This is a genomic window from Bradyrhizobium sp. SZCCHNR1053 (assembly GCF_032381235.1).
GTDB lineage: Bacteria > Pseudomonadota > Alphaproteobacteria > Rhizobiales > Xanthobacteraceae > Bradyrhizobium.
In genome coordinates this window covers 57,672-115,342 of record NZ_JAUHJM010000008.1, presented here as the reverse complement: position 1 = coordinate 115,342, position 57,671 = coordinate 57,672, and the positions used below count along the sequence as shown (strand labels likewise).

Annotated in this window: 49 protein-coding genes and 1 pseudogene (2 of these 50 cut by a window edge); 35 read left to right on the top strand and 15 right to left on the bottom strand. The window is 66.0% G+C overall.

From position 1 onward, the window contains the following. Positions 1–636: the final stretch of a hypothetical protein gene (locus tag QX051_RS19575; protein WP_315777263.1), read on the top strand. It extends 984 nt beyond the left edge of the window; only the last 636 of its 1,620 coding nucleotides appear in the window; the start codon falls outside the window, past its left edge; it ends in the stop codon at positions 634–636. A gap of 19 nt (positions 637–655) precedes the next feature. On the opposite strand, the gene QX051_RS19570 is transcribed toward QX051_RS19575, so the two are convergent. Then, the gene (locus tag QX051_RS19570) at positions 656–1,396 is read right to left on the bottom strand and encodes a GntR family transcriptional regulator (protein ID WP_315777262.1); all 741 of its coding nucleotides are present in this window, start codon (positions 1,394–1,396) and stop codon (positions 656–658) included. A gap of 208 nt (positions 1,397–1,604) precedes the next feature. Here QX051_RS19570 and QX051_RS19565 point away from each other — a divergent pair, with 208 nt between their 5' ends. From QX051_RS19565 to QX051_RS19540, 6 genes and pseudogenes are all read left to right on the top strand, one after another. Further along, entirely contained in the window at positions 1,605–2,639 is a 1,035-nt protein-coding gene (locus tag QX051_RS19565; protein WP_315777261.1) for an extracellular solute-binding protein, read from the top strand. Continuing rightward, the gene (locus QX051_RS19560; RefSeq protein ID WP_315777260.1) at positions 2,636–3,712 is read left to right on the top strand and encodes an ABC transporter ATP-binding protein; all 1,077 of its coding nucleotides are present in this window, start codon (positions 2,636–2,638) and stop codon (positions 3,710–3,712) included. Before QX051_RS19565 ends, QX051_RS19560 begins: the two co-directional genes overlap by 4 nt. After that, positions 3,709–4,575 carry an ABC transporter permease gene (locus tag QX051_RS19555; protein ID WP_315777259.1) on the top strand — a complete coding sequence of 289 codons (867 nt, stop codon included), beginning with the start codon at positions 3,709–3,711 and terminating at the stop codon, positions 4,573–4,575. Before QX051_RS19560 ends, QX051_RS19555 begins: the two co-directional genes overlap by 4 nt. After that, positions 4,572–5,372 (top strand): ABC transporter permease, encoded by an 801-nt coding sequence (locus tag QX051_RS19550; RefSeq protein ID WP_315777258.1) that lies wholly within the window; start codon positions 4,572–4,574, stop codon positions 5,370–5,372. Before QX051_RS19555 ends, QX051_RS19550 begins: the two co-directional genes overlap by 4 nt. Before the next feature lie 4 nt (positions 5,373–5,376). Beyond that, complete coding sequence (locus QX051_RS19545) at positions 5,377–6,288, top strand: polysaccharide deacetylase family protein (RefSeq protein ID WP_315777257.1); 912 nt, start codon at positions 5,377–5,379, stop codon at positions 6,286–6,288. A gap of 52 nt (positions 6,289–6,340) precedes the next feature. Further along, positions 6,341–7,163 (top strand): annotated as a pseudogene (locus tag QX051_RS19540) (NAD-dependent protein deacetylase). A gap of 125 nt (positions 7,164–7,288) precedes the next feature. On the opposite strand, the gene QX051_RS19535 reads toward QX051_RS19540, so the two are convergent. Next, on the bottom strand, positions 7,289–7,462 hold the full coding sequence (locus QX051_RS19535) for a hypothetical protein (protein ID WP_315740815.1): 174 nt from the start codon (positions 7,460–7,462) through the stop codon (positions 7,289–7,291). Positions 7,463–7,648: 186 nt separating this feature from the next. On the opposite strand from QX051_RS19535, the gene QX051_RS19530 reads away from it, so the two are divergent. Further along, the gene (locus tag QX051_RS19530) at positions 7,649–7,897 is read left to right on the top strand and encodes a hypothetical protein (protein WP_315777256.1); all 249 of its coding nucleotides are present in this window, start codon (positions 7,649–7,651) and stop codon (positions 7,895–7,897) included. 59 nt (positions 7,898–7,956) lie between these two features. Here QX051_RS19530 and QX051_RS19525 read toward each other — a convergent pair whose 3' ends face one another. From QX051_RS19525 to QX051_RS19515, 3 genes are all read right to left on the bottom strand, one after another. Beyond that, on the bottom strand, positions 7,957–9,258 hold the full coding sequence (locus QX051_RS19525; RefSeq protein ID WP_315777255.1) for a sorbosone dehydrogenase family protein: 1,302 nt from the start codon (positions 9,256–9,258) through the stop codon (positions 7,957–7,959). A gap of 143 nt (positions 9,259–9,401) precedes the next feature. Then, complete coding sequence (locus tag QX051_RS19520; RefSeq protein ID WP_315777254.1) at positions 9,402–9,830, bottom strand: type II toxin-antitoxin system VapC family toxin; 429 nt, start codon at positions 9,828–9,830, stop codon at positions 9,402–9,404. Continuing rightward, on the bottom strand, positions 9,830–10,078 hold the full coding sequence (locus tag QX051_RS19515; protein ID WP_315770518.1) for a type II toxin-antitoxin system Phd/YefM family antitoxin: 249 nt from the start codon (positions 10,076–10,078) through the stop codon (positions 9,830–9,832). Before QX051_RS19515 ends, QX051_RS19520 begins: the two co-directional genes overlap by 1 nt. Positions 10,079–10,289: 211 nt before the next feature. Here QX051_RS19515 and QX051_RS19510 point away from each other — a divergent pair, with 211 nt between their 5' ends. The 12 genes from QX051_RS19510 to QX051_RS19455 all read left to right on the top strand — a co-directional run bounded on the left by QX051_RS19510 (position 10,290) and on the right by QX051_RS19455 (position 28,786). Beyond that, positions 10,290–11,885 carry a class I SAM-dependent DNA methyltransferase gene (locus QX051_RS19510; RefSeq protein WP_315777253.1) on the top strand — a complete coding sequence of 532 codons (1,596 nt, stop codon included), beginning with the start codon at positions 10,290–10,292 and terminating at the stop codon, positions 11,883–11,885. Next, entirely contained in the window at positions 11,878–13,308 is a 1,431-nt protein-coding gene (locus tag QX051_RS19505; protein WP_315777252.1) for a restriction endonuclease subunit S, read from the top strand. Before QX051_RS19510 ends, QX051_RS19505 begins: the two co-directional genes overlap by 8 nt. Before the next feature lie 454 nt (positions 13,309–13,762). Next, the gene (locus QX051_RS19500; protein WP_315777251.1) at positions 13,763–16,918 is read left to right on the top strand and encodes a type I restriction endonuclease subunit R; all 3,156 of its coding nucleotides are present in this window, start codon (positions 13,763–13,765) and stop codon (positions 16,916–16,918) included. A gap of 955 nt (positions 16,919–17,873) precedes the next feature. Then, complete coding sequence (locus tag QX051_RS19495; protein ID WP_315777250.1) at positions 17,874–19,199, top strand: DUF3422 domain-containing protein; 1,326 nt, start codon at positions 17,874–17,876, stop codon at positions 19,197–19,199. 69 nt (positions 19,200–19,268) lie between these two features. Next, entirely contained in the window at positions 19,269–19,961 is a 693-nt protein-coding gene (locus tag QX051_RS19490) for a DUF2848 domain-containing protein (RefSeq protein ID WP_315777249.1), read from the top strand. Between the two features lie 326 nt (positions 19,962–20,287). Beyond that, positions 20,288–21,442 carry a glycosyltransferase gene (locus tag QX051_RS19485; protein WP_315777248.1) on the top strand — a complete coding sequence of 385 codons (1,155 nt, stop codon included), beginning with the start codon at positions 20,288–20,290 and terminating at the stop codon, positions 21,440–21,442. A 27-nt stretch (positions 21,443–21,469) separates the two neighbouring features. Continuing rightward, positions 21,470–23,740 carry an exopolysaccharide transport family protein gene (locus tag QX051_RS19480; RefSeq protein WP_315777247.1) on the top strand — a complete coding sequence of 757 codons (2,271 nt, stop codon included), beginning with the start codon at positions 21,470–21,472 and terminating at the stop codon, positions 23,738–23,740. Then, positions 23,737–24,894 (top strand): glycosyltransferase, encoded by a 1,158-nt coding sequence (locus QX051_RS19475; RefSeq protein WP_315777246.1) that lies wholly within the window; start codon positions 23,737–23,739, stop codon positions 24,892–24,894. The genes QX051_RS19480 and QX051_RS19475 overlap by 4 nt, the downstream gene beginning before the upstream one ends. Further along, entirely contained in the window at positions 24,891–25,079 is a 189-nt protein-coding gene (locus QX051_RS19470; RefSeq protein ID WP_315777245.1) for a hypothetical protein, read from the top strand. The genes QX051_RS19475 and QX051_RS19470 overlap by 4 nt, the downstream gene beginning before the upstream one ends. Continuing rightward, positions 25,076–26,596 carry a lipid II flippase MurJ gene (locus tag QX051_RS19465; protein WP_315777244.1) on the top strand — a complete coding sequence of 507 codons (1,521 nt, stop codon included), beginning with the start codon at positions 25,076–25,078 and terminating at the stop codon, positions 26,594–26,596. Before QX051_RS19470 ends, QX051_RS19465 begins: the two co-directional genes overlap by 4 nt. Continuing rightward, complete coding sequence (locus QX051_RS19460; protein WP_315777243.1) at positions 26,593–27,615, top strand: polysaccharide deacetylase family protein; 1,023 nt, start codon at positions 26,593–26,595, stop codon at positions 27,613–27,615. The genes QX051_RS19465 and QX051_RS19460 overlap by 4 nt, the downstream gene beginning before the upstream one ends. Then, positions 27,608–28,786 carry a glycosyltransferase gene (locus QX051_RS19455; RefSeq protein WP_315777242.1) on the top strand — a complete coding sequence of 393 codons (1,179 nt, stop codon included), beginning with the start codon at positions 27,608–27,610 and terminating at the stop codon, positions 28,784–28,786. Before QX051_RS19460 ends, QX051_RS19455 begins: the two co-directional genes overlap by 8 nt. Here QX051_RS19455 and QX051_RS19450 read toward each other — a convergent pair whose 3' ends face one another. Then, complete coding sequence (locus QX051_RS19450) at positions 28,787–29,971, bottom strand: glycosyltransferase family 4 protein (protein WP_315777241.1); 1,185 nt, start codon at positions 29,969–29,971, stop codon at positions 28,787–28,789. A 147-nt stretch (positions 29,972–30,118) separates the two neighbouring features. Here QX051_RS19450 and QX051_RS19445 point away from each other — a divergent pair, with 147 nt between their 5' ends. The 4 genes from QX051_RS19445 to ipdC all read left to right on the top strand — a co-directional run bounded on the left by QX051_RS19445 (position 30,119) and on the right by ipdC (position 34,576). Beyond that, positions 30,119–31,339, top strand: coding sequence for a hypothetical protein (locus QX051_RS19445; RefSeq protein WP_409998117.1), 1,221 nt, complete (start codon positions 30,119–30,121; stop codon positions 31,337–31,339). Between the two features lie 198 nt (positions 31,340–31,537). Then, positions 31,538–32,449, top strand: coding sequence for an acyl-CoA acyltransferase (locus tag QX051_RS19440; protein WP_315777240.1), 912 nt, complete (start codon positions 31,538–31,540; stop codon positions 32,447–32,449). Positions 32,450–32,590: 141 nt separating this feature from the next. After that, positions 32,591–32,782 (top strand): hypothetical protein, encoded by a 192-nt coding sequence (locus QX051_RS19435; protein WP_315757203.1) that lies wholly within the window; start codon positions 32,591–32,593, stop codon positions 32,780–32,782. Positions 32,783–32,938: 156 nt separating this feature from the next. Further along, entirely contained in the window at positions 32,939–34,576 is a 1,638-nt protein-coding gene (gene ipdC / locus QX051_RS19430) for an indolepyruvate/phenylpyruvate decarboxylase (RefSeq protein ID WP_315777239.1), read from the top strand. Positions 34,577–34,609: 33 nt separating this feature from the next. Here ipdC and QX051_RS19425 read toward each other — a convergent pair whose 3' ends face one another. Next, positions 34,610–35,761 carry a hypothetical protein gene (locus tag QX051_RS19425; protein ID WP_315770513.1) on the bottom strand — a complete coding sequence of 384 codons (1,152 nt, stop codon included), beginning with the start codon at positions 35,759–35,761 and terminating at the stop codon, positions 34,610–34,612. A gap of 315 nt (positions 35,762–36,076) precedes the next feature. Between QX051_RS19425 and QX051_RS19420 the strand changes: the two genes are divergently transcribed. Then, positions 36,077–36,682, top strand: a complete 606-nt coding sequence (locus tag QX051_RS19420) for a LuxR C-terminal-related transcriptional regulator (RefSeq protein WP_315777238.1) — start codon at positions 36,077–36,079, stop codon at positions 36,680–36,682. 127 nt (positions 36,683–36,809) lie between these two features. Here the strand turns inward: QX051_RS19420 and QX051_RS19415 are convergent, their stop codons facing one another. The 5 genes from QX051_RS19415 to QX051_RS19395 all read right to left on the bottom strand — a co-directional run bounded on the left by QX051_RS19415 (position 36,810) and on the right by QX051_RS19395 (position 41,745). Beyond that, complete coding sequence (locus QX051_RS19415; RefSeq protein ID WP_315740795.1) at positions 36,810–37,055, bottom strand: hypothetical protein; 246 nt, start codon at positions 37,053–37,055, stop codon at positions 36,810–36,812. Between the two features lie 240 nt (positions 37,056–37,295). Continuing rightward, positions 37,296–39,845 (bottom strand): hybrid sensor histidine kinase/response regulator, encoded by a 2,550-nt coding sequence (locus tag QX051_RS19410; protein WP_315777237.1) that lies wholly within the window; start codon positions 39,843–39,845, stop codon positions 37,296–37,298. Positions 39,846–39,851: 6 nt separating this feature from the next. Further along, positions 39,852–40,166 carry a response regulator gene (locus tag QX051_RS19405; RefSeq protein WP_315777343.1) on the bottom strand — a complete coding sequence of 105 codons (315 nt, stop codon included), beginning with the start codon at positions 40,164–40,166 and terminating at the stop codon, positions 39,852–39,854. Between the two features lie 222 nt (positions 40,167–40,388). Continuing rightward, positions 40,389–40,778, bottom strand: a complete 390-nt coding sequence (locus QX051_RS19400; protein WP_008968243.1) for a response regulator — start codon at positions 40,776–40,778, stop codon at positions 40,389–40,391. Between the two features lie 244 nt (positions 40,779–41,022). Next, complete coding sequence (locus tag QX051_RS19395; RefSeq protein ID WP_315740838.1) at positions 41,023–41,745, bottom strand: Crp/Fnr family transcriptional regulator; 723 nt, start codon at positions 41,743–41,745, stop codon at positions 41,023–41,025. Positions 41,746–42,400: 655 nt separating this feature from the next. Between QX051_RS19395 and QX051_RS19390 the strand changes: the two genes are divergently transcribed. From QX051_RS19390 to QX051_RS19345, 10 genes are all read left to right on the top strand, one after another. Beyond that, positions 42,401–43,150: a histidine kinase dimerization/phospho-acceptor domain-containing protein gene (locus QX051_RS19390; RefSeq protein ID WP_315777236.1), complete on the top strand. Its 750-nt coding sequence runs from the start codon at positions 42,401–42,403 to the stop codon at positions 43,148–43,150. Positions 43,151–43,446: 296 nt separating this feature from the next. Next, positions 43,447–44,997 (top strand): flagellin, encoded by a 1,551-nt coding sequence (locus tag QX051_RS19385; protein WP_315777235.1) that lies wholly within the window; start codon positions 43,447–43,449, stop codon positions 44,995–44,997. Between the two features lie 226 nt (positions 44,998–45,223). Beyond that, positions 45,224–45,619 (top strand): flagellar biosynthesis repressor FlbT, encoded by a 396-nt coding sequence (flbT, locus tag QX051_RS19380; RefSeq protein ID WP_315740791.1) that lies wholly within the window; start codon positions 45,224–45,226, stop codon positions 45,617–45,619. A gap of 257 nt (positions 45,620–45,876) precedes the next feature. Further along, a complete protein-coding gene (locus QX051_RS19375) occupies positions 45,877–48,672 on the top strand; it encodes a hybrid sensor histidine kinase/response regulator (RefSeq protein WP_315775350.1) in 2,796 nt (931 codons plus the stop codon). Positions 48,673–48,698: 26 nt separating this feature from the next. After that, complete coding sequence (locus tag QX051_RS19370) at positions 48,699–49,172, top strand: chemotaxis protein CheW (RefSeq protein ID WP_315740790.1); 474 nt, start codon at positions 48,699–48,701, stop codon at positions 49,170–49,172. Between the two features lie 30 nt (positions 49,173–49,202). Continuing rightward, positions 49,203–49,592, top strand: a complete 390-nt coding sequence (locus QX051_RS19365; protein WP_315716971.1) for a response regulator — start codon at positions 49,203–49,205, stop codon at positions 49,590–49,592. A gap of 29 nt (positions 49,593–49,621) precedes the next feature. Then, positions 49,622–50,491: a protein-glutamate O-methyltransferase CheR gene (locus tag QX051_RS19360; RefSeq protein ID WP_315777234.1), complete on the top strand. Its 870-nt coding sequence runs from the start codon at positions 49,622–49,624 to the stop codon at positions 50,489–50,491. A 34-nt stretch (positions 50,492–50,525) separates the two neighbouring features. Next, a complete protein-coding gene (locus tag QX051_RS19355) occupies positions 50,526–50,849 on the top strand; it encodes a PilZ domain-containing protein (protein WP_315740788.1) in 324 nt (107 codons plus the stop codon). 197 nt (positions 50,850–51,046) lie between these two features. Beyond that, positions 51,047–51,556 carry a response regulator gene (locus QX051_RS19350; protein WP_315777233.1) on the top strand — a complete coding sequence of 170 codons (510 nt, stop codon included), beginning with the start codon at positions 51,047–51,049 and terminating at the stop codon, positions 51,554–51,556. A gap of 458 nt (positions 51,557–52,014) precedes the next feature. After that, positions 52,015–52,650, top strand: coding sequence for a response regulator transcription factor (locus QX051_RS19345; protein ID WP_315717165.1), 636 nt, complete (start codon positions 52,015–52,017; stop codon positions 52,648–52,650). A 99-nt stretch (positions 52,651–52,749) separates the two neighbouring features. On the opposite strand, the gene QX051_RS19340 is transcribed toward QX051_RS19345, so the two are convergent. From QX051_RS19340 to QX051_RS19330, 3 genes are all read right to left on the bottom strand, one after another. Next, positions 52,750–56,361 (bottom strand): PAS domain S-box protein, encoded by a 3,612-nt coding sequence (locus QX051_RS19340; RefSeq protein WP_315777232.1) that lies wholly within the window; start codon positions 56,359–56,361, stop codon positions 52,750–52,752. Further along, a complete protein-coding gene (locus QX051_RS19335) occupies positions 56,342–56,776 on the bottom strand; it encodes a response regulator (protein ID WP_315777231.1) in 435 nt (144 codons plus the stop codon). Before QX051_RS19335 ends, QX051_RS19340 begins: the two co-directional genes overlap by 20 nt. 401 nt (positions 56,777–57,177) lie before the next feature. Further along, positions 57,178–57,671: the 3' portion of a GntR family transcriptional regulator gene (locus QX051_RS19330; protein ID WP_315777230.1), read on the bottom strand. Its footprint extends 217 nt past the window's final position; the window shows 494 of its 711 coding nt (coding positions 218–711); its start codon lies beyond the right edge, outside the window — the gene reads right to left on this strand; the stop codon is at positions 57,178–57,180.

Sequence of the window (57,671 nt, the reverse complement as noted above, 5' to 3'; positions counted from 1 at the left end):
GCGCTACTGGCGATGGTCGCCGGCGCCGCGATCGGCCTGCTCGCGCTGGATCTGAGCTACGACGTCAACGATGTCGTCGTCGTGCTCAATCCGCTGGAGAAGATGATCACCTTTGTCGACGCGCCAGATGCCGCCGGTAGCCTGAGCGGTGCGATCGGGCTGTTGTTGTCCGGGCTGTTCGGGGTCATCAGGCGCTACACCTTCGTGCTGCAAACATCGGCGCGGCCCACGGTGTTCATGACCTGGCTGATCATCCCCGGCATCGTCATGGCCTGGCGCCGCGGTGAGCGGCAGGCGGCCATCCAAGCCGTCCTCCTGATGCTGGCGGCCATCGGCATCGACACGCTCGGCGTCCGCCGCGGGCTGAAGGTCGAGTACTTCGTCTTCACCGATCCCCTGATCATCATTGCCGGCATGGTCCTGCTCGATCATCTGGCGGACCTGCGCTTCTCCCGCTTCGCCTATCCGATCGGCGCGGCGCTGCTCGCGCTCCATGTCGGCATCAGCCAGGCCGAGCCGGTCAAGATGGCGCTCAAGCGCAGGGGGCCTGAGGAGGTCTGCGCGTGGAGCGGCCACTACATGCCACGGATGGCGCTGCCCTGGTGCGCGCCGCCGAACAGCCCGCCGAGGACGTGACGGCCGACGCTCAGGAGCGTCAAGACAATCCTGATCGCACCCTGCGGCGTGGCTTGACCGGCGCAAAGATCGCCGCGAGATCCGCGCCGTCGGGCGCCGGGCACTCGTCGAGCCGCAGCCGGCCCTCGACATGCAGGAAGTGCTCGCGCGACACCGCGATCGCGCGCATCAGGTCGCGGTCGCGTAGCGCCGCGACGATCGCGCCGTGCTCGTCGACCGCGCAGATCGACTGCGCCGCCGGCTCGTACACCGACACCATCACCGAGGAGCGGCTGAGCAGGTCGCCGAGCATGCGCGACAATTCCGGATTGCCGAGCGCGTCGACCAGGTGGACATGAAAGGCGCCGGACAGCCGCACCGAGGTCGCGCGATCGCCGCGCCGCGCCGCCGCGCGCTCCTCCTCCAGATGCGCGTCGAGCCGGGCGAGCAAACCATCGTCGACCCGCAGCACCAGCTGGCTGAGCACGCCGGCCTCGAGCACGCGATGCGCCTCATAGACCCGTCTGATATCATCAAGCGTCGGCCGCGGCACCCGCGCGCCGCGGTTCGGAATCATCTCCAGCCGCCGCTCGGCGCCGAGCCGGTGCAGCACCTTGCGGATGCGCTCGCGCGACACGCCGAAGACCGCGGCCAGCGGCGTCTCGGCGAGCTTGGTGCCGGCCTTGAGCTTGCCTTCCAGCAGCGCGCGCAGAATGGCCTGATACACCGCCTCGTCCTCGGCGGGATTGGCCTTCCCGATTCGCTGCGCTCGCATCGCCATGCTCCGTAGCTAGGCCCAAAGCCGCGGCAGGTCACCTCCAAAAAATGTGCACATTATGCTCGCGGCCGGGGAGGAGGCCGGTCGAGAAGCGGATCGAGGAAGAGCTCAGAGCAATGATCTCGTTGATGAATCCAAAAATGTGCACATTTGGCACGGCGCTTGCTGATCCTGGTGACACGTCACGCGACAGCTCACACGGGATCCTCTCATGCACCCCTTCTCCCGCCGCAGCCTCCTGAAAACCGGTGCGGCCTTCGCCGCCACCCTTGCCGCGCCCGCGCTGGTGCGCGCCGCCCCCAAAGAGATCGTGATCGGCGGCCCCGCCGGTGCCGCCAAATATTTCAACGCCGATCTGTTTCCGGTGCTGGAGAAGAAGCTCGACTGCAAGGTGCTCTACGAGGGGACGAACTCGCTGACCAATCTGCAGAAGATGCAGGCCGACAAGGCCAGCCCGAAGATCTCCGTCGTGATCATGGACGACCCGGTGATGCTGCCGGCCGCGGCCGAAGGGCTGATCACCAGGATGTCGTCGGCGGCGATTCCCAATCTCGGCAAGCTCGTCGACGACGCGGTGCACCAGGACGGCATGTGGGCCAACTACCAGAAGCCGTGGGTCGGCATCGCCTATTCCACCAGGCGCATGAAGACGGCACCTGGCAGCTGGGCCGAGCTGTGGGATGCGAAATACGACTCCAAGATCGTCGTGCCGTCGTTGTCCAACACCGAAGGATTCTGGACGCTGCTCGCCGCCGCGCATCTCGAGACCGGCAAGCCCTACAAGGAAGCGCAATACGAGATCGATGCCGGATTCAAGAAGATCAAGAGCCTGAAGGCCAATCTTCTGAACGTCTATACCAATGCGCCGCAGGCCATCAATCTGCTGGAGCAGGGCGAGGCCTGGATGATCGGCGGCCAGTTCTCGGCCTACACCTTGATCCGCAAGGCCGACGGCTCGCCGGTCGATCTCGCGATCCCCAGGGATGGCGGCTTCTCGATGCCGTCGGGCATCGCCAAGGTGAGCGGCGCGCCGGCCGGCGATCTCGCCGACGCCGTGATCGACTTCTATCTCAGCCCGGAGGCGCAGAGCATTCTCGCCAAGACGGCCTTCATCGCGCCGACCAATCAGGCCACGCCGTTGCCGGCCGGCTATCCCGATCCCGCGACATTGTTCGCGCCCGACTGGGCCTTCATCGCCAAGAACCGCGCCGGCTGGGTCGACCGCTGGAGCAAGGAGATGACATGACCGCCGCGCCGCATCTCGTCATCAGCGGGGTCTCGAAGCGGTTTGGCGCGGCGACCGTGCTCGATCGCGTCGATCTCACGATCCGACGCGGCGAGCTGGTCACCCTGCTCGGCCCGTCCGGCTGCGGCAAGACCACCTTGCTGCGTGCCATCGCCGGCCTGGCGCCACCGGACAGCGGCACGATTTCGCTCGCCGGGCGCGACGTCACCCATGTGCCGCCGCATCGACGCAATGTCGGCGTCGTGTTCCAGAGCTACGCGTTGTTCCCGCATCTCACCGTCGCCGGCAACGTTGCTTTCGGCCTGAAGGTGCGCGGCACGCCGAAGGCCGAGATCGATCGCGCGGTGGAGCGCGCGCTTTCGCTGGTCAAGCTTGGCCATCTCGGCGGCCGCCGCATCTCGGCGCTGTCGGGCGGCCAGCAGCAGCGCGTGGCGCTGGCGCGCGCGATCGCGGTCGAGCCGGACGTGCTGCTGTTCGACGAGGCGCTGTCGGCGCTCGATCGCAAGCTGCGCGAGGAGATGCAGGTCGAGCTGCGCCGTCTGCTGCAGGAGGTCAAGGCGACCGCGATCTTCGTCACCCACGACCAGGACGAGGCGCTGACCATGTCGGACCGCGTCGCGGTCGTGAACAGAGGCCGCATCGAGCAGTTCGCCGAGCCGCGCGAGCTCTATGCCCGGCCTGCGAGTTTGTTCGCGCTCAACTTCGTCGGACTGTCGACGCGCATCGCGGGCCAGGTGGTCGGCGCGCATGACGGCACGGTGGACGTCGTGACGCCGGTCGGCCGTCTGTCGGCGCGCGGCGCGTTTCAGCCCGGCGCCTCGGTGATCGTGGCGACGCGGCCGGAGCAATTGCGTCTCGGCGCCGGAGACGGTGCCAACTCCGCGGCCGGACGGGTGCGCTCCGTCGTGTTTCAGGGCTCGCGGACTCTCGTGGATGTCGATGCCGGCGCCGGCGCGAGCCTGCTCGCCGAGCTGTCGGGGCGCGAGGCCGAGCTGCCGCGCGTGCACGACGAGGTCCGCTTCGCATGGCCGGTGACCGAAACCTTCGCCTTCGCCGCCGAGGCCTCGCCATGACCGACGCCGCGTTGCCCGCACCGATGATCAAGCCAGCGCCGGATCGCGAGCGGCTTGCCGCGGTCGGCTTCGTCGCGCCCGCGGCGCTGATCATCGCGCTGGTGTTCGTGCTGCCGCTGGCGCTGCTGCTCGGCGTCAGCGTGCTCGACGCCAAGGGCGGCGTCACATCGGCGCACTACGTCCGGCTGCTCGGCACGCCTTATTATCTTGGCGTCATCTGGAATTCGCTGCGGCTCGGCCTGCTGACGACGCTGATCGCCTTCCTCGTCTCCTACCCGGCCGCGTTTGCACTGGCCCGCGCCCGCGGCGCGCTGCGCTCGATCCTGCTCGCCACGCTGTTCCTGCCGCTGGCGGCTTGCGTCATCGTCAAGGCCTTTGCCTGGACCATCCTGCTACGCAGCGACGGCCTCATCAACGAAACGCTGATCGCGCTCCACATCATCGAGGATCCGATTCGCATGATCTTCACCCAGACGGCGCTGATCGTGGGCGCGGTCAACATCTTCCCGCCATTCATGGTGCTGCCGATCTACGCCGTGGTGGCGCAGCTCGATGGCCGCTGTGCCGAGGCAGCGGCGACGCTCGGCGCTTCTCCGCTCGTGGTGTTCTTTCGCGTCATCCTGCCGCTGACCTTGCCCGGCATCGTCGCTGGGGTCGCGCTGGTGTTCTCGCTGTCGGTGTCGGCCTATGTGGTGCCGACGCTGTTGATCGGCGAGAAATACCCGACGCTCGCGACCACGATCGCCAAGGCGTATTTGCTGGCGCGCGAGCCCGGTTTCGGCGCCGCCGCCGGCGTCGTGCTGCTCGCGATTGCCGTCATCGTCGTCGCGCTCAGCGCACGGCTGTCGCGGGAGCCGAAATGATGACGCGCATCGCCATCATCATCTGCTGGCTGCTCGCGATCGGCCTGGCGCTGTTCCTGCTGCTGCCGCTCGTCGTCATCGCCGCCGCGTCGTTCTCGCCGACCCCGGTGTTCGATCTGCCGCTGACGGGCGCATCGCTGCGCTGGTATGGCCGCATCGGCCGGCTCGACGGCTTCTGGCCGTCGTTGTTGCTGTCGCTGCAGATCGCGCTGCTGTCGACGGCGCTGTCGCTGGTCGCTGGCACGCTCGCCGCGATCGCCATCGCCCGTGGCAAATTGCCAGGTGCCACCGCCGTCGGGACGCTGCTGGTGTCGCCGCTGATGATGCCCGGCCTGGTGCTTGGCATCGCGCTGCTGCAATATTTCCGCGTGATCGGCTTCACCCCGACCTGGAGCGCGCTGCTGGTGGCGCATCTCGTGGTGACCTTGCCTTACGTCGCGCGCACCATGATCGCCGGCCTGTCGCGCTTCGACTTCACCCTGATCGAGGCCGCGCGCACGCTCGGCTGTACCTATGCCGGCAGCATCCTGCGCGTGATGGTGCCGGCGCTGGCGCCGTCGTTCCTGATCGCCGGCCTGTTCAGCCTGTTGGCCTCGTTCGACAACTATCCCGTCTCGATCTTTCTCACCGACGTGCGCTCGAAAACGCTGCCGATCCGCATGCTGCAATATATCGAGGAGGCGCCCGATCCGACGCTCGCGGCGCTGTCCACCCTCATTCTCGCCGGCACCCTGGTGCTGCTGCTGATCAGCGACCGCCTGGTCGGCCTGCACCGCATGGCTGGAACCGCGGATTGACACGATGACCCCACAGCCTGTTTTCCGCCGCGATCTCACCGGTTATGCCGGCAGGCCGCCGCATCCGCGCTGGCCCGACGACGCACGCGTCGCGGTGTCGCTGGTGGTGAATTTCGAGGAGGGCTCGGAATTCTCGGTGTCCGACGGCGATCCGAGCAACGAGGCGATCTACGAGGTCGTGCATCGGCTGGACGGCCCCGACCCCTGTATCGACAGCCATTTCGAATACGGCACGCGCGCGGCATGGTGGCGCATCATGGACTTGTTCGACGCCCACGGCGTCAAGGTCACCGTCAGCGCCTGCGGCCGCGCGGTCGAGCGCTCGCCGGAGCTGGCGCGCGACGCGGTGGCGCGCGGTCACGAGGTGTCGGCGCATGGCTGGCGCTGGCAGAGCCATGCCGGGATGGGCGAGACCGAGGAGCGCCGCGTGATCGCGCGCACGGTTGAGACGATCCAGCGCGTCACCGGCCAGCATCCGCTCGGCTGGCATACGCGCTCGGCGGCGTCCGCGAACACGCGGCGGCTGCTGGTCGAGCAGGGCGGCTTCCTCTACGACAGCGACGCCTACAATGACGACCTGCCGTACTATGTCGCCGTCGCCGGCCGGGCGCATCTGGTGCTGCCCTACGCCTTCGACAGCAACGACATGCAGTTCTTCAACGGCTCGCGCTTCCGCGGCGCCGACTTCGCCGACTACGTCATCGACGCCTTCGACTGGCTCGCCCGCGAGGGCGAGACGGCGCCGAAGATGCTCTCGATCGGGCTTCATTTGCGCATGATCGGCCGCCCCGGCCGGATCGGCGCGCTCGACCGCATCCTGTCCCACGTCACCGGCAGCGGCGTGGCCTGGATCGCGCCGCGCGCCGACATCGCCCGGCACTGGCTGGCGACCGTGCCGCCACCCGGCACGACCTGACGGACCTTGGCCTGGTGACGGACTGGCGCGGCCCGGCCTGGCCGCCTACATCATGCGCCATGATCGATCCTCTCGCGCTAAAATCCTTCATCGACAGCCACCACCGGATCGTCGTGCTCACCGGCGCCGGCTGCAGCACAAATTCCGGCATTCCCGATTATCGCGACAATGACGGGCAGTGGAAGCGCACGCCGCCGGTGACCTATCAGGCCTTCATGGGCAGTGAGGAGACGCGCCGGCGCTACTGGGCGCGCAGCATGGTCGGCTGGCGGCGCTTCGGCCGCGCCCAGCCGAACGGCGCGCACCATGCGCTGGCGCGGCTGGAGGCGCAGGGCCGCTGCTCGCTGCTGGTGACGCAGAACGTCGACCGGCTGCACCAAGCCGCGGGCACCAGCAATGTTATCGACCTGCACGGCCGGCTCGATCGCGTCCGCTGCATGGGCTGCGGCGCGACGCTGTCGCGGGCCGCATTTCAGGACGAGCTGGCGAACGCCAATCCGCGCTGGCTGGCGCATGATGCCGCCGATGCGCCCGATGGCGACGCCGATCTCGACGGTGTCGATTTCGCTGAGTTCACCGTTCCGGCCTGTCACGCCTGCGGCGGCGTCCTCAAGTCCGACGTCGTATTCTTCGGCGAGACCGTGCCGCGCGAGGTCGTCGCCACGGCGCGCGACCATGTCGATCAGGCCGACGCGATGCTCGTGGTCGGCACGTCGCTGATGGTCTATTCCGGCTTCCGCTTCGTCCGCGCCGCCGCCGACCGCGCCATCCCGATCGCCGCCGTCAATCTCGGCCGCACCCGCGCGGATGAGCTGTTGTCGCTGAAGGTCGAGGCGCCGTGTGATGCGGCGCTGGCGTTCCTGCTCGAGGGATAGGGTAGGCGGTCCCCTCTCCGCCGTCATGGCCGGGCTTGACCCGGCCATCCAGCTTTTTAGTCTCTGTAGAGATGGATGCCCGGGTCAAGCCCGGGCATGACGAGAAATCAAGTCCAGGGGCTGCCTCACCGCGACTGCGGCTTCTCGCGGTTCTCGATGCGGTCCTTGTTGTTGACCTGCTCGTTCTCCGGCTTGCCGACCTCGACGGTCTTGCCGGCCTGGTTGCCTGGATTGTAGTGGAACTTGCCTTCGCGATGCTCGCCCGGCTGCTTCCGATCGGGATTGACATTGTCGGCCATGGAACTCTCCTGTCGCTGTGCCGGACAACGTCGCGGGCGTGATGCTTGTTCCGCGGCTGAGCGCCGCGGCCCCGTCCATGCGGCATCATCTCTCTCTGTGCGGACCGTCACGGAAGCAGCGCGCCCTGACCGTCATGATCCTCGCATGGGCTGCAGGGGCAGCCTCAAGCAACGAGGGACAAGGTCATGACGTCCAGCATTCGTCTTTTCGCCGCCGCCGCCATCGTCGCGGGCGCGAGCCTGCTCGCGTCAGCATCGACATCGCCGGCGTCTGCCGGCTGGGAATGGCTCGGCAACAAGAACTACGTCAACTGCCTGCAGCTGTTTGCGAGCGGCAACTTCCTGATCCCGGCAAACGCCACCCCGGCCCAGCGTGCGGCGAAGCACGAAGCCGGCCGCCGCTACTGCAATCGCCAGTACTACGGCCACGATTGAGGATGACAGCTGCAGGCACGATCGAGGCCGCGCCGCCTCGATCGTCGCGGCCTGCTGCCTCACGCCCCCGTCACGCGCCAGATGCAGTTGCCGACGTCGTCGGCCACCAGCAGCGAGCCGTCCGGGCCGATGACGACGCCGACCGGGCGGCCATAGGAGAAGCTCTCGTCCGGCGCCAGGAAGCCGGAGAGAATGTCGCGCGCCGGACCCGACGGCTTGCCGTTCTCGAACGGAATGAACACGACCTTGTAGCCGGACAGCTTGCTGCGATTCCACGAGCCGTGCTGGCCGATCACCATGCCCTCGGGGAAGCCGGGCAAGGTGCCCGCCGGAAGCCAGCACAGGCCGAGCGAGGCGGTGTGGCCGCCGAGCGCGTAGTCCGGCGTCAGCGCGGTCGCGACCAAAGCGGGGTCCTGCGGCACGCGGTCGTCGACCGTCTTGCCCCAGTAGCAATAGGGCCAGCCATAGAAGCCGCCCTCGCGCACCGAGGTCAGATAGTCCGGCGGCGTCTCGTCGCCGAGCCCGTCGCGCTCGTTGACGACGGTCCACAGCACCTTCGTCGACGGCTCGAACGCCAGCCCGACCGTATTGCGCAGGCCACCTGCGAAGATGCGGCTCGCGCCGCTCGCGATGTCCAGCTCATAGATGCAGGCGCGGCCCTGTTCGACCTCGAAGCCCAGTTCGGCGATGTTGGTGAGCGAGCCGACACCGGCATAGAGCTTGGTGCCGTCGGGGCTGACCAAAAGACTGCGCGTCCAATGGCCGCCGGGCTTGAACGTGGTGAGGCGCTTGCCCTGCGCCGTGATGCGCTCCGCGCCCGCGGCATAGGGGAAGGCGACGATGCCGTCGGTGTTGCCGATATAGAAGGTGTTGCCGACCAGCGCCATGCCGAACGGCTGGCTGAGATTTTCCATGAAGGCATTGCTGATCTCGGCGGTGCCGTCGCCATCGGCATCGACCAGCCGGGTGATGCGGTTGGCGCTGACGCCGAGCGCTGCGGCGCGGCGCATCGTCGCCTGCATCGCATAGCCGAACATGTTGCGCACCGGGCTCGGAATCTGGGTGGCCTCGGCGATCAGCACCGATCTGTCCGGCATCACATAGATCCACCGCGGATGATCGAGCCCGGTGGCAAACGCATTCACCTTCAGCCCCGCCGCCGCCACCGGCTTCTCGCCGTCGCGCCAGCCCCGCGCCGTCGGCATCTTCAAGGTCGGCAGCAGGCCCTGCGGCTTCGCCAGGGGAATCTGCGGCTGCGCGCCCCAGGCCGGCTGCGGCGTCTCCCCCTGCAGCTTGCGCCACTGCAGCGCCGCATTGCCAACCAGCGCGACACCGCGCGCAACGATGGAGGAGAGGGTCATGAAACGTCCTGTGGGATGAGACAGAGGCAGGGTGTGATGGTCGAGATCCATAATACATCTCGCCGACGCGGCGGATGTGACGATTCTGCGGAGCGGGCGCGGTTGGCCTGCGTGCCCTGCATGCGCGGCGCTCCCCGCATGGCTCAGGGCGCGCCGTCTGCATCGCTCCAGGGGTTGAGGAGCGCGACGCCGGTGGCGACGAAATCGGCAGTGTTGCGGGTGACGACGGTCAGCCCGTGGACCAGCGCCGTCGCGGCGATCAGCGCGTCGCGCTCGGGCCGCGGGTCGGGCACATGCAGGCGCGCGCAGTGCTGCGCCACCGCGGTGTCGATGGCGAGAATACGGCCGTCGAAATGCGTCAGGATATGCTGGTCTATCCAGGCCCGCAGTGCAGCTCCCTGGGTCGGGTCTCTGCGCGCAACGCGCTGCGCGCCCAACTCGATCTCGAGGATCGAGATCGCCGAGAGGAAAACGCTCGCGGCGGGCCGCGCTGCGGCCCAGGCGACGACGTTGCGGTTCGCCTTGTCGCGGCGCCTGAGCTCGGAGACGACGTTGGTGTCGAGCAGGAACATCAGTCGAGGTCGGCGGGCCGGCCGATCGGCCCGGCGATGCGCGGCGGCTCGAAATCGAAATCGGTCCCCGGCTGCGCCAGCGCGTCGGCGAGGCTCATGCCGCCGCCGGCCAGGCGGAGATAGTCTTCGATGGTCAGCAGCACATGCGCCGGCCGCCCGCGGTCGGTGATGAACACCGGCCCGTTGGCCGCTTCTTTCTTAGCGCGGCCAGTGTCCTGGTTGAACTCGCGGCTGGTCAGCGTGGTCATGGCCGGCCTCTGCGGATTGGTCGTGGTTGCACGGAACCAAGATATATGTAGAGATGTTGCTACATGCAAGTGGGGTGAGCGTGAATGGTGAAAGCCCTGTTGCTCCCGCTGTCCACCGCCCGTCGCATCGGGACTTGCACGTTCCCCTCAAATCATCGACCACCGAATCCTCCGGGCTGCTGAGCCCTCCTCCAGCAAATCAACGGACGACATGGCGCGAACTCCCTCCAAGAAAAAGAGCTCGGCGGAGCAGGCCCATCAGGCCAGCGACGGCGTGGCCTTCGAGGCCAAGCTGTGGGCCGCAGCGGATGCGCTGCGCAACAACATGGATGCGGCCGAGTACAAGCACGTCGTGCTCGGGCTGATCTTCCTCAAATACATCTCCGACGCGTTCGAGGCCAAGCATGCCGAGCTGGAGGCCCAGCGCACGGATGGCGCCGACCCGGAGGACCCCGACGAGTACCGCGCCGAGAACATCTTCTGGGTGCCGCCGGAGGCGCGCTGGAGCTACCTGAAGGGCATGGCGCCGCAGCCGACCATCGGCCAACTGGTCGACGATGCCATGACCGCGACCGAACGTGACAATCCCATACTCAGGGGCGTGCTGCCGAAGGACTTTGCTCGCCCCGGCCTCGACAAGCAGCGGCTCGGCCAGATCATCAATCTCGTCTCCGACATCGCGCTCGGTGCTCCCGCGGATCGCGCCAAGGATACGCTCGGCCGCGTCTACGAATATTTCCTGTCACGCTTCGCCAGCGCCGAGGGCAAGAGCGGCGGCCAGTTCTACACGCCGTCCCATGTCGTCCGCGTGCTGGTCGAGATGCTCGCCCCCTACAAGGGCCGGGTCTACGATCCCTGCTGCGGCTCCGGCGGCATGTTCGTACAGAGCGAGAACTTCATCCACGCCCATGCCAGCGGCAACGGCAATGGCGGCAAGGCGCGGCACGACATCTCGATCTGGGGCCAGGAGTCGAACTACACGACCTGGCGGCTCGCCAAGATGAACCTCGCCATCCGCGGCATCGAGGCTCATATCGCCCATGGCGACACCTTCCACAATGACGGCCACCCGGACCTCAAAGCCGACTATGTGTTGGCCAACCCGCCGTTCAACGATTCCGACTGGCGCGGCGACCTGCTGAAGGACGACAAGCGCTGGGTCTATGGCGTGCCGCCGGCGGGCAACGCCAATTTCGCCTGGGTCGAGCACTTCATCCATCACCTCGCGCCGACGGGCCTCGCCGGCTTCGTGCTTGCCAACGGCTCGATGTCGTCGAACCAGTCCGGCGAGGGCGAGATCAGGAAGGCCATCGTCGAGGCCGACCTCGTCGACTGCATGGTGGCGCTGCCGGGGCAGTTGTTCTACTCGACGCAGATTCCGGTGTGCCTCTGGTTCCTGGCGCGCAGCAAGAGCAATGGTCGCTTCCGCGACCGCCGCGGGGAGACGCTGTTCATCGACGCGCGCAAGATGGGCACGATGGTGGATCGTGTCAGGCGCGAATTGACGGATGCAGATATCGCCAGGATCGCGGGCACCTATCACGCTTGGCGTGGCGACAAGGATGCCGGGACGTATGAGGACGCTCCGGGATTCTGTAAGTCGGCCAAGCTGGAGGACATCGCAAAGCACGGCCATGTACTGACGCCGGGGCGTTATGTCGGTGCTGCCGAAGCTGAGGAGGACGATGAGCCGTTCGAGCAGAAGATTGCGAGGCTGGCGACGACGTTGCGAGATCAGCAGGCGGAGGCACTGAAGCTGGATGCGGCGATCACGGCCAACCTGAGGGAGCTTGGCTTCGGTGGCTGACGACAGAGAGACGCAAACAGGCGGTCGCCCAGCAAGTACAGGCGTAATCCCGGGCAGCTTTGCACTGTCTGTTGGTAAGCCGGACAAGCGCGCTCCGCGAGGATGGCACTGGACGGCTCTTTGCGACGTTGCTCGCCTGGAGTCAGGACATACGCCGAGTAGGCGTCACCCGGAGTATTGGGGTGGAGACGTGCCGTGGATCGGAATTAAGGACGCGACCGCAAATCACGGAAGGATGATCGCTGACACCTATCAGCACACTAATGAGCTTGGAATCGCTAATTCTTCGGCGCGAATACTGCCTGCGAATACGGTTTGTCTCTCTCGAACGGCGTCTGTCGGGTACGTTGTTGTTATGGGGAAGCCCATGGCGACCAGTCAGGATTTTGTCAATTGGGTTTGTTCGGATGCTATCGACTTCAATTTTCTGAAGTATGTGCTGCTCGCTGAGCATAAGACTTTTCTGCGCTTTGCAAGTGGTACAACGCATCAGACCATCTACTTCCCCGAGGTTAAGGCCTTTCACGTCTGCCTGCCTCCCAAGGATGAGCAGCGGGCCATTACACACATCCTCGGCGCACTCGACGACAAGATCGAGCTGAACCGGCGCATGAACGAGACGCTGGAGGAGATGGCGCGGGCGCTGTTCAAGTCGTGGTTCGTGGATTTCGATCCGGTGCGGGCGAAGGCGGAGGGAGGCAACCCTCAAGTTCCTGCCGAAGTAGCTACACTGTTTCCGAGCACTTTTCAGGATAGCCAGGGCGAAAGCATTCCTAATAGGTGGAGGTATAGTTCTCTGGGAGAGGAGGTTAGTCGCTTCGGAGGTTCGATCCAAACCGGGCCTTTCGGTAGTCAGCTTCATGCGTCGGATTACGTAGATTCTGGAGTCCCGGTCATCATGCCGCAGGATTTGGCTCGCAGGCGCGTAACCACAGAGAAGATTGCGCGGACGAGCGAGGCGAACGTCGAGCGTCTTTCGCGCCATCGCGTACAGCCGAGCGATATTATCTACAGTCGTCGGGGAAACGTCGAGCTGCACGCGTTGATTGGTAAACGGGAGGCGGGTTGGCTCTGTGGCACCGGCTGCCTCTTAGTTCGACTTGGCACGAAATTCCCGTCGCCCTTGTTTGCCTCGTTTGCTTTGGATCGCCCTGAGTGTCGTGCCTGGATTGTGCAGCACGCCGTTGGAGCCACGATGCCCAACTTGAATACGGGCATCTTGAACCGCGTCCCGCTTCTGATGCCCGATGACGCAATTCTTGTAGCTTTCGAGGGCTTCCTGCGGCCTCTTGCGCAACGGATCGTAGCGAATGAAGATCAGATTGCTGTGCTGTCTTCCCTCCGCGACGCTCTCCTCCCGAAGTTGATCTCCGGCGAGTGGCGGGTAAAGGCCGCTGAGAAAATGGCGGAGGCCGTGGCATAAGGTCAGTCCCCCGTGCCAATCGTCGGACGGCAGTTGTCAAGGAATCCTTGACAACTCAATCTAGGCGTCGCGGCGCTGAAGTGCGAACTTGTAAGCATCGCTTACAAGTTCGATGCCGATGATGAGACGCCGGCGTCTCCACGGGCGTCATGGCCGGGCTTGTCCCGGCCATCCACGTCGTGCGACATCCTGGGAGGGGCGTGGATGCCCGGGACAAGCCCGGGCATGACGAGCCGGGGTTTGGCTGATGCCATCGTTCCCATCTGCCGGGGCTTCCGCCATGGCGGGGCAACCAGGCGCCGCGGCCGTTAGCGTGCGACAAGCTCAGGCTGCAATTCTCGTCGCGACTGAGCGGCAAGTGTGAAACACTGCGAGTCGACGATGGGCCGAGCGGCGCCACCCCCCGCTCCGCTGTGGCCGGCCCGCATCATGAGGTTGGAGACACCCCGCCGGAATGTCCAGCGCCTTCACCGAGTCGATCGTCGAGGAGGCCGCGCTCGATTGGCTCGGGGGGCTCGGCTATGCCGTCCTGCACGGGCCGGAGATCGCGGCCGGCCAGCCCGACGCCGAACGCAGCGATCCCAACTATCGCGACGTGGTGCTCGATGGCCGGCTGCGGGCGGCGCTTGCGCGGCTCAATCCGGAGCTGCCACACGAGGCGCTGGAAGACGCGCACCGTAAGCTGACCCGGCTCGATGCGCCGTCGCTGGTCGAGCGCAATCGCGCGGTGCATCGCTTGCTGGTCGATGGCGTCACGGTCGAATTCCGCCGCACGGACGGCTCGATCGCCGGCGCGCAGGCGCGGCTGATCGATTTCGACGACACCAGCCGGAACGACTGGCTCGCCGTCAACCAGTTCACGGTGGCCGAGGGGCAGCATCTGCGCCGGCCTGATATCGTGCTGTTCGTCAACGGCCTGCCGCTAGGGGTCATCGAGCTGAAGAACGCGGCCGACGAGGACGCCGACATCTGGGCCGCGTTCAACCAGCTTCGCACCTATCAGGCGCAGATCCCGTCGCTGTTCGCGACCAATGTCGCGCTGGTGGCCTCCGACGGCGCGCATGCGCGGATCGGCGCGCTCGGGGCCGATCGCGAATGGTTCAAGCCCTGGCGCACCATCAATGGGCGGGACGAGCCAAAGGGCCTCGCCGAGCTGCAGGTGGTTCTGGAGGGCGTCTTCGAGCAGCGGCGCTTTCTCGACCTGATCCGCTATTTCATCGTGTTCGAGGCGCCCGAGCGCGGCGGCCTGATCAAGAAGATGGCCGGCTATCACCAGTTCCACGCCGTCAACGTGGCCCTGGAAGAAACCTTGCGGGCGGCGATCCCGAAGCAGGGCTGGTCGCCCGCGCTGGGCACATTGGAGCCGGGAGGCCGGTTCGAGTCTGGGCCAATGGCCGGCGGCGAGGAGGGCGACCGGCGCGTCGGCGTGGTCTGGCACACCCAGGGCTCCGGCAAGAGCCTGACCATGGCGTTCTACGCCGGCCGTGTCATCCTGGCGCCTGAGATGGAGAACCCGACCATCGTCGTGCTGACCGACCGCAACGATCTCGACGATCAGCTGTTCGGCACTTTCGCCCGCTGTCGCGAGCTGCTGCGGCAGCCGCCGGTGCAGGCGGCCGATCGCGCCGAGCTGCGCAGCCTCTTGTCAGTGGCAGGCGGCGGCGTCGTGTTCACGACCATCCAGAAGTTCTTTCCGGAGGAACGTGGCGACCGCCATCCCATCCTATCCGAGCGGCGCAACGTCGTCGTCATCGCCGACGAGGCGCATCGCAGCCAGTATGATTTCATCGACGGTTTTGCGCGCCACATGCGCGATGCGCTGCCGCACGCCTCCTTCATCGGCTTCACCGGCACGCCGATCGAGCAGGCCGACGCCAATACGCGCGCCGTGTTCGGCGACTACATCAGCGTCTATGATATCCAGCGCGCCGTGATCGACGGCGCCACGGTGCCGATCTACTACGAGAGCCGGTTGGCCAAGCTGGCGCTGAAGGAGGCCGAGCGCCCGCATATCGATCCCGACTTCGACGAGGCGACCGAAGGTGAGGAGACCGAGCGCAAGGAGCGGCTCAAGAGCAAATGGGCGCAGCTCGAAGCGGTGGTCGGCGCCGAGGCGCGGATCGCGCTGGTGGCCCGTGATCTGGTCGAGCACTACGAGACGCGGCTGTCGGCGATGGACGGCAAGGCGATGGTCGTGGTGATGAGCCGGCGCATTGCCGTGGCGCTCTATGACGAGATCGTCAAGCTGCGGCCGAACTGGCACCATCCCGACGACGACAAGGGCGCGCTCAAGATCGTGATGACCGGCTCGGCCTCCGATCCGCTAGCGATGCAGCCGCACCTGCGCAGCAAGAAGAAGCGCGAGGACCTGGCCGACCGCTTCCGCGACGCCAAGGACCCGTTCAAGATCGTGATCGTCCGCGACATGTGGCTGACCGGCTTCGACGCGCCGTGCCTGTCGACCATGTATCTGGACAAGCCGATGCGCGGCCATGGTCTGATGCAGGCGATCGCGCGGGTGAACCGCGTGTTCAAGGACAAGCCGGGCGGCCTCGTGGTCGATTATCTCGGCCTCGCCGACGAATTGCGCCGGGCCCTCGTCACCTACACCGAAGCGGGCGGCACCGGACGCACCGCGCTGGATCAGGCCGAGGCCGTCGCCGTGATGCTCGAGAAATACGAGATCTGCGGCGGCTTGTTCCACGGCTTCGACTGGTCGCACTGGCTGACCGGCACGCCGACGCAGCGTCTCACCGTGCTGCCGGCAGCTCAGGAGCACATCCTGGCGCAGGAGAACGGCAAGGCGCGCCTGATGCAGGCCGTGATCGAGTTGTCCAAGGCTTTTGCGCTTGCCGTGCCGCATGCTGAGGCTTTGCGCATCCGCGACGATGTCGGCTTCTTCCAGGCCGTGCGTGCGGTGCTCGCCAAGAACGAGCCCGGCGGCCGCAAGAGCAGCGAGGACATCGATCACGCCATCCGCCAGATCGTCTCCAAGGCCGTTGCGTCCGACGAGGTGATCGACATCTTTGCGGCTGCGGGTCTGAAGAAGCCGGACATTTCGATTCTCTCGGATGAATTCCTGGCCGAGGTGCGCGGCATGCCGCAGCGGAATCTGGCGGTCGAGCTGTTGCAGAAACTGCTGAAGGGCGAGATCAAGACGCGCTCCCGCCGCAACGTCGTGCAGGCGCGCGCCTTCTCCGAGATGCTGGAGCAATCGCTGCGGCGCTATCAGAACCGCGCCATCGAGACCGCCAAGATCATCGAGGAGCTCATCCAGCTCGCCAAGGACATGCGGCACGCGGCGCAGCGCGGCGAGGCTTTGGGACTGAGCGACGACGAGGTGGCCTTCTATGATGCGCTGGGGACCAACGACAGCGCCGTGAAGGTGCTCGGCGACGACGCGCTACGCATCATCGCGCGCGAGCTGGTCAAGGCGGTGCGCGCGAATGTAACCATCGACTGGACCATGCGCGACAATGTCCGTGCCCATCTGCGCGTGCTGGTCAAGCGCATCCTGCGCAAATACGGCTATCCGCCCGACCTGCAGGAGAAGGCGACGCAGACGGTGCTTGAACAGGCCGAGGAGCTGTCGCGGGAATGGGCGGCGTGAGCGCTGCGCCGGATACGGAGCTCGCCCCTCTCCATGAACACGCCTCTCGGCGTGTTCATGGTCCCGTGTCCAGCGCCACCCTCGGCGCCTGATCCTCATGGTGAGGAGCGTCGCCCTTGCGACGCGTCTCGAACCATGAGGCCACAGTACGGGCCTCGCCCTTCGAGACGCCCGCCTCCGGCGGGCTCCTCAGGGTGAGGGTGTGGAGGTCGTGCAGGGCGACAGGGATGAGATCGAAGAAAACTCTCACTGCGGCTCGGCAAATTTCTCTTGCTATTTTTCCGAATTCATGATCTTATCTCCGTATCCCGTCCTCATGCAGAGGGGCGTACGCGTCGTCACGATACGTTGAGGCGGGGAGCGGTGGCCGTGGGCTTGTCAGGTGCTGTTGCGCTGGACGATTGGCAGCTTGCGGACGTTCAAGCCGTGTGGTCCTGGCGCCCCGATGCTGGCGCCAAGTCTGGATGACATGACGTGTCATCAGGCGACGGGGGCAAACAAGCCGGTCCCCGGGGAGAGCTCGGAGCAGACGTTAAACCCATCGCGCAGGGAGGGCCGGGTCTGTCCGGCTGAACCTGTGGTTCCTGCCCCGTGCAATTTTTCCGCACGGGGGCCACGGGCCTCAGTCGAGGTCCGGCCTTCCCTGCGCCCTCGGCATTTTCGGAGGGATCGTTGAGATCAATCTCGGGCGCGATCGCGCCGCGGGAGGTGTTGGTGTGTCTGCGTGCATCATGATCGACTTGCCGTGGTGCTGAGAGAGCCGCCAGCGCGCACAACATCGCCGCAGCCGTGGCGCCGTCATCGAATTGCGCTACAGTGGTGTCACATGCTGCCGGCGCGTCGGTGGCAGGGCAACAATGGAAGTCAGGGGGATGCACGGCATGATGGGGGTGATCAATTCAGGCGCAGCGCAATCGTCTGCGTCAGGTGTCGCTCTCACGCGTGGGCTCTGCCGATGACGTCGCTCGACAAGTCCGCCTTCACGCCGCACGCGCTGCGCGAGAGCGTGCTGAACGAGGTGCATGCGCGGCCGTTCACGCCGCTGACGCAGCCGGTGCTGGTAATCCGCTTCGCCTTCATGGCCAAAGGCGACAGCGCGGCGGCCGACCGCGGCAGCCTTGCCGCGTTCTGCGAGCAGCATGGCGCGCCGCCGCCGGAGCCGGGCGTCAAGCATCACCAGGTCGATCTCGGCGCCGTCAGGCTGCGCTTCGAGCAACATTCGGAATTTGCCACGCTGACCTGGATCTGGAGCCCGCCGGCCGGCGCCGGAGCGCGTCGCTTCGGTGCCATCGCGCCCGAGCTGCAGGCGCTGATCGCGGCGCTGCCGCAGGCCGGCGAGCTGCTGGTCGCGGTCAAGCTCGAGGTCGAGAACGCCGCCGACCCGGTGGCGCGCGCCGAGGAGATCTTCGACAAGAGCAGCCTCGCGATCGTCACGATCAAGGGCAGCGCCGGCACGGTCGCCTCCGACTTCCGCCTCGACGACGACGGCTTCACCCGCATCCTGGTCTGCGCCGACGGCCCGACCCCGGAGCGGCTCGGGGCGCTGGTGCAGCGCGTGCTGGAGCTCGAGACCTACCGCACTTTGGCGCTGCTCGGCCTGCCGGCGGCGCTGGCGCTGGCGCCGGACGTCGACCGCATCGAGCGGCGGCTGGTCGAGGTGCTCGCGGAGATGCAGGGCGCGCAGTCGTTCAAGCTCAACAACCATTTGCTGCGCGAGCTCACCGAGCTCGAAGCGCTGCTGGAGCGCGGCGCCACCGGCAGCCTGTTCCGGTTCGGCGCGAGCCGCGCCTATTACGACCTGGTGCAGGCGCGCCTGTCGGTGATCGAGGGCGAGCCGGTCGCGCCCTATTCGAGCTGGTCGTCGTTCCTGGCGCGGCGCACTGCGCCGGCGATGCGCACCTGCAACGCGCTGGAGGGCCGGCAGTCGAACCTGTCGCTCAAGCTGGCGCGCGCCGCCGATCTGCTGCGCACCCGCGTCAATGTCGAACTGGAGCAGCAGAACCGCGACCTCCTGCGCTCGATGAACGAGCGCACCAAGCTGCAGCTGCGCCTGCAGAGCACGGTCGAGGGCCTGTCGGTGGCCGCGATCGGCTATTACGTCGTCAGCCTGTTCGGCTATCTCGCCAAGGGCGCGCATGACAGCGGCCTGCCGGTCGAGCCGACGCTCGCCACCGCCGCCTTCGTCCCGGTCGCGATCGCGCTGATCTGGTTCACGACCCACCAGATCCGCAAGCGGCATCTGAAGGAGGACCACGAGGCGGAAAAGGCCGAGCACGAGTGACGCGCGGCGCTTGCCAGCGCGCGGCGAGGCGGCTAAGCGGCGGTCTGACGGGACAGAGGCGATGAGACGATGAGCGGCACGACAATCGAATTCCTGGTTCACGCGGATGGTGCGGCGACGCGGCAGCAGGTGACGCTGAGCCGCCTCGTCATCGCCGGCTGGACCGGGCGCGATCCGGTCGCCCGCGACAAGCACATCGCCGAATTGGAAGAGCTCGGCATTCCCCGTCCGGCGACGACGCCGATCTATTACGAGGCTGCGGCCACCCGGCTGACCACATCCGACAGCATCGAGGTCAGCGGCGGCGACTCCTCCGGCGAGGTCGAGTTCGTGCTGGTGAAATCGCGCGGCCGGCTGTTCGTCGGCGTCGGCTCCGATCATACCGACCGCAAGGTCGAGACCTACAACATCACCGTCTCCAAGCAGATGTGCGACAAGCCGGTGGCGCCCGAGCTGTGGCTGGTCGACGACGTCGCCGCGCATTGGGACCGGCTGACGCTGCGCGCGTTCGCGACCATCGGCGGCGAGCGCGTGCTGTATCAGGAGGGCGCGCTGAGCGGCATGCTGGCGCCTCTCGATCTGATCGCGCGCCGCTATGGTGACGCCGGCCTGCCCGAGGGCACCGCGATGTTCGGCGGCACGTTTGCCGCCAAGGGCGGCATCCGCCCCGCCGACCGCTTCGAGTTCGAGCTCGCCGATCCCGTGCTGAACCGCGTCATCCGCCATGGCTACGCGATCGAGCAGCTCGCCATCGCCGGCTGATCGGGACGCGCGCGATCACGATCGTGTGCGGGGAGGCTGGACCGAGTGAGCGTCGCCGCGGCAAGGGCCTGTTAAGCAAGACGGCCTAGGGTGTCGAAGTGTGCCGAAGCGGGACCGCCGCGCATCAGGCGTTCGCGTCCGGCACGATCCTGTCGCGACATGAGACGCGGAGCGGCTGGCAAATCCTTAACCGATCCCTACCTGATCATGGCTTATTCGACGGGTCGGAGGACAAGGGCGATTAACTAGAAGTTTAGGAATTGGTTGTGCGCGTGGATACCTCCCTTAAGGGTTTTATTAAATACCCCGGGAATTGGGAGAGTGCGGTGCGCGTCGCGATCGTCCACGATTGGCTTTACGTTCTCGGCGGCGCCGAGAAGGTCCTGCAGGAGATCTTGCGCTGCTATCCCGGCGCCGACGTCTTCACGCTGTTCGACCTGCTGCGTCCCGAGGACCGCGCCAAGCTGGGATTCGAAAAGTCGCACACGACGTTCCTGCAGAAGATGCCGTTGTTGCGGAAGTATCACCGCTCCTACCTGCCGCTGATGCCGCTCGCGATCGAGCAGCTCGACCTGTCGAGCTACGATCTCGTGATTTCCTCGAGCTGCGCGGTGGCGAAGGGCGTGCTGACCGGGCCGGAGCAGGTTCACGTCGCCTATGTGCATTCGCCGATGCGCTACGCCTGGGACCTGCAGCACCAGTATCTTCAGGAGAGCGGCTACGCCACCGGCATCAAGGGCCTCATCGCCCGCGCGTTGCTGCACAAGATGCGGATCTGGGACGCCCGCACCGCGCACGGCCCCGACGCCATCTTCACCAATTCGCAGTTCGTCGCCCGCCGCATCAAGAAGATCTACGGCCGCGACGCCAAGGTGATCTATCCGCCGGTGACCATCGCGCAGCGCGATGCGATCCTGCCGGTCGGCAACCACTTCCTCGCCGCCAGCCGGCTGGTGCCCTACAAGCGCATCGAGCCGATCGTGCGCGCCTTCAACACCATGCCGGACCTCGAGCTGGTCGTGGCCGGCGACGGCCCGGAGGCGGCGCGTCTGAAGTCGATCGCAGGACCCAACGTTAAATTCGCCGGCTTCGTGCCGGACAAGCAATTGCGCGATCTGATGACCACCGCCCGCGCCTTCGTGTTCGCCGCGGAAGAGGATTTCGGCATCATCCCGGTCGAGGCGCAGTCGGAAGGCGCGCCGGTGCTGGCCTTGGGCCGCGGCGGTGCGCGCGAGTCGATCCTCACCACCGGGCCGCGCCCGACGGGCATGTTCTTTGAGTCGCCCGAGCCAGAGGCGATCGCGTCTTGCGTGCGTGCGTTCGTGGCCAAGGAGAAGTCGATCTCGCGGCTCGATTGCCGCCAGCGCGCCGGCTTCTTCTCGGCGGAGCGCTTCCGCAGCCAGTTCGTCGCGGCGGTCAACGAGGAGATCGAGCATTTCCGTGCGGGACATCAGGGCCGCGCGACACGGCTGATTGCGTAACGTTCATATGTGGTGTGGGTGCAGATCATGAGGCAGGCGGGTCTTACGGAAGCCTTGTCCGGTCTCGACGCGTTGGGGCGGATCTGGCGCCGTCGCGGCGTGTTCGCCATTGTGGCCGGTGCCGTCCTCGCGCTTGCCGTGGCCGCGGTTGTGCTGCTGCCGGTACGCTATCTCGCCACGGCCTCCGTGATCATCGCCGAGCAGGAGCCTGGTGCCAACACCTCGGCGGCGTGGGCGCAGAAGGTCGGCGACCCCGCCGACATGGAAAGCCAGCTGCTGGTGATCCGCTCGCCGCGCCTTCTGCGGCAGATCATTTCGTCGCCGGGTGTTGCCGACGCTGTCGTCAGCGAATGCGAGCGCGGCCGCCTGCTCGGCTCGACGGATGCGTGCCAGCGTCTCAAGACGGATGTCGGCGCGTTTATCGACCACGTCGAGAGCCGTTTCAGCGTCGCCTCCGCCGGCCGCTCGCGCGTCATCAACATCTCCTATCAGTCTGGTCTCCCCGACGTCGCGCAGACGCTCGCCAACGCGCTGACGCAGACGTTCCTCGAGGATCAGCGGACCGAAGGCGCCAACAGCCGCGAGGTCGCGAGCTCCTGGCTGTGGCAGGAGCTGAAGCAGCTCGATCAGCAGCTGCGCGAGGCCGATGACAAGATCCAGAAGTTCCGCCGCACCAAGGGGCTGATGCGCGGCGCGAACGCGCCGATCTCCTCGGAGCGGCTGACGAGCATCGGCCAGCAATTGTCGCAGGCGGAGGCCGCGCGGGCCGAGGCTGCGGCGCGGCTGCAGGAGATCAAGTCGGAGCAGGAGCGCGGCCCGACCGATGCGCCTTCGGTGCTGCAGAGCCGGACCATCGCCGACCTCAAGCAGCAGCTCACGACAGTGAGCGCGCAGCTCGCGAGCGCCGCCGGCGTGCTCGGTCCGAAACACCCGTCGATCCTGGCGCTGACCCGCGAGCAGGCGAGCATCCAGCAGCGTCTCGTCGAGGAGATGCAGTCGATCGCGGCCAGCGCGCAGAAGGCGTTCGATGCCAACACCGCGCTGGTCAATTCGCTCAAGAAGCAGATGGAGACCGCCAAGGCGGAGGCCGGCTCGGCCACGCTGGACGAGGCCTCCATCGAGAGCATGGTGCGCGACACCGAGATCAAGCGCCAGCAATATGCCGAGCTCTACAAGAAGGCGAGCGAGCTCGAAACCGAGCGGCGCGTCCTGCGCGGCAGCACGCGGCTCGTCAGTCTCGCTGAGCTGCCGAGCAAGCCGTTTTTCCCGAAGAAGATTCCGTTCCTCGCCGCCGGCATGACGCTCGCGTTGATCTTCGGTGTCGGCGCTGCGCTGCTCGCCGATCAGCTCGGCGCGCGCCTGATCAGCCCGCCCGTGCCCGTCACTCCGGAAGCGCCGGCCCAGCAGGTCGAGGCGCCCGCTGTCGCCGAAGCTCCGGCCATCGTCCCTGAATTGGCCGAGGGTGTGACCGCACCGGAGACGGCGACGCCACCGGCAGCGCCCGAACGAAGCTCTCATCTCCCGAGCGTCGCCGACGTTTCGATCCTGGCCTGCTTGCCGCGCCTGAAGAGCCTGCGCGAGATGTCGGCGCTCGGCGCGATCCTGCAAGGCCATCAACCGCTGGCGATCCCGCGCGTCTTGCGCCTCGCCTCCGAGGACACTGATTTTCAGCACACGCTGCATGATCTCGTCCACGAACTCGGTTTGAAGCGGTCCGCGCGATCGCAGCGCATCGTCGTGACCTCTCCCGATGCAGGAGATGGCAAGACGACCACGGCCTGTGCGCTGGCAGAGCACCTCGCGGCCGCAGGCCGGCGCGTGCTGGTCGTCGAGTGCGACGTCTCGCAACCCGCCTTTGCCGAGATCATGGCCCTGCCGGCAAGCCCCGGATGGCTCGGCGCGCTGGAGCGCGGGACGCCGCTCCGGGACATGATTCTGCCGACCGCGCATCCCTCGCTCGACGTGCTGCCGATTGGTGCGACGACCGGTCCGGTCGGCGACATTCTCGACGCGATCAGCCTCGACGGTCTCCTCGCTGGTCTCGATGGCTATGATGCCGTGATCGTCGACACACCATTGCCGTCGCAACGGAACGACTTCCTTGCCGGTACGGACTGGGCGATCGTCTGCGTGCGCAGTGACCGGTCGTTGATCGAGCCGGCGGTCGTGACGGTGAACAGGAGCAGGGCACTCGGAGCCCGTGATGTCGGCATCGTCGTCACCATGACCGACGTCGAGCACCGCAGCACGCCTGTGGTCCAGACCGCGCCCGTGGCAGCCTACGCCGGAGCCGGGTGATGTCGACCGAGCGTGTCCTGTTCGTCGATCACACCGGGCAGATCGGCGGCGCCGAGTTGATCCTGCTCGATGTCGTCCAGGGCCGCAAGGATTCCGCGGTGTTCCTGTTCGAGCCGGGCCCGCTCGGCAAGGTGCTGGCTGAGCGCGGCATGTCGGTCATCACGTCGCGCTGGGGCCGCGGCCTGGGGCATTTCAGACGCGACAGTTCGTGGCTCAAGGCGCTGCCGCTGTTCGGTCGACTCGCGGCAATCACCGCGGAGCTCGCGCATGTCGCACGCAAGCATGACGTCCTCTATGCCAATTCGCAGAAGGCCTTTGTCCTGTCGGCCATCGCCAACATCGCGGCACGGCGGCCGTTGATCTGGCATCTGCACGACATCATCAGCCCGGCTCACTTCGGCGCGCTGCAGCGTCGCATGCAGATCTTTCTCGCCAACCGCTTCGCGGCGAAGGTCGTCGTCCCCTCCGAAGCCGCCGCAGCCGCCTTCATCGAGGCCGGAGGTCGACGCTCTCTCGTCGAGATCGTGCCCAATGGTCTCGCCGTCGAACCCGTGCCCGCGTCGCGCCAGGAGCTGAGGCAGCGGCTCGGCCTGCCGTCGGGACCGCTGGTCGGCGTGTTCAGCCGGCTCGCGCGGTGGAAGGGGCAGCATGTTCTGATCGAGGCGCTGGCCGAATTGCCGGACGTGCACAGTATCATCGTTGGCGACGCGTTGTTCGGCGAGCAGGACTACGCGGCTGAGCTGAGGCGGCTGATCGCGGAGCTGGGCCTCGGCGATCGCGTTCACTTCCTTGGGCATCGCAGCGACGTGCCGCTGCTGATGCAGGCGGTGGACGCGATGGTGCATCCGTCGATCGATCCCGAGCCGTTCGGCCGCACCCTCGTCGAAGCCATGCTCGCCGGCGTGCCGGTGATCGCCACCGATGCCGGCGCTGCTCCGGACATCCTCGACCATGGCCGGGCCGGCCTGCTCGTGCCGCCTGGTGATGCGCGTGCGCTGTCCGAGGCTTTGGACGCGGTGCTGGCTCAACCCGAGATCCTCGCGCGACAGCTCGACTACGCGTCGCGCCGCGCGCGCACCCATTACAGTCTTGCACGCATGCTGGACTCGATCGGGCTTCTGATCCGCAATGTCGGTGCGGGAGCGGCGGTGTGAGCACGATCGTCACACCTGCCCCGTCCTCCGAGCGGCGCATGGTTGATCTCGTCGCGGATTGCGATCCGCTCGGCCCGCTGTTCGCCATTCTCGCGCCGATGCTGTCGTGGCCGAAACTGCTCGAGGACGGACAAGTCTCTGCGCGATGGAAAGGGCCGCCGGCCGTGTCGGAGGAAGCCGCATGAGCGCCTCCGGTCCTTCGCTCAAGCGCTTCAGTGCGCTGCTGATCAGCGGTGCGCTGGCGAGCAAGATGCTCGGCTTCGGCCGCGAGGTGCTGATGGCGCATGTGTTGGGTGCCTCGCTCATCGCCGACGGCTTTCGCGCCGCGATGGCGGCCGTGCTCATCCCGCTCGCATTCCTGCAGAACGAGAGCGTGCCGGCGATCATGATCCCGATGCATCGCGAGGCGCTGCAGCGGCCGGATGCCGCGCGCAGCCTCGGTGCGCTGACGATCGTCATTGCCATCGTGTCGAGCGCAGTGACCGCGATCATCCTGCTGCTGGGCGAGCTCTGGGTGAACGCCGTCGTCGGCGGCTTCTCGGCGGAGGGGCGTGAGCTCACTTTGCATTTCGTGCGCATGATGGCGTTCGGCATGCCGGCGTCCGCGATCCTCAACGTGCTGGCGGCCGGCGAGATCGCGCTCGGGCGCACGCGGCTGACCAATGTCCGCGCCAGCCTGCTCAACGTCGCAGTGATCGGCGGAATCGGCCTGCTTGTGCTGACTGGCGACGCCTACATGCTCGCCTGCGCCTTCACCGTTGCTTTCAATGGCCTCGCCGCCTGGGGTCTGTTCACGCTGTGGCGCGAGGGCGCGCTGAGCGTCTCCGGCCTGACCGCCGGCATGGTGGTCGACAGGGGTATCGAATTCTTCCGCCGGCTGCGCGTCCTGCTTGCGCTGCCGCTGGCCGAGCAGGGCAATGTCTGGATCGAGCGCTTCACGGCGTCGCGGCTGACGACGGGCGCCGTCGCCTCGCTGGACTACGCGCGCTCGCTGACCGAGAGCGCGCTGCTGCTGATCAGCCAGCCGCTCGGTATGGCCGTGCTGTCGCAGCACGCCCCGCTCGATCCGCGCGCGCAGACCGAGGCGCTGCTGCGGCCGCTGCTAGCACTGATCTTGCCGGCCTCGGCGTTCCTGCTGGTCTTCTCGACCGACATCGTCCGGCTGATCTATTTCCGCGGCGCGTTCGGCGACGAGGCCCTGCTGCTGACCTCGCATGCGCTCAAGGGCATCGCCTGCGGCGTCTGGGCCGCGACCCTCGGCTGGATACTGATCCGCCTGCTCAATGGCGCCGGGCGCAACGGCGTCGCCGCGCTGATCATCGTCTCTGCCTATCTCGCCAACATGGGTTTCAACCTGCTGATGCCGCTGTTCGATCCGTCGCCGGCGGCCGGCATGCAGTTGCTCGGAGTTGGCGAAGCGATCCGCAGCCTCGTGCTGCTGTCGGGCGTGGTGTTCGTGCTCGGCGATGCGCGAAAGCTCCTGCTCGTGATCGGCTTGGCCCTGCTGCCGACCGCACTGATGGCCGTGCTCGGCCTGATGATTCAGACCTCCGTGCCGGGCCTGCTGCCGCGCCTGTTCGCCGGCGGATTGGCCTATATGCTCTGCCTGGCCTTCGCGATCGGCATCCTGCTGCCGGCCGTGGTGGGCACGGCGCTCCGCCATGTTCGTCGTACGTTCAAGATGAAGGGAGAGCTGAGTTGACCCTGTTGGCCCTCGCTGCCGCCAAGGCCATGATGGCATCCGGTGCCTTCGTCCTTCCGCTCGCCAAGGCCGCCGATCGTGTGCTCGGCCCGCGCGGCTGCTGCCTGACCTTCCACCGCACCGCGCCCGCGGAGCAATGGGAGCGTCTGCCCAATCGCGACTTCTACGTCGATGCCGACTTTCTCGATCGTTTCGTCGGCTATGTCCTCGACCAGGGTTGGGATGTCGTGACGATCAGCGAGGCGCTGCGCCGGACGGCAAGCGCCGAGCCGCCCGGCCGCTACGTCAACTTCTCGATCGATGATTGCTACCGCGATACGTGCGAGCTGCTGGTGCCGGTGTTCCGCAGGCACAAGGTGCCGGTGACGCTGTTCGTGACGACCGGCATTCCCGACGGCACTTTGCCGCTGTGGGCCGCTGGCTTGGAGGATGCGCTGCTGCACAGGGACCACGTCACGGTCGACGATGAGCGGATCGCGCTGTCGAGCGCCGAGCAGCGCCGCGCGGTGTTTGCGCAGGTCGCCTCGCGCTGGGACGGCCCGCAGGCCGCGGATCGTTACGCCGCGTTCTGTGCCGCCAACGCCATCGACATCGATGCAATGCATTGGAAACATGCGATCTCCTGGGACATGCTGGAAGCGCTGGCGGGGGATCCCCTCATCGAGATCGGAGCCCACACCGTCTCGCATGCGCGCATCTCGTCGCTGCCTCCGGAAGCCGCCCTGCGCGAGCTGGCCGGCGCGCGGCTGCGATTGAACGAGCGGCTCGGCATCGACGTCCGGCACTTCGCGTTTCCTTACGGGCGCGCCGCCGATTGCGGGCCGCGGGACTTTGCGCTGGCGCGGCAGGCCGGATTCGCCAGTGCTGCGACCACGCGCAAGGGCCTTGTCAAAGCCGGGCAGGATGCGTTTTCGATTCCGCGCAACACCATGAACGGCGCGCATCGCACGCTGGCGGCGATGGAGCTGCATCTCACCGGCTTCAGCGGGACTGCAGCGAAGGTGATGGGCCGTGTCTAGCAGGGGCCGCTTGCGGATCGTCTCGATTGCGCATCCGGCCACCAGCAGCGAGGCCGGCCGGCTGCGCTACCGCCATCTCGCCTCCCGGCCCGACGTCGATCTGCATCTTGTGATGCCCGAAGTGTGGAAGGAATTCGGCCGCACCATTACCGCGCCTCACTCCAACGAAGGGTTTCCCGTCCATCGGCTTCCGATCCGGCTGCCGAACGCCGGGCCGATGAAATGGTACCTGCACTTCTATCCAGCACTGCGTCGCCTGCTGCGCGAGCTCGATCCGGACGTGATTCATCTTTGGGAGGAGCCCTGGAGCATCGTCGCGCTGCAGGCGCAGATGCTGCGTGGTCGTGCGGCGCTCGTGCTCGAGGTCGACCAGAACATCCTGAAACGGCTGCCGCCGCCGTTTGAGGCGATCCGCAAATTCGTCCTCGGCCATACCGCTCACATCCTGTCGCGCAGTCCCGACGCGACTGAGGTCGTGAGGGCGCGTGGCTACACGGGTCCGGTGACCCCGATCGGCTATGGTGTCGATCTCGCGACCTTCATGCCGGCGGATGATCCGTCGAATGCGACGACCGGCTCGCCGCTGCGGCTCGGCTATGTCGGCCGGCTGGTGGTCGAGAAGGGTCTCGACGATGCGCTCGATGCGCTCGCACGGAGCAAGTCGGCGGCCACGCTGAGCATCATGGGTGAAGGTCCGCACGAGCCGCATCTGCGCCGGCGCGTGGCCGAACTCGGCTTGAGCGGGCGCGTCACGATCCAGGGCTGGGCTTCACCAGCCGCGGTCGCGGCCTTCCTGCGCGGCCTGGACGCATTGCTGCTGCTGACGCGAACCACGGACGCGGTGCGCGAGCAGTTCGGCCGGGTGATCATCGAGGCCCAGGCCTGCGCCATTCCGGTGATCGGATCAACCTGCGGAGCGATTCCGGATGTCGTCGGCGACGGCGGCTGGATCGTGCCGGAGCAGGATCCCGGCAGCCTGTGTCGGCTCATCGATGAGCTCAGCGGCCAGTGGGCGGAGCTCGCCGTTCGCAGTGAGGCGGCCCGCGCAAACGTGCTCCGGCGCTTCACCTATGATGCGGTCGCGGCGGCGATTGAAACGGCATGCCGTGCGGCCCATCAGTCGAGAACCGCATCCCGCCTCGCCCGCCCACAGCGGCTGCAGACGAATTAGCTAGGCCTTCAGCGGCAGTGCAATCACTGCGCGGCCAGGCTGTCGCTTGGCGGCATCGATCTGCTTGAGCAGCTCGATGTATTGCAGCCCGATCTGGTCCCAGCCATAGGTCTGCGCGGTCGCGTGGGCGCCGTCCTGCAGCCGGCGCATCAGTGCGGGATCGGCGAAGACCGCCGCGAGCTTGGCCGCGATGTCGTCGGCGTCGGCCGCGATGCGGAAGCCGTTGACGCCGTCGTGCAGATAATCCTCGATTCCGCCGACCGGCGTTGCGAACACCGGCACCGCGCAGGCCATGGCCTCCATGCAGACGAGCGAGAACGTCTCATAGCTCGTAGGTAGCACGAAGGCATCGGCCGCGGAGTACAGCGCCGGCATGTCCGAGCGTGGACCGGCGAAGATCACGCGTTGCTGGGCGTTGCGCGTCAGTCTGCGGTAGGGCGCAGGATTGTCCGAGCCGACGACCAGGAGCCAGACGTCGTCGCCGAGCCGGTCGAGCGCACCGATCGCATGCGCCAGTCCCTTGCGGTTGAATTCGTGGCCGACGAACAGCAGCAGGCGCGCGTTGTCCGGGATGCCGAACTCGCGCCGGATCGCCTGGCCGCTGGTGGTATCGCGGTTGAAACGCGCGAGATCGATGCCGTTGGAGATGACGTGGATGCGGGCGGCCGGCACGCGGAAGAAGCGCTGCAGCTCCGCGGTGACGCGGGAGGACACCGCCACGAACGCCCGATACCGCAGGCCTCCGATCATGAACCGGTCGCGCAGCGCGACCCACAGATGCATCGGGTTGAGCATCCAGCGCCAACTGCCGGCGGTGCGCTTCTCGGCCAGGCTCTGCGCATTGACCGCATGCACGATCAGCACGTCGCCCTTGAGACTATCGCCGTGGCTGACGACGACGGCATCGGGGTGCCGCGCCAGCGCCCGTGTCGCGGCCAGCGTGAACAGCGGCACGACCACGGCGCGGCCGATGTGCCGGAACAGTCCGCGAGTCGGAATCCGCGCCAGCCATGGCGCGACGCGCTCGACCCTTATCGTGTGTTCGAGATTGTCCGCGACGGTGCTCGCGAGCACGACGTTCGATAAACCATTCCGGCCGAAAACGCGCGCCAGCTCGATAGCAACGGTTTCCACGCCGCCCGCATTGCTTATCTCTTGAACGATCTGGACAATCTCAAACGTCATAACGGAAATCTAAGGGATCAGACATTGCGACTTCGTTCCAATCTGCTGGTCATTGGCACAGCCCTGTTAACGTTTGTCACGTCGCCATGGCCGAGCGCCGTTCGCGCCGGCGAAACGAACGCCTCGGCGTTGCGGATCGACGAGCGCATCGGCGGCGGCAATCTGGTCACGCATCTGGCCGGCAAGAGCACGCAGATCTATCAGGCGCTGCACGGTGTCGGTGCCAGGATGGGCCGAATGGATTCCTACGGCTGGCGGACGTTAGCGCGGGTGCCCACGCCGCACGACTTCGATGCCGCCATGCTGGAGGCGCACAAGAACGGTATCATGCCGCTGATCCTGCTGGAGTACGAAGGCAGCTATCAGAGGTTGGATCCGCCGCAGCCGATCGGATCCTATCAGGACTGGTTCGCCGCCGGGCAGGCGATGGCGAGACGTTTCCGTCCCGGTGGCGATTGGGGCCGCGAGAACGGCATTCCCGATTGGGGCGCAACCGTCTTCACCGCGATCAACGAGCCCGACGTGCAGGCCACGATCCCGCGCCAGGACTATCACGACGCGCTGGCTGGGCTTGCGGACGGTGTTCACAGCGTCGACCCCAAGCTGCGGGTCGTTCCCGGCGGCTTTGCCACCTGCAACTCGCATGGCGATGCGACGTTGCGCGGCTACGGTCCGGCGATCGCCGATCTGCTCGAGGACGGCCGTCTCGACGGCATCGACCTGCATACCTACTACAATGACAAATGGTATCCGATGACCCGCGGCCGCGAGTTCTCGGTGCAGACCTGCTTCGACCGCATCAAGCAGGCGATGGGGCTGAGCCGCGACATCAACTTCTACGCAACCGAGTTCAACGTCGCGCGCGCCGGCGCGTGGGACAGCGATCCGGACGCGGCGAGACTGTTTCTCAATGCGATCTGGGACCAGCTTGCGGTGGTTGGCAAGGATGGCACCTCGCCGGTGTCCATGCTGGCGTTTCCTTGGAATCTCGGCGACACGCCCGATGTTGACGGTCTGGCCTATGCGATGGCGGCGGGCAAGGATCCCTGGACCCCGGAAGCACGCGGCTTCGTGGTGAAGACGGTGCTGCAGCTCGCCGGTCACATGAGGATCGTGTCCATCGACCGCCGGCTGGCGCTCTACACGCTGCGCGGACCGGATGCCGACTTGATCGTGTGGCAGAACATCGCCGGCTGGACCGACCGGCCAGGCCGCGCGGTCGAGCTCGAGCTGCCCGCATGGACGCGCAGCCTCGAGGTCTGGGGCTGGGATGGGCTGCAGCGCCGGATCGAGGCAGAGCCCGGCCGCTTCTTCGTCGACGGCTTCAATGCCAACGAGACCTACATGTTTCGCGTGCCGCGGCCGTGAGTGACGACGCCAGTCGCGAGGGTCACCGTGAGGGGGGCGAGTGACAACATCTCGATGTGGTTCGCGAATCCCATTAACTGAAAAGTAAGGCCAGCGCGACGTGGTTCACTGCCACCTGACCTTTTTACGATAATTGCAGCCACGACAATCCCGCCGCGCGACGGGTGACGCGCTGGACCTCTCTCGGGTGATGCTGGAATGCAGCCGATCAAAAAGGCCGAGATTGCGAACGACAGGCCGGTGCCGGCGCAGGCCGTGACCGGGGTTCGCATCCGAGAGATCCGCACGGCGGATCTGCCGGCGGTCGCCGCGCTGCTGACGCGCGGATTCGCCTTTCGCAGCGAGGCCTATTGGTTGCGCGGACTCGAACGTCACGCGGCGCGCCCGCGGCCGGCCGGCTTTCCGGCATTCGGCTATTGTCTCGACCATGGCGGCGTTCCCGTGGGCGTGATCCTGCTGCTGTTCTCCGAGCTCCACAGCGGCGGTAAGCCGATCGTCAGGGCCAATGTCTCGAGCTGGTATGTCGAGCCGGCGTTCCGTGCCTTCAGCTCGATGCTGGTGCGCGCGGCGACGCGCGACAAGACGGTGACCTATTTCAACATCACGCCGGCCCCGCACACTTGGCCACAGGTCGAGGCTCAGGGCTTTTCGGTCTACTGCAAGGGACAGGTCTACGCCGCGCTGGCCCTGTCGCGATCGCGCTCGGATGTCCGTATCGAAGAATTCTCCGAGGACGATGTGCATGGGCTCTCTCCCGACGCGGCCGATCTGTTGCGGCAGCATGCGCAATGGGGGTGTCTCAGTCTCGTCGCGCGCGAGGCCGATGCGGCGTATCCGTTCGTGTTTCAGAAGCACCGGGTGATGAACGCGCTGCCGGTGTATCGCCTGCTGTATTGCCGGGATGTCGCCGACCTCGTGCGGCTGGCCGGCAACATCGGCCGGTTCCTGCTGCGGCGGGGCGGCCTGCTGGTGCGGCTCGATGCGAACGAGCCCGTTGCCGGGCTGGCCGGCTGGTACTCGGACAGGCGCGGACGCAAATATGCCAAGGGTCCGCATCCGCCGCGTCTCGGCGATCTCGCCTTTACCGAGGCCGCGCTGTTCGACGGCTGAGAGGTGGCAATCGATTGGGTTGCATGGTCCCGCTGCGGCGGCCGGGATACTGGCTCGCGTGGTCTATGGGACCGATGTGACGGCACGCACAGTCTGGGCTTCCGGCCTGCGCCATCCTCCTGGCAAGGGAGGTGGTCATCCATGTCTTACGTTTTCGAACTCGCGCTGGCGGCGATGCTGCTGTTCTTCCTGTTCCTGCCGATCACCGATCGCAGGACGGTCGTGATGAAGCTCTGCATGATCGTGGCAGTCGCTATCCTGTTCACGGTTGCGCTTGCCGTCCCGCATGGCGCTACACCCTCCGTCCAGGCTCTGCGGCTGACGGCGAACTGACGTGGCGCGGGTGGGCTCGGGCCTTGCCGCTCCAGCATGAAGTTTGGACGGGGCGATCCGGACGGCACGGCTCGCGGACCGAACGGCCGGCGGTTGGCAGTCCGCCCCTCATCGTGTAGCACCGGCTGAACGTCACGCCACGCTCAGGGGATCCGGATGCCTGCTCTTGCCCATGCGCTGCTCGCCGCCCTGAAGGACCATGGCGCCCGCGAGATCTTTGGCATTCCCGGCGACTTCGTGCTGCCGCTGTTCAAGGTCATCGAGGAGAGCAACATCCTGCCGAGCTTCACGCTGAGCCATGAGCCGGCGGTCGGCTTCGCTGCGGACGCGGCCGCGCGCTATCATGGCGGCCTCGGCGTCGCCGTCGTCACCTACGGCGCCGGCGCCTTCAACGTCGTGAACGCGGTCGCCGGCGCCTATGCCGAACGCTCGCCGGTCGTGGTGATCGCGGGCGCGCCCGGCGCGCGTGAGCGCGTCTCCGGTTTTCTGCTGCACCACCAGGCCCGCACCGTCGACACGCAGCTCGCGGTGTTCAAGGAGATCACCTGCGATCAGGCGGTGCTGAGCGATCCGGCCACGGCGCCGGCCCAGATTGCGCGCGTGCTGCGCAGCGCGAAGGAGATGTCGTTGCCGGTCTATCTCGAATTTCCGCGCGACATGGTCGATGCCGAGGTCGAGCCGGTGGTGCCGCTGCCGCCGCGGCGGGCCAGCCGCGAGGCGCTCGACGAATGCGTCGAGGAGATCCTCGCCCGCATCGCGCAGGCGGAGCGTCCCGTGATCGTCGTCGACGTCGAAATCCGCCGCTACGGCGTCGAGGACAGGATCGCGGCGCTCGCGCGCAAGCTCGGCCTGCCGCTGGTGACGACCTTCATGGGCCGCGGCCTGCTCGACAGGGCCGACGATGTCGTCGCCGGCACCTATCTTGGCGCCGCGGGCAACCCGGCGATCACGGAACTGGTCGAGAATGCTGATCTCGTGCTGATGCTGGGCGTCATCCTGTCGGACACCAATTTCGCGCTGTCCAACCGGGCGCCGGACCCGCGCCGCATGATCCTGGCCGCCAGCCGTGAGGTCCAGATCGGCCATCACGCCTATCGCGACATGCCGCTTGGCGATCTGATCGATGCGCTCGACGAGCGTGCGACGCCGCGGGCCGCGGCGTCCAGCCTGCCGCGGCAGCGCTCGGTCTATCCGCGCGGCCTCGCGGCCGATGGTGCGCCGATCGCGCCTTCGGACATCGCGACCGCGGTCAACGACATGTTCGATCGCCATGGCCGGATGCCGATGACCTCCGATATCGGCGATTGCCTGTTCACCGCGATGGAGATCGACAATACGGCGCTGGCCGCGCCGGGCTACTACGCCGGGATGGGCTTCGGCGTGCCGGCCGGCATCGGCGTGGCCGCGACCGGCCTTCGTCCGCTGATCCTGGTCGGCGACGGCGCATTCCAGATGACCGGATGGGAGCTCGGCAACTGTCGCCGCTACGGCCTCGATCCGATCGTCGTGCTGTTCAACAATTGCAGCTGGGAGATGCTGCGCGTGTTCCAGCCGGAATCGCGGTTCAACGATCTCGACGACTGGCACTATGCCGACATCGCCAATTCCATCGGCGGCACCGGCGAGCGCGTCGCCACCCGGAGCGAGCTCGTCGCTGCGCTGGAGCGCGCGGTGCATCGGCGCGGACGCTTCTCGCTGATCGAAGTGATGCTGCCGCGCGGCAAGACCTCGGACACGCTGGCGCGCTTCGTGGCAGGCTTCAAGTCGGCGCGCGAGCGCATGGCTCAGGGCTAGGATGGCCGGAAGGGCGCTCTGAACGCGCGGCCGTCAACCGGTTGCCGACCGCAGCACCGTCTTGATCGCGTCACGGCCCTTCCAGGCGAAATAGGTGAGGCGGCCGCCGAGCGAGCGATGGCTGCGCAGCCTGTTGGAGCCGAGCACGTGCCCAACTTCTGCGGGGAAGCGCTTGACCTCGGCCTGCACCATTCTGTCGGTATTGGCCATGATGGCGTTCAGGCGCGTGCCCCACTCGGACTCGTCGATGCGATCGATGCGGACCTGGATCGCATACTCGATGTCATAGATGCTGGTGAGGATTTCCTTGGCGGTCACGACGCGGTTGTTCTTCAACGCGACACGAAGCGCGAGCCGCTTGTCCTCGAGCTGATCGAGCACCATCGGCACGGTCATGGCGTAGGGCGCAGCGATGACGTCCGCGACGTTCTTCGAGCGCGCCGCCTTGGTCGCCAGCCGCAACACCTGCCAGGGCTCCTTCAGACGCTTGGCGACCAGCGTCAACGCAAAGGGCACGGCTTCCGGCTGCCTCTTGCGCAGCGCATCGAGCAGCAGCACCATCTTCTTCACCTGCGGATCGTCGAACTCAACGATCCGGTCCGGCAGCGAATCGGCGAACTTAGCGAGTTCCTCGCGGGCGCGCAGCGCCTTCAACAGCTTGACGACGTCGTCGAACACCGACGGCGAGGCCGTATAGGCCTTCAGCTTGCTGCGGACCTGCTCGATGCCCTCGGCGCGCGCCAACGTGCCTTCCAGCGACTTCGTCACCTTGGTCTGGAACGCGCTCGCGACCTGGCGGATCTCGCGCTGCTTGTCCCCGGCGATCAGGTCCTTCATCTGCGCGTTGTAGTCTCGCGCCATGGTCGGCAGCAAATCGCGCGAGATCCATTCCCAGATCGGCGTGAGGGAGCCGCGGGCAATGCGGCCCTCATTGGCGTGCTCCGGCGAACCGTCGATGAGAAGCTGCTCGACGGGCATGAAGAAGTAGCGCGACGGATTGATGGTGCGGTGGCCGCCGGCGCCATTGTTGTTGCGGATCTCGGCGCGCAGCCGGGCCTGGAGGTCGGCGGATCCCGGCATGTCGACGCCGCTCAGCTCCAGCCGTTCGAGCTCGCTGAGCAGACAGCTTCGTGTCAGCGGTGACAACCGCTGCAGGAATTCCCAGATCCGGTCGACCGGTCCCATTGGCGTCAGGCTGTCAGCTATATGTCAAGGTCGCTCGTCTCCACGGACGAGCACGGAGCTCATCGAAGCACGAAACAGTTGGTGCGAAATTAATGTCAGTAAACAATCGTAGCATTGCACGACATCGTGGACAGGCGTCGCGGCACGCGCCGGGGACGGGTCTCCCGAAGCACGGCATCACGCCCGGCTTAACCATTTCAGATTGTAACTTTTGGGAAAATTAGCGGCGGTTGCACGAGTTGTCGGGAAAAATCCCGTATTGCTACGGACGACATAATTAACCATGTTAAAGTTGCCGCCGCGTCAGAATGAGGCATGGCACAGCTGAACAACAGCCTTTCCGACGCTCACGCCGCACCTGCTCCGGGCGGCCAAGGAGTTAACGACCCGGACCTCCTGGCGACCCGTTCCGGCACATCTGCGCCGCTCGCGATGGGACGTCACGACGACCAGGGCACGCTCGCTTTGGCGCGTCAGCTGAACGGTTCGCTCACCGCCCTGATGCTCTACATGGAGGAAATCAAGCAGCGCAGCGACGAGATCGCCAGGACGCCCGGCGAGCGCCGGCATGTCCAGGTGGTCGTCGACAACGCGTTGCTGCAGACCGAGCGGATCTGCGCCCTGGTCAACCAGATGTCCGGCGCGCACGGGCAGTTAAGACCGCTGTCGCGGACGGTGCCGGCTCACGAGCAGGGCACGGCGCCCGCGCGACCACCCGGCCGGGCCAGCAAGTCGCTGACCCCGCGCGAACACGAGGTCCTCAAGCTGATCAGTGAGGGGCATTCGAACAAGGAGGGCGCCTTGCGCATGGGCATCAGCCCCCGCACCTTCGAGAGCCATCGCGCCGAGGCCATGCGCAAGGTTGGCGCGCGCAACACAGCCGAACTCGTTCGCGCAGCACTTCTCAACCAGATCGGATGACGGCGGACGAGCGCGAATGCCGCGCTCGCGCTTTCGACCCCCGCAGTGCCCCGCGCTGCAGGCAATGAAGATCGGCGTCCGACCGGCTCGGTCGAACGCGCTGAGCGGGACGCGGACGTCCGTGCTGTCAGAAATAATCCTCGGCGAAGGGGCGAACCCGGGAGGTCGGGCGCAGCGGCGCCTGCGCCTTGGGCGGTGCCGGCACGATCGTAATGGTCCAGCGCGGCGGTACGCTCGCTTCGTTCTCCATGACTGAACGGACGTGGCCGGTGATCGTCGATCCGCCGGATTTCACGGTCGCGGTCCGGCCGTTGAACTGCGCAATTCGGAAACGCCTGACTTCCTTCTGGTCGGCGGTTTCAAAAGTAAACATGGGACACATCTCCTATGTGACCCCGAGTCTCGCAGCTCATGATTAGTTGATTGTGAAAATCGTGAGCCGTAGAAGTACGGCGTCAACTTATTGTAAGGGAATATGAAGATCAGGTTCAGCGAATCCGCGTCGTGAAGGTCCCGTTTGCCATCTCGGTCGTCCGAGCCCGTCGCGGCGGTGCGGCGTGCGAGACGCCGCGCAGATCGGATTGCGCCATGGAGGCCTGCGGCCTCCCCCGCTTCAATATTGCAGCTCCTGGGCGCGGGCGGCGGCGTAGGCGGCCTCGATGTTGTCGAGCAGCTCGGCATACTCCTTGGCGGACAGGCGTGGCGCGCTCTTCTCCAGCGCTAGCGCGTAGGCCGCAAGCCGGCGGTACCCGAAGGTTCCGGCTGCGCTCTTCAGCGAATGCGCCTCGCGGCCGATCTTGATGCGCTCGCCGTCGAGCGTCAGCTGGCGGAGCTGCTTCAGCCGCGCATCCGTCTCGCTGAAGAACACGTCGCGGATCTCCTCCGCGGCCTCGTCTCCGATCTCGCCGACCAGCTCGACATAGGCTTCGCGGTCGAGCGCGGCTTCGGGAGCAATTTCGGTGTCGGCGGCAATGTCGGCGGCCCTGGCATCCGGCTGGGCCGGCACCAGCGGGGCGTCTGACGCCACGGTGTCCAGCACCGGCACGGGCAGGGGCAGCACGCGCAGGATGGCTTCCACGAGCGCTTTCTTGCGGGCCGGCTTGACGACGAAGTCGTTCATCCCGGCTTCCCGGCAGGCCCGAATATCCTCCATGAAGGCGTTCGCCGTGAAGGCGATGATCGGCACGTTGGAACGGCGCTCGCCTCGCGCGCGAATGGTCCGGGTTGCCTGGAAGCCGTCCATCTCCGGCATGCGGACGTCCATCAGGATCAGGTCGTAGTTGAAGCGGCTGGCGGCGGTGACGGCCTCGGCGCCGTCGCAGGCCGTGTCGGTCTGGATGTCGAAATCCTTGAGCATCTTGGTCGCGACCAGGCGATTGGTCGGATTGTCGTCGACCACGAGGACGCGCAGCGGCCGGCCGAACGCCGCGATCCGGTTCTGCAGCGAGGTATAGATGCCGTCGTCGTTCTGCTCTGGCATCGCGATGGTCTCGGCAATCGGCAGCGTCAGGCGGAACGAGAAGGTGGATCCGCTGCCCAGCGTCGAGGTGACCTTGATGTCACCCCCCATCTGCTCGATCAGGCGCTTGCAGATCGCAAGCCCGAGTCCGGAGCCGCCGAACCGGCGGCTGATCGAATTGTCGGCCTGGACGAAGTTCGCGAACAGCGAGCCGATCTTGTCGGCGGCAATGCCGATGCCGGTGTCGGTCACCGTCCATTCCACCGTCGCCTTCTCGTCATCCTTCTCGATGCCGCGCGTCGTGACGACCACTTCGCCGGACGAGGTGAACTTGACCGCGTTGGAGACCAGGTTGAGCAGGATCTGGCGAATGCGGCCGGCGTCGCCGACCAGCGCCGGCGGCACGGCCGGGTCGCTGACGCTCCTCAGCTTCAGGTCCTTGGCGGAAGCCCGCGGACCGATGATGCTCAGCGTATTGTGGACCAGGGCCTCGGCGGAGAACGCGATGTCCTCGAGCGAGAGCTGGCCGGATTCGAGCTTGGAGAAGTCGAGAATGTCGTTGAGGATCTCGAGCAGATTGTCGCCGGCATTGTGGATCGCCACCACCGAGCGGCGCTGCTCGGGATCGAGATTGGTCTCCAGCAGCGTCGTGGCGAGGCCGAGCACCGCGTTCATCGGCGTGCGGATCTCGTGGCTCATCATCGCGACGAAGGTGGACTTCGCCGCGTTCGCGGCCTCGGCGGCCTCGATCAGGTGCTCGTGGCGTTCCCACCAGCGTGAGATCAGGACGGCGGCCGCGAACACGGCCATCGCGCTCACCAGGGACACGATGACCAGAAGCGTCGCCATGTCGCGCCAGGCCTTCAGGACGTCGTGCTCGAACACCGACACCACGATCATCGCGGGATAGTTCGGCAGCATCTTTGCCGCCCGCAGGCGCATCTCGCCGGTTCGTGCGGAGGGTTCGCGCAGCACGCCGCCGGCCGACAGTGCGCGCTGACCGAAGCCGGAGGTCGGCTTGCCGATCTCGCTCGTGGGCGGAAAATGCGCGAGCAGCGTACCGTCCTCGCGGATCAGCGACACCGCGGCATCGAGACCCTGCGCGGTGGAGCCGAAGAAGTTCTCCAGATAGGGCACGGACATGGCGCCGAGCATCATGCCCATGAACTCGCCATTGGAATCGTCGAGCCGGCGGGCAAAATAGATGTTCCAGGTGCCGTCGCCGCGATTCTGAACCGGCGTGCTGAGGAAGGTCCGCAGTGCAGGGTCGGCCTTCAGCGCCTTGAAATAGTCGCGGTCGGCGATGTTGACGTCCGGGATCGGCCAGTAGCGCGAGAAGTTCAGGAGCCCGCCTTGTGCGTCGATCAGCGTCACCGCATCGATCTGCGGCAGTCCTGCGATTTTCTCCTTGAGCAGGAGGTGGGTCTGATGGTCTGACGCGACCTTGCGAAACGCCGCAGCGTCGATGGCGCCGCCGCGCACCAGGTAGTCGCGCACGCTCGTGAGCACGAGGTCGACCGATTTCACCGAGCGGTCGGCGTTCTCTGCAAGCGTGAGGCTATGGCGGCTGAGATCTTCCTCGGCGTGCTGAAGCGCGTTCTCGCGCAGATTGGTGAGGAAGAACAGGTTGCTGCCGGCAATGACGCAGATGAGGATCAGCGCGATCGCTGCAGGCGCTCCCAGAAAGCGTTTCTTGTTGCTCATCGCCTGCTACCAGCCCGCCGCTCTGACCAGCCGCCGGCAATCGGTCTCCAGCGCGATCTGCTTCAGAGTCTGCCGGAGCCGCATCAGATCGATCGGCTTCGAGAAGGGAGGATCTATGTTCAGCTCGAGAACCTCGGTGCCGGGGCGGTTGTCCAGCGAGAGGTCCGGCATGACGCAGTCCAAGTTCCTCTTCTGCAGGACGATCGAGGCTGCGTCGACCGGGCTCACGTCCGTCGTGTTGAAGCCGGCCTGTGCTGCGATCTTTCGCAAGATGGACAGATGCACGGCGGCATCTTCGATCACGAGGAGGTCGTTGCGCATGAATTCCCTGTCCCGTTGCCACCCTGACGCGGTCATCGGCAAGCAGGATTATGTCTATCGGCCGGCTCTGACCCCCTCGTAAATTTTGGTTTCCGTACGACTACGGGAGGGCACGGCGATGTATGCGTCCTGCCGTCGTCAACCATGCGGAGTTCGCCCGCCAAAGAGAAAGCGGCCGAACACCGGTCCGGCCGCCGCGCAGGACATTCCCAGGGAGCTCGGCTATTCGGCCGGGCCGAACACGGCTTCCATCTTGGTCTTGAGCGTCGCCGCATTGAACGGCTTGACGATGTAGTTGCTCACGCCGGCCTTCTTGGCGGCGATGACGTTTTCGGTCTTCGACTCGGCTGTGATCATGATGAACGGGGTCTTCGACAGCTCCGGGCTGGCCCGCACCTCCCGCAGCAGGTCGTAGCCGGTCATCGGTTCCATGTTCCAGTCGGAGATCACCAGACCGTACTTCTTCGCCTGCATCTTCGAGAGCGCGGCCGATCCGTCGCTGGCGTCGTCGACGTTCTCAAATCCGAGCTGCTTCAGCAGGTTGCGGATGATCCGGATCATAGTGGCGTAGTCATCGACCACCAGGATCGGCATCGACAGATCAAAGGCCATGTCATTACTCCGCGCGTTTGGTCAAAAGCCGAACACGGGCGAGGTATATCAGCACGAAGATTATTCGACGCCTCTTGGAACTCGCGCTCGTCAGCACGTCGACAATTATCAGCGCCCGTTGAACAGCGCGTTAATTCCAGCGGTGCCGACGATGGGGATCATGCCACGGGCCGTAGTTGTACGGAGGCAAGGGCGCTCGGCGAGGCAACGGCGCGCGACGAGCGAGGGCCGGAACGACGCCTGCTCACGGCACGCTGCGTGGCCGGACCAGATTCTCGTAGTGGGCCTTCACCGTACCGTAGCACTCGCACGCCGTCTTCTTCAGCCCGTCCAGATCGATGATCTCGATATGGCCGCGGCTATAGTGGATGAAGTCCGCCTGCTGCAGCGTGCTCGCCACCAGCGAGACGCTGTTGCGCCGGGCGCCGATCATCTGCGCCAGGGCCTCCTGGGTGATGTAGAGCTTGTTGCCGCCTGAAAGGTCATGCGTCTGCAGCAGGCAACGGGCGAGACGCGACTCGACGGTGTGGGCGGCGTTGCAACCGGCGGTCTGCTGGCTCTGCACGTAGATGGCGAGTGCGTGGCGCAACATCAGCGCGCGAAACGAGGGGCTCTGTTCGGCGGCCGCCCGTACCTTGTCGATGTCGACGACCGATGCTGCACCGGGAACGAGGACCGCCGCGCTGTTCAGCACCACCGGATCGCCGCCCGCGAGCAGGGACATGCTTCCGAAGAGACTATCGCGACCGATCATCGCCACCTGAACGCGCTCTCCGCGCGCGAGGTTCACGACCAGCGAGATGACGCCGCGATGAGGAAAGTAGATGCGCGAAAGCTTTTCGCCGACCTCGGCGAGAATGGAGTCTTGCACCAGATCCACGGTCCGCAGATAGGGTCGGATCAGCTCGAAGTCATCGTCGGTCAGTGACGACAGGAAGCCGTTCGGAGAACGCAAGCTGGGGTCCAAAGCCATCTCCTGCATTGCAGTAACGGAGCCTCGCAGATCTCAATGCACTCATGGTTCCATAGAACTGCGTCCCATCCGCTGACAAGAAGAATCACGGGTAATATTCCCAGTAAAGGCCATTCGTTCCTGCTGTGCTCGTTGTCGTGCAGACGGGCGCGGATGCGCGGTTGCGCATTTGGCCATCAACATGTGTGCGATGTGCTGATCTGATAGCGCGCTGTTGTATACAGTCGGCACGCATCGGCCTCGGCTGGTGAAAGCAGCGCAACGCGCTTGCGGCGGGCCTCCTTCTTGCTCCGGCCGCCGCAGCTCCGGCGGGCACGGACACCACGTAGCATGCGGCCGCATTGACAGCGGACATCTTGAAGCCAAAATCGCTAATAGGCGCGCTGATTCGTTGACGGATCTTTTTCTGTCGGATGCAACCCTCGTCGCGAGTGGAGGCATCGGCCGGTGCTTTGCGACTGGCGGTGACGAGGTTGTCGTCATTGCAGGAGCAGGAGTCCGCCTGATGCTGCATCCAGCTGGAGCGCGATCGATGGTCAGCGATGAGACTGAGCGCCAAGACGAAGCTGAACGTTGCAGCGGCGTCCGTTCGTTTGCGTCCCGATAGCCCCGCCGTCCTCCCCCCCCCCCAACAGGTAATGCAGGATTCATGGCCTCTTCCACCTACCAGCGGTCCAACCAGTCGTTGCCAAGCGCGGGCGTAGACATTCCGGCCGCAGCGACGCCGGACATCCACCCAGGAATGGCGATCGTCGGTCAGGTTGCCGGTGGCCTGCTGCACGACTTCAACAACATTCTCACCGTGATCACGGGGACCATCGACATTCTCGCCGAAGCGGTCGAGGACAAGCCCGAACTGGCGGCCGTCGCGCGTCTGATCGACGAGGCTGCGACTCGTGGCGCTCGATTGACCTCGCAGCTTCTGTCGTTCGCAAGAGGCCGGCCGCCGCTGCCATGTGCGGTGGAGTTGAACGAGCTCCTGATCGACGTCGCTCGTCTGCTTCGTCCGACATTGGGCACCGAGGTCGAGGTGACGACGTCGGTGGGCGCGGACGTGCCGGCCGTCTTCGCCGATCCGGGGCAACTGATGGCGGCACTGCTGTGTCTTGCGATCGGGGCCCGACATCGATTGGAGCATGGCGGCCGCATCGACATCGAGGCAAGGCGCATGCGTGCGGACGCCTCGGGTGCCGGCGGCATTTCCTCCGACGTGCTGATCGTGTTGACGGCGTCAGTGAGCGCGGCGGATGCCTCTCCGGCCGATCCCGCCTTCTCGGAGATCCGCATGGTCGAGGATTTCGTCAGGCGTTCGAACGGACGTCTGGAGCTCAAGGAGCCGCGCGGCCGGACCGCCGGCGTCGAGATCGTCCTCCCGCGCGCCGACCGCGTCCCCTCGTAGTCGGCCGCTCTTCCGCAAGCTCATAGTTAGCGCTGCCTTAACGGTCGCACCGCGCATCGGCGCACGCCGACCGCGAGGTTGTGTCAGCGCGCCACTTTACCGCGAGTCCCTGCGGTCCGCGCGCATTTGATCGAACTGATTAGCGGCCAATTAGGATTAACGGCGGCGGCGGACGCCGCGCGCGGCCGTTCCGGGATCAATTTAACGAACGGGTAGGATTCCGCGGACCAGTCTGCGCCATCGCCGACAGAACGGTGCGGCGATGTTTACTCATGTTCATCCAGAAGGGAATGACAATGTCAGGTATCGTCCTCTCCGCGTCGGTTCGCCAGAACCTGCTCTCGCTCCAGTCGACGGCTCAGCTCCTCGCCACCACGCAGAACAACCTCTCCACGGGCAAGAAGGTCAACTCGGCGCTCGACAATCCGACCAACTTCTTCACCGCCCAGGGTCTCGACAACCGCGCTTCCGACATCTCCAATCTGCTCGACGGCATCGGCAACGGCGTGCAGGTGCTGCAGGCCGCCAACACCGGCATCACCTCGCTGCAGAAGCTCGTCGACAGCGCCAAGTCGATCGCCAACCAGGTGCTGCAGAGCTCCGTGGGCTACTCGACCAAGTCCAGCGTGACCTCGGCGGCTCTGACCGGGGCGACCGCCACCGACCTGCTCGGCTCCAGCTCGACAGCTGTGACCGGCTCGGTCGTGAACAACGACAATACCTCGAGCGCGGTGGCGATCACCGGCTCGACCAAGCTGTCGGGCACGGCGGGCACCGCGTCGAACAACCTCGCCACCGGCATCACCTCCGGTGAGACGCTGGTCGTCAACGGCACCACCTTCACCTTCGTCACCGGCACGTCCTCGTCCGGCACCAACATCGGCATCGGCGACAGCGTCAGCAACCTGCTGTCGGCGATCCAGACCCAGACCGGCGTGACCGCGTCGATCACCGCGGGTGCGATCACCCTGACGCCTCCGGCGGCGGGGTTGACGCTCTCGGGCAGCACCGGCACCTTGGGCAAGCTCGGGCTGACTGCCGTCGGCGATGGCTTGTCAGGCCAGACCTTGACGGTCGGCGCCACAGGAGGTGGCACGGCGACCAGCATCACGTTCGGTCTAGGGACAGGACAGGTCAAGTCGCTGAACGATCTCAACGCCAAGCTCGCAGCCAACAACCTGCAGGCCACGGTCGACTCGTCCACCGGCAAGATCTCGATCACCACGACCAACGACGCGGCTTCGGCCACGATCGGCGCGATCGGTGGTACGTCGGCTGCGGCCAGCCAGGCCTTCAATGGTCTGACGGCGGCGGCTCCGGTGGCGGATGCGACCGCGCAGACGCAGCGCGCAAGCCTGGTCTCGCAGTACAACAACGTGCTGGCGCAGATCAACACGACCGCTGCTGACGCTTCGTTCAACGGCATCAACCTGCTGAACGGCGACACGCTGAAGCTGACCTTCAACGAAACCGGCAAGTCGACGCTGTCGATCACTGGTGTCACGTTCAACTCGGCGGGCCTCGGCCTCTCGACGTTGACCTCGGGCACCGACTTCCTCGACAACAGCTCGGCGAACAAGGTCATCGGCGTGCTCACCACCGCGAGCTCCACGCTGCGCAACGAGGCCTCGACGCTGGGTTCGAACCTCTCGGTCGTGCAGGTTCGTCAGGACTTCAACAAGAACCTGATCAACGTGCTGCAGACCGGCTCGTCGAACCTGACGCTGGCCGACACCAACGAGGAAGCGGCCAACAGCCAGGCGCTGTCGACCCGCCAGTCGATCGCGGTGTCCGCGCTGTCGCTCGCCAACCAGTCGCAGGCGAGCGTGCTGCAGCTGCTGCGCTAAGGCGCGGGCGGCACCCACGAACATCGGAGGCGGCGGGGCTTGCCCCGCCGTTTTCGGCTCTAGAATATTCGAAGATTGACGTCGCTCGGCTTCGGCGTCTGCGGCGCCGGATCAGCCGGACAGCGAGCACGAGAGCAACGTCGTGTCGACGCGAATGCAGCCTGCCGACGACGCCGCTCCCGAGAGGAGACTCCCGAGAGGAGCCTTCTGAGAGGAGAGTTGGGCCATGCCCCTGCGGGTCGAGCTGAAGCCTTTCGAGCGCATCGTGATCGGCGACAGCGTCATCGTGAATTCGAACACGCGCGCCCGCTTCATCGTCGAAGGCGACGCGCCTATCCTCCGCGAACGTGACACCGTCACCGCCGAGACCGCCGATACGCCGGCCAAGCGCCTCTATCTCTGCGTCCAGACAATGTATCTGAAGAACGACGCGATCCGCTATCGCGCGTCCTATCTCGCCTGCATGAACGAGTTGCGCAGGGCGATTCCGGAAGCCGCCGGCCAAGCCGAGACGGTGGATCGCCATGTCACGGAAGGAGCGCTGTACAAGGCGCTGAAGGAGATCAGGGCGCTGATCGAGCGAGAGGATCGCGCAGTCGCGCCGGCCGAAGCGATGCCTTGACATTCCGGCCGCCGAAGGGGCCGGGCTCGCCGCAGCCTGAGAGGTTGATGCTACGTCCGTATTAGCACGGACAATAAAATTAACGGGACGGATAAAAGCCCCACCTAACGATGGCACGGACGAAAGTCTGTTCAGCCCAGTCAGCGAGGGCCGGGTATCGATCCGCGCGGCTGGTGAAGGCTGGGACCGACCGTTGCTCTGACAGGGATCAGCGGTCGCCCCGTGACCGCGGCGCCAATTCTTGGAAGGCCAGTTTCATGGATGACCTGTTGCGTGAGTTTCTGACGGAGACCAGCGAGAGCCTGGACACCGTCGATAATCAATTGGTGCGGTTCGAGCAGGAGCCGAACAACGCCAAGATCCTCGATAACATCTTCCGGCTGGTGCACACGATCAAGGGGACCTGCGGCTTCCTCGGCCTGCCGCGGCTCGAAGCGCTGGCGCATGCCGCCGAGACCCTGATGGGCAAGTTCCGCGACGGCATGCCGGTCACCGGCGAGGCCGTGACGCTGATCCTCACCACCATCGACCGCATCAAGGACATCCTCGGACAGCTCGAGGCCAACGAGGCCGAGCCCGAGGGCGAGGACCGCGATCTCATCAGCGAGCTCGAAGCCATGGTCGAGCGCGGCATGGCGGCAATGGCCGCGTCGGCGGAGCCGATCGCGATAGCCGGCGAGACCGCGCCACCGCTTGCGCCTGCAGCGCCGGCCGCGCCCGCGGTCACGCACGGCTCGCTGATCGACCAGACGCTGGAGCGTCCGCTGCGTCCGGGCGAAGTGTCGCTCGACGAGCTCGAGCGCGCCTTCCGCGAGACCGCGATCGAGTTGCCGCCCGCGCATGAGAAGGCGCCTGAGCCCAAAGCCGCTGCCCCGGCGCCGGTCGCCAAGGCCGGGCCTGCCAAGGCGGAAGCAGAGGCCAAGGCCGAGGCGCCGAAGAAGGCGGCGCGCGCCAAGGCCAATGCCGATGGCGAGGTGCACGAGAACGACAAGGTCGCCAACCAGTCGATCCGCGTCAACGTCGACACGCTCGAACATCTGATGACGATGGTCTCGGAGCTGGTGCTGACGCGCAACCAGCTGCTCGAGATCGCCCGCCGCAACGAGGACACCGAGTTCAAGGTGCCGCTGCAGCGGCTGTCCAACGTCACCGCCGAGCTGCAGGAGGGCGTCATGAAGACGCGCATGCAGCCGATCGGCAATGCCTGGCAGAAGCTGCCGCGCATCGTCCGCGACCTCGCCACCGAGCTCGGCAAGCAGATCGAGCTCGAGATGCACGGCGCCGACACCGAGCTCGACCGCCAGGTGCTCGACCTGATCAAGGACCCGCTCACCCACATGGTGCGCAACTCCGCCGATCACGGCCTGGAGACGATGGCCGAGCGCGCCGCGGCCGGCAAGGCCGAGCAGGGCACGATCCGGCTGTCCGCCTATCATGAAGGCGGCCATATCATCATCTGCATCGCCGACAACGGCCGCGGCCTCAACACCGAGCGCATCAAGGCCAAGGCCTTGGCGAACGGCCTCGTCACCGAGGCCGAGCTCGAGAAGATGACGGAAGCGCAGATCCACAAGTTCATCTTCGAGCCGGGCTTCTCGACCGCGGCCGCCGTCACCTCGGTCTCGGGCCGCGGCGTCGGCATGGACGTGGTGCGCACCAACATCGACCAGATCGGCGGCACCATCGACATCAAGTCGGTGCTCGGCGAGGGCACCTCGGTCACCATCAAGATCCCGCTGACGCTCGCGATCGTCTCGGCGCTGATCGTCGAAGCCGGTGGCGACCGCTTCGCGATCCCGCAATTGTCGGTCGTCGAGCTGGTGCGCGCGCGCGCCAACTCCGAGCACCGCATCGAGCGCATCAAGGACACCGCGGTGCTGCGCTTGCGCAACAAGCTGCTGCCGCTGATGCATCTGAAGAAGCTCTTGAAGATCGACGACGGCTCGTCGACCGATCCGGAGAACGGCTTCATCGTGGTGACGCAGGTCGGCAACCAGACCTTCGGCATCGTGGTCGACTGCGTGTTCCACACCGAGGAAATCGTGGTCAAGCCGATGTCGACCAAGCTGCGTCACATCGACATGTTCTCGGGCAACACCATCCTGGGCGACGGCGCCGTGATCATGATCATCGATCCGAACGGCATTGCGAAAGCGCTCGGCGCCGCCGGCTCGGCCTCGCAGGCGGTGTCCGACGAACACGCCGCGCATCACGCGATCGGTGGCGAGCAGCTCACCTCGCTCCTGGTGTTCCGCGCCGGCACGGCGCAGCCCAAGGCGGTGCCGCTGGCGCTGGTCACGCGCCTGGAGGAGATCGCGGCCGACAAGATCGAGATCTCCAACGGCCGCTACATGGTGCAGTACCGCGACCAGCTGATGCCCTTGGTGCAGATGGAAGGCGTGTCGGTGCAGACGTCGGGCTCGCAGCCGATCCTGGTGTTCGCCGACGAGACCCGGGCGATGGGCCTCGTGGTCGACGAGATCATCGACATCGTCGAGGAGCGGCTCAACATCCAGGTCTCCGGCGCCAAGGACGGCATCCTCGGCTCGGCGGTGATCAAGGGCCAGGCGACGGAAGTGATCGACGTCGGCCACTTCCTGCCGATGGCGTTCGCCGACTGGTTCATCCGCAAGGAGATGGCGACCGAGTCGCAGACGCAGTCGGTGCTCTTGGTCGACGACTCGCCGTTCTTCCGCAACATGCTGGCGCCGGTGTTGAAGTCGGCCGGCTACAAGGTGCGCACGGCGGCGTCGGCGATCGAGGGCCTCGCCACGCTGCGTTCCGGGCACAGCTTCGACATCGTCGTCACCGACATCGAGATGCCGGAGATGAACGGCTTCGAGTTCACCGAGGCGATCCGCGCCGACCAGAACCTGAACCAGATGCCGGTCATCGCGGTGTCGTCGCTGGTGTCGCCGGCGGCGATCGAGCGCGGCCGCCAGGCCGGGCTCTACGACTACATCGCCAAGTTCGACCGGCCCGGCCTGATCGCGGCGCTGAAGGAACAGATCGAGGAACGGGCGCGCGCCGAAGCCAACCGGCGGGCCGCGTGACAGCAAGCGGACAGGAGCAGCGTGCGATGAGCAGCAAGATCGAAACCACCGAAGGCGCCGCCGTCGAATACGTCACTGCGATGATCGGCGGCCAGCTGTTCGGCCTGCCCATCTCGCGGGTGCAGGACGTGTTCATGCCGGAGCGGGTGACGCGGGTGCCGCTGTCGTCGGCGGAGATCGCCGGCGTCCTCAATCTGCGCGGCCGCATCGTGACCGTCGTCGACATGCGGGCGCGGCTCGGCCTCGCCCGCGCCGAGGACGGCAAGCCGCCGATGGCGGTCGGCGTCGATCTGCGTGGCGAGTCCTATGGTCTCCTGATCGATCAGATCGGCGAGGTGCTGCGGCTGCCCGAGGAGAGCCGGGAGGAGAACCCGGTCAATCTCGACCCGCGCATGGCGAAGCTCGCCGGCGGCGTGCACCGCCTCGACGGTCAGCTGATGGTCATCCTCGACGTCGATCGCGTGCTCGAGCTCCTGCCGAAGGCAGCAATCGCCGCCTAGTCCGTCAACCGTCCCATAGGGGAGACAACAATGAAGAGCTGTCTGGTCGTGGATGACTCCAGCGTCGTGCGCAAGATCGCACGCCGTATCCTGGAGGAGCTGGGCTTCTCCGTCGTCGAGGCGGAGGATGGCGAGCGGGCGCTCGAGATCTGCACCAAGAGCCTGCCGGACGCCATTCTGCTCGACTGGAACATGCCCGTCATGGACGGCTATGATTTCCTCGGGCGCCTGCGCCGGCTGCCGGGCGGCGAAGGCCCGAAGGTGGTGTTCTGCACCACGGAGAACGACATCGATCATATTTCGCGCGCGCTGAACGCTGGCGCCAACGAATACATCATGAAGCCGTTCGACAAAGAGATTGTCGCCGCCAAATTCCAGGAAGTCGGTCTCATCCAGGCGCTGTCAGCCGAATCCGCCTGATCCCTTCGTCTGCCCAGAAGAGGCCGTCCGTGAACCAGCCTGATTATGAGTTCCTGCGCAAGCTGCTTCGAGACAAATCGGGTCTCGATCTGTCTGCCGACAAGCAATATCTGATCGAGAGCCGCCTGCTTCCGCTCGCGCGCAAGGCCGGTCTCGCCAGCATCAGCGATCTCGTCCAGAAGCTGAAGGACGGGTCGAGCGCCCTGATCAGTCAGGTCGTCGAAGCGATGACGACCAACGAGACGTTCTTCTTCCGCGACAAGGTCCCGTTCGATCACTTCCGTGACGTGATCATGCCGGAGCTCCTCAAGGCCCGCGCCAATCGCAAGTCGATCCGGATCTGGTGCGCCGCGTGCTCGACCGGCCAGGAGCCGTATTCGCTGGCGATGTCGCTCAAGGAGATGGGATCTGCGCTCAGTGGATGGCGCATCGAGATCATCGCCACCGATCTCTCCCAGGAAGTGCTCGAGAAGTCGAAAGCGGGTCTCTACAGCCAGTTCGAGGTGCAGCGCGGGCTGCCGATCCAGCTTCTGGTCAGATATTTCAAGCAGGCAGGCGAGCTCTGGCAGATCAATTCCGACGTGCGCGGCATGGTCCAGCATCGGCAGCTCAATCTGCTGCACGACTTCTCCCAGCTCGGCACGTTCGACGTCGTGTTCTGCCGCAACGTGCTGATCTATTTCGATCAGGACACCAAGATCAACATCTTCGGCCGGCTCGCCAAGCAGATGGAGCCGGACGGCTTCCTCGTACTCGGTGCTGCGGAGACCGTCGTCGGCCTCACCGACGTGTTCAAGCCGCTCACGGACCGGCGTGGCCTGTATCGCCCGAGCGGGATCGCTTCCGCGGCGAAGGCGCCCGCTCCGGGAATGCCCAGGGTCGCGGCCGCGGGCAACTAGATGTTCCCGCAGCCCAATAGAGCAGGACGCGAAGATGTCTGACGAGAACAAAGGTACGGAGCGCGTCACCTTCAGCCGCGGCTACGATGTCTGCATCATGGGCATCGACGGGACCTGGCGCAGGGACTGCCAGCTCAACGCCATCTCGGACAACGACGCGGTGCTGACGGTCGAAGGATCGATCCAGGGATTGAACCTGAAGGAGTTCTTTCTGCTGCTGTCCTCGACGGGGCTCGCCTACCGCCGCTGCGAGTTGGTCCGGGTCAACGGCTCGGAGATGGACATCCAGTTCATCAAGGGAAAGAACAAGAAGAAGCGTGGCAACGCTTCCGCCGGCCAGGAAACGACCGTCAACTAATTCGTCTTCCGGCAGCGCGGCGCATTGCGCGCCCACCGCTCGGGAAGCTTCCGCGCGCGAAGCGACGAGGAGACGCGCCGCCCCGGATCCTGCGCAAGTCCTAAGGCCGGGAGCCAGTTTTCGGAGAACCGCTTTACGCCGCCGCAGGGTCGGACGTGTATGACAATGACCTCGGTCAAATTTTCCAGGAACGACCAATGCCGGTCATGAGTTCGGAACTTGCACCCAGCCGGCCGGAGCGCGCGGACGATGGCGAACGGCGCGCGTTGCAGCTCTTGGTCGTCGACGACGACGCCGCGCAGCGGACGCTGATCGCGCTGGCGGCCAAGCAGGCCGGCCATGCCGTAACGGTCGTGGCCACCTGCAGCGACGCGATCCGCGAGGTGCGCAACAAGCGCTTCGACTGCGTGACGCTCGATCTCATGCTTGAGGATGGCGACGGGACCGAGGTCCTCAAGGTGATCGCAGATACCCGCTTCGCCGGTTCCGTGATCGTGATCAGCGGCATGGATGCGGCGAAGCGAATTGAGGCCCGGCTGCTCGCGCGCTCGCTCGGGATCGACCTGCAGAGTCTGCCGAAGCCGGTCGATCTGGCGGCGCTGCGCATCTGCCTTGCCAATCTCGGCAAGACTGCGCTCGGCCTGCCCGTGGTCCACACCTGGGGCGGCGTCGCAGCCGAAAGTGTTGCCGCGAAGCATCGGTCCTGAGAGACCTGCATCGGAACAAGCCGCGGTCCAGAGTGCACATCCTGTGTAACGTCCAAATCCCGCCGATCTCTGATCAAGACGAGGGCAAGGCTGGCTGACGGCTGCACGTCTTGTGTCAAATGCCGTGCAGATTTTCGTGGCAAGAGCCGTGCACTGGTCTGGCACCGAGCATGCCCGTTCGGCGTGGTGCAAGCGGGCAACGCCGATGCGATCAGAGCTTGATGTCGATCATGACGCTGTCGACGTTGATGTGTTTTGCAAAGCAGCATGCCGCTCACGACGGCTGCCTTGAGATCGTGTCCAGATCGTGGTCTCGTGAAGGCGGTCACCGATCTGCAGCTACTACTTGTGGGTTAGGATCATAAACCGTACAAATACGGGTGCCCAAAGCACCCGACGAGTATGGTATCATAAGACGCGCTTTCATTGTTTCTTCTCCTTTGCAAGAGCAATCGCCCATGGCCGAACAAACAACTTCCCGCGGTGAGATCTTTGTCGTCGATGACGATCCAGCCGTGCGTGACACCCTCTCGATGGTCTTGTCGGCAGGTGGGTACGAAGTGATCTGTTTTGCGGACGGCGCCGCGCTCCTGGCGGTGGCGCGGAGCAGGACACCGGCCTGTATCCTGCTCGACGTGCACATCCCCGGAAAGTCGGGTCTCGACATTCTCAGGGAACTGCACGGCGAGGACTATCCGGCTCCGATCTTCATGATCTCGGGCCAGGGCGACATTCCGATGGCCGTGAACGCGATCAAGAACGGGGCGCTCGACTTCATCGAGAAGCCGTTCCGCGGCAGTGAGATCGTGGCCCGTCTGAACGAGGCGATCGGCGCGTTCGCGCGGCGGCAGAAGGAGAACGCCTCGCCGAAGATCGGCTCGCTGCATTTCCCCGGCCGCGAGCCGCTGACGCGGCGCGAGCGCGAGGTCCTGGAACAGTTCACGGCGGGGGCCTCGAACAAGGAGGCGGGGCGCACGCTGGGCATCAGCCCGCGCACGATCGAGGATCACCGCGCCAACATCATGAAGAAGCTCGGCGCGCGCAACGCGGCCGATCTGATCCGCATTGTGATGACGGCGTCGCGCGCCAATTGAGCCGATGGCCGGGCCGCCCGCACGTGGCCTCGCTCTGGAGCAGCGGCAATCGCAAGCGCCAGGCCGCGTTGGTCAGGCCGCATGCTCAAGCCGCATTGCTCAAGCCTCGGTGGCGGCGAGCGCCTTGCGGATCATCTTGGCGAGCTCGGATTTGCGGTACGGTTTCGGCAGCAGAAGAATTCCCTCGTCGAGCCGGCCGTGATGCACCACGGCATTTTCGGTGTAGCCGGAGGTGAATAGGACCCGCTGCGCCGGGCGAATCCGCTGGATCTCGGATGCGAGCTGGCGGCCGTTCATCGTCCCCGGCATGATGATGTCGGTGAAGAGCAGATCGAACGGCTCCCCGGCATTGGTGATCGCCAGCGCTTCGGCGGCATTGGCCGCCTCCAGCGTCGCATAGCCCAGCGCATGGAGCTGGGCGAGAACGTAGCCGCGCACCAGCCGATCGTCCTCCACCACCAGGATCGTCTCCTGGCCGCCCTGGATCGCCGGCGCGGCGCCCGATGGCTCCGTGACCGCCTCTTCGCTGCCCGGCGGCAGGTACATCCGGATCGTGGTGCCGTGGCCTTCTTCGCTGTAGATCCTGATGTGTCCGGCCGATTGCTTCACGAAGCCGTACACCATCGACAATCCGAGCCCCGTCCCCTTGCCCGGCCCCTTCGAGGTGAAGAACGGATTGAACACCTTGTCGATGATGGCGGCCGGAATGCCGCTGCCACTGTCGCTCACCGCGATCATCGCGTAGCGACCGGGCCGCACGTCGTCGTAGAGACTTGCGTAGTTCTCGTCGAGGTCGGCCCAGCCGGTCTCCAGGATGAGCTTGCCGCCATTCAGCATCGCGTCGCGGGCATTGAGCGCGAGGTTGATGACCGCCGTGGCGAGCTGGTTCGGATCGACATGCGCCACGCAGGTCTCGTCCTGGAAGACGGACTCGATCTCGATCTGCTCTCCGAGCGTCGGCCGCAGCAGCTTGGCCGTGTCGATCATGAGCGTGTTGACGTCGACCTCGCGCGGCTGCAGCGGCTGCCGGCGCGCAAAGGCGAGCAGATGCTGGGTGAGATCGGCACCGCGCGCGGCGGCCTCGTCGATCATCCTGGTGATCGCGGCGAGCTGCGGCTCCTTGGCCACGGCCGCGGCGAGAATCTCGATCGTGCCGGTGATCACGGTGAGGATGTTGTTGAAGTCGTGCGCGATGCCGCCGGTGAGCTGGCCGATCGCCTCCATCTTCTCGGACTGGCGGATCCGCTCCTCGGTCGCGATCTTGTCGGTGAGGTCGCGGAAGAAGCCGTTCAGCACGAAGCCGTTGCGGGTCTTCAGCGCGGTCACGCTGAGCTCGGCCTTGAACTCGCGGCCGTCGCGCCGCTTCACCATGACCTCGCGCCGACGGCCAACCCCGAGCGCGCTCGCTTGTCCGGTCATCAGGATGCGGCCGAGCGCCTCGCGCAGCTCCTCGCCGACGTCCCCGACCGTGATCACGTCGAACACGTCCTTGCCGATGATCTCGGCGCGCGACCAGCCGAAGATCTTCTCGGCCTGGGAGTTCCAGTTGAGAATGGCGCCGTTGTCGTCGACCTGGACGAAGGCATCGAGCGCGGTCTCGATGATGTTGCGGGCGAGCTGCTCGCTCTCCCGCAGCGTCTCCTGCGCCAGCCGGCTCTCGGTCATGTCGCGCCCGATGAAGAAGTGGCGCTGCACCGGCTCCGACCAGTTCGAGGTCCAAGACAGAGTCACCACGCGGCCGTCCTTGTGGACGTAGCGGCAGTCGGAGGTGCGTGCGCGCAGGCCGAGGCGCGAGGCACGAAGCTCCTCGCGTGCTTTGAGCAGATCGCCGGAGTGGATGAAATCCGCGCCGCTGCGGCCGATCATCTCGGCCGGCGTGTAGCCGAGAATCGTCTCCACGCTCGGTGAGATCTGGACCAGGATGCCATTGCGGTCGGTGATGAGGATCAGGTCCCGCGACGTCTCGAAGATGCGCCGCCGCTCCTCGGTCTGCTGGCGCAGCGCCAGCTCGGTCCGGCGGCTCTCGGTGACGTCGCGTGCGATCTTGGAGGCGCCGATGATCTGGCCCGTCGGTGATTTGATCGGCGAGACGCTGAGCGAGACCTGGACCAGCTCACCGTCCTTGCGGATCCGCACCGTCTCGAAGTGCTGGATCCGCTCGCCGCGGGCCATGCGCGCCAGAATGTCCTGGGCCTCGGCCATGCGCTCTGGCGGCACGAGGAAATCCGCACGGCGGCCCACGGCCTCCTCGGCGGAGTAGCCCAGCATGGCCTCGGCTGCCGGATTCCAAGCAGTGATGGTGCCGTCCAGCGACAGCGTCACGATCGCGTCGTTCGACGATTCCACCGCTGCACTGTAGAGGCGTTCGCGGGCGGCGAAATGGTCGCGCGCCGCTTCGGTCAGGTAATGCTCCTGGACTTCGCGCTCGAGCTCGGCGGTCTTGGTGCGAACCTCGTCCAGCACGCGGGCAAAGGCGCGCGCCAGCACGCCGGTCTCGCCGACCGCCTCGAGCGGAATGTTCACCGCCTCGCCGCGGCCCACGCCCTCGACGGCCTGGGTCAGCTGGTTGATCGGCCGCGTCAGCGAGCGCGCGACCACGAAGGCGAGCGCGGCTGCGCACAACATCGCGATCAGGCCGACCTCGATCGCCGTCTTGCGGATGGCGAGGGCGGGCGCCATGAAGGCGGTGTTCGGGATCGTCTCGATCACCGCCACCCATTCCTGTCCCGCGAGCAGCGCCGGAGCGAAGGCGACGCCGCCGGGACGATCGGCCTCGTCGTGCAGGATCTGCGCGAAACCTTCGGCGCTGCCCGTCGCGCCGGCGAGCGTCGGAAAATCGTCCTGCCATCGCGTCGATAGGCCGCGCTTGGAGGCGAATTCCCGGTCGGATTCGGGATGGAAGAGATAGTCGCCGCGGGCGTTCACCAGGTAGAGCTGGGCGCCCGGCCGGGCCGCGGCGCGCAGATGCGCGAAGATCGGGCGCATGTCGAGATCGATCATCAGGATCGCGTACGGCTTGCCGTCCGGCGCGAACACCGGCGTGCCGACGCACAGCATCGGCACGCCTGTCTTGGGATCCGTCGTGTTGCCGTCGAGAATGATCGGCGAGAGTCGGATGCCGCCGGGCGGCAGGCTCAGCGTCTCCTTGATGTAGTTGCGTTCGCCGCGCGTGATCAGCTCGTTCTCCGGAACGATCCGCACCGTGTTGCCCGGCCCGAGCCGGTCGACCCGGATCAGCTCGCGATAATTGTTCTCGATCCCGACAAGGCGGATCATCGCGTAGGTCTGCTTGGCCTGCAGCTCGGCGAAGTAGCGCATTGCGACCCGCTCGCGCCACGACTGCGCCGGCAGCCCTTCGCGGGGATCGGGAGCCCCCGTCTTCAGCGTGCGTATCAACGTTGCCAGATTTGGCGAGGCGCGATAGCCGTTGATGTCGTTGCGGGCACCGCCGACATAGTTTTCGAGCTCGGTCGCCATCAGGCGCGAATGCGACTCGATTCGATCGAGCGCGCGCGGCAGCAGCGCCCGCTCGAGGCTGCGGTAGCCGAGCCAGCCGACGGCGAACACCGCGATCGCGACCAGCAGGATCATCGCGACAGCCAGTCGCGTCGTCAGCGTGATGCGGCCGCCGAGCCGCGGACCCTCGCTCGCGGGCTGCGCGCCGCTCAGCAGGGGCTCTTTGCTTCGGCTGTCAGGAGTTCGGAACAGCATCGTGGCCTGGCCTGGGTCGAGTAGCCTGATCGCCTGCCGATGCCAGGCAATCGGAAACCATCGTCAGGAGGGCTGCCGGCTTGAACGGCTTGGGCAATGCGGAAACCGCTCCCAGCTTGGTAGCCATGGCAAGATAGTCGGGCTCTGACATCGAGGTCGGGGTGTGGGGACGTCCCGAGGTCATGATGATCGGAACACCCGGCGTTTGCTTGAGGATCATGCGCATCGCCTCCAGCCCGTCCATGCCCGGCATGAAGATGTCCAGGATCACCAGGTCGAAGCTCTCGCTTTTGAAGCGGACGAGCGCCTTCTGGCCGTCACCGGCGATTCCGACGACGTGACCGGCGCGTTCGAGCACGCGCTGAATTGTCAGCTGCATGAGCGGATCGTCGTCCACGACCAGAATCTTCGCCACGCTCCGCATCTCCCGATTGGCTGGCAGCAAGACCAACGGTCAGTTGCAAAGGTTTTGCCCAATTCGCGGCGCGCCGCAAGCGCTTCGCCGCGCAAGTCACATGCAGGATGGGACGCGGTGATCGATGTCCCATGCGGGCGAAGGGTGGACCATCCGGGCGCCGTGCCTGCATTCGAGGCGCTCGCGCCGTAGTTGCAGGGCGCGGAGCGCTTCATAATCGCCTCGTTCCGGCGAGGGCAGTCCCGCTGAATGCACAATATTTAAGCACATGTCTAAGGTCGACGATCCCGGGCGGCGCGACGGGTGGAGACAATGCGGACCTGCACGGGACGGAGTGGCCACAGGAGCGACGTGCCGGGGTGCGGCGTGACACCGCTTATGTCCTCCGATTGGGCAGGCCGCTAGCTGCTGAGATAGTCCGGCCAGCGGCCGCGAATGGTCGCGAGGTCGCTCAGCGTGCCGGTCAGGTGCTCGCGCAGATGCGTCTGCGCCTCGTCCGGCCGGCCCGCGGCGATCGCGTCGACGACCTGCTTGTGGTGGCGCAGGATGGTCTGCGCCTTGCCGGGCGAAGGCAGATGCAGCCGGCGCAGCCGGTCGATGTGACCGCTGCGGCTGCGGACCAGACTCCACAGCTCGTGCTTGTCCGCGGCGGTGTAGAGCCGCTCGTGGAATGCGTTGTCGACGATCGTGAACGAGGTGAAGTTGCCGTCCTTGGCGAACCGTCTCTGCTGGGCGATCAGGGCATGCAGCTCGTCGATCGGGGCCGCCGCCGGTGTCAGCGCGAGCAGCCGCACGATCTCGAGCTCCAGCGCCTGGCGCAGGAACTGCGCCTGCTGCGCGCGAGCCACGTCGATGCGGCTGACCAGGGTCGCATGCTGCGGGAAGACGTCGACCA

Coding starts and splice junctions, on each gene's coding strand:
- QX051_RS19570 (WP_315777262.1), bottom strand. CDS start 1,396: ATGGCGATGCGAGCGCAGCGAATCGGGAAGGCCAATCCCGCCGAGGAC.
- QX051_RS19565 (WP_315777261.1), top strand. CDS start 1,605: ATGCACCCCTTCTCCCGCCGCAGCCTCCTGAAAACCGGTGCGGCCTTC.
- QX051_RS19560 (WP_315777260.1), top strand. CDS start 2,636: ATGACCGCCGCGCCGCATCTCGTCATCAGCGGGGTCTCGAAGCGGTTT.
- QX051_RS19555 (WP_315777259.1), top strand. CDS start 3,709: ATGACCGACGCCGCGTTGCCCGCACCGATGATCAAGCCAGCGCCGGAT.
- QX051_RS19550 (WP_315777258.1), top strand. CDS start 4,572: ATGATGACGCGCATCGCCATCATCATCTGCTGGCTGCTCGCGATCGGC.
- QX051_RS19545 (WP_315777257.1), top strand. CDS start 5,377: ATGACCCCACAGCCTGTTTTCCGCCGCGATCTCACCGGTTATGCCGGC.
- QX051_RS19535 (WP_315740815.1), bottom strand. CDS start 7,462: ATGGCCGACAATGTCAATCCCGATCGGAAGCAGCCGGGCGAGCATCGC.
- QX051_RS19530 (WP_315777256.1), top strand. CDS start 7,649: ATGACGTCCAGCATTCGTCTTTTCGCCGCCGCCGCCATCGTCGCGGGC.
- QX051_RS19525 (WP_315777255.1), bottom strand. CDS start 9,258: ATGACCCTCTCCTCCATCGTTGCGCGCGGTGTCGCGCTGGTTGGCAAT.
- QX051_RS19520 (WP_315777254.1), bottom strand. CDS start 9,830: ATGTTCCTGCTCGACACCAACGTCGTCTCCGAGCTCAGGCGCCGCGAC.
- QX051_RS19515 (WP_315770518.1), bottom strand. CDS start 10,078: ATGACCACGCTGACCAGCCGCGAGTTCAACCAGGACACTGGCCGCGCT.
- QX051_RS19510 (WP_315777253.1), top strand. CDS start 10,290: ATGGCGCGAACTCCCTCCAAGAAAAAGAGCTCGGCGGAGCAGGCCCAT.
- QX051_RS19500 (WP_315777251.1), top strand. CDS start 13,763: ATGTCCAGCGCCTTCACCGAGTCGATCGTCGAGGAGGCCGCGCTCGAT.
- QX051_RS19495 (WP_315777250.1), top strand. CDS start 17,874: ATGACGTCGCTCGACAAGTCCGCCTTCACGCCGCACGCGCTGCGCGAG.
- QX051_RS19490 (WP_315777249.1), top strand. CDS start 19,269: ATGAGCGGCACGACAATCGAATTCCTGGTTCACGCGGATGGTGCGGCG.
- QX051_RS19480 (WP_315777247.1), top strand. CDS start 21,470: ATGAGGCAGGCGGGTCTTACGGAAGCCTTGTCCGGTCTCGACGCGTTG.
- QX051_RS19465 (WP_315777244.1), top strand. CDS start 25,076: ATGAGCGCCTCCGGTCCTTCGCTCAAGCGCTTCAGTGCGCTGCTGATC.
- QX051_RS19450 (WP_315777241.1), bottom strand. CDS start 29,971: ATGACGTTTGAGATTGTCCAGATCGTTCAAGAGATAAGCAATGCGGGC.
- QX051_RS19440 (WP_315777240.1), top strand. CDS start 31,538: ATGCAGCCGATCAAAAAGGCCGAGATTGCGAACGACAGGCCGGTGCCG.
- QX051_RS19435 (WP_315757203.1), top strand. CDS start 32,591: ATGTCTTACGTTTTCGAACTCGCGCTGGCGGCGATGCTGCTGTTCTTC.
- ipdC (WP_315777239.1), top strand. CDS start 32,939: ATGCCTGCTCTTGCCCATGCGCTGCTCGCCGCCCTGAAGGACCATGGC.
- QX051_RS19425 (WP_315770513.1), bottom strand. CDS start 35,761: ATGGGACCGGTCGACCGGATCTGGGAATTCCTGCAGCGGTTGTCACCG.
- QX051_RS19420 (WP_315777238.1), top strand. CDS start 36,077: ATGGCACAGCTGAACAACAGCCTTTCCGACGCTCACGCCGCACCTGCT.
- QX051_RS19415 (WP_315740795.1), bottom strand. CDS start 37,055: ATGTTTACTTTTGAAACCGCCGACCAGAAGGAAGTCAGGCGTTTCCGA.
- QX051_RS19410 (WP_315777237.1), bottom strand. CDS start 39,845: ATGAGCAACAAGAAACGCTTTCTGGGAGCGCCTGCAGCGATCGCGCTG.
- QX051_RS19405 (WP_315777343.1), bottom strand. CDS start 40,166: ATGCGCAACGACCTCCTCGTGATCGAAGATGCCGCCGTGCATCTGTCC.
- QX051_RS19400 (WP_008968243.1), bottom strand. CDS start 40,778: ATGGCCTTTGATCTGTCGATGCCGATCCTGGTGGTCGATGACTACGCC.
- QX051_RS19390 (WP_315777236.1), top strand. CDS start 42,401: ATGGCCTCTTCCACCTACCAGCGGTCCAACCAGTCGTTGCCAAGCGCG.
- QX051_RS19385 (WP_315777235.1), top strand. CDS start 43,447: ATGTCAGGTATCGTCCTCTCCGCGTCGGTTCGCCAGAACCTGCTCTCG.
- flbT (WP_315740791.1), top strand. CDS start 45,224: ATGCCCCTGCGGGTCGAGCTGAAGCCTTTCGAGCGCATCGTGATCGGC.
- QX051_RS19375 (WP_315775350.1), top strand. CDS start 45,877: ATGGATGACCTGTTGCGTGAGTTTCTGACGGAGACCAGCGAGAGCCTG.
- QX051_RS19370 (WP_315740790.1), top strand. CDS start 48,699: ATGAGCAGCAAGATCGAAACCACCGAAGGCGCCGCCGTCGAATACGTC.
- QX051_RS19365 (WP_315716971.1), top strand. CDS start 49,203: ATGAAGAGCTGTCTGGTCGTGGATGACTCCAGCGTCGTGCGCAAGATC.
- QX051_RS19355 (WP_315740788.1), top strand. CDS start 50,526: ATGTCTGACGAGAACAAAGGTACGGAGCGCGTCACCTTCAGCCGCGGC.
- QX051_RS19350 (WP_315777233.1), top strand. CDS start 51,047: ATGCCGGTCATGAGTTCGGAACTTGCACCCAGCCGGCCGGAGCGCGCG.
- QX051_RS19345 (WP_315717165.1), top strand. CDS start 52,015: ATGGCCGAACAAACAACTTCCCGCGGTGAGATCTTTGTCGTCGATGAC.
- QX051_RS19340 (WP_315777232.1), bottom strand. CDS start 56,361: ATGCTGTTCCGAACTCCTGACAGCCGAAGCAAAGAGCCCCTGCTGAGC.